Source organism: Streptomyces sp. NPDC054887, assembly GCF_053610585.1.
Genome location: NZ_JBSGYQ010000028.1, coordinates 33,102 through 90,694 on the forward strand (window position 1 = coordinate 33,102; position 57,593 = coordinate 90,694).

The 57,593-nt window shown below is 72.1% G+C and carries 40 protein-coding genes, 1 tRNA gene and 1 pseudogene; 18 read left to right on the top strand and 24 right to left on the bottom strand.

Annotated elements, in window-relative coordinates; all coding sequences use genetic code 11:
• Nucleotides 1–183: 183 nt before the first annotated feature.
• Nucleotides 184–1,704, bottom strand: a complete 1,521-nt coding sequence (locus tag ACWGH0_RS17725; RefSeq protein WP_453405068.1) for an MFS transporter — start codon at nucleotides 1,702–1,704, stop codon at nucleotides 184–186.
• A gap of 76 nt (nucleotides 1,705–1,780) precedes the next feature.
• Nucleotides 1,781–2,437: a TetR/AcrR family transcriptional regulator gene (locus ACWGH0_RS17730; RefSeq protein WP_453405069.1), complete on the bottom strand. Its 657-nt coding sequence runs from the start codon at nucleotides 2,435–2,437 to the stop codon at nucleotides 1,781–1,783.
• A 247-nt stretch (nucleotides 2,438–2,684) separates the two neighbouring features.
• Here ACWGH0_RS17730 and ACWGH0_RS17735 point away from each other — a divergent pair, with 247 nt between their 5' ends.
• Nucleotides 2,685–3,992 carry a M6 family metalloprotease domain-containing protein gene (locus tag ACWGH0_RS17735; protein ID WP_453405070.1) on the top strand — a complete coding sequence of 436 codons (1,308 nt, stop codon included), beginning with the start codon at nucleotides 2,685–2,687 and terminating at the stop codon, nucleotides 3,990–3,992.
• An 80-nt stretch (nucleotides 3,993–4,072) separates the two neighbouring features.
• Here ACWGH0_RS17735 and ACWGH0_RS17740 read toward each other — a convergent pair whose 3' ends face one another.
• On the bottom strand, nucleotides 4,073–5,764 hold the full coding sequence (locus ACWGH0_RS17740) for a class I adenylate-forming enzyme family protein (protein WP_453405071.1): 1,692 nt from the start codon (nucleotides 5,762–5,764) through the stop codon (nucleotides 4,073–4,075).
• Between the two features lie 269 nt (nucleotides 5,765–6,033).
• Between ACWGH0_RS17740 and ACWGH0_RS17745 the strand changes: the two genes are divergently transcribed.
• A tRNA-Arg gene (locus ACWGH0_RS17745) sits at nucleotides 6,034–6,109 on the top strand.
• Nucleotides 6,110–6,417: 308 nt separating this feature from the next.
• On the opposite strand, the gene ACWGH0_RS17750 is transcribed toward ACWGH0_RS17745, so the two are convergent.
• Nucleotides 6,418–6,822: a hypothetical protein gene (locus tag ACWGH0_RS17750; protein ID WP_453405072.1), complete on the bottom strand. Its 405-nt coding sequence runs from the start codon at nucleotides 6,820–6,822 to the stop codon at nucleotides 6,418–6,420.
• Nucleotides 6,823–7,045: 223 nt separating this feature from the next.
• On the opposite strand from ACWGH0_RS17750, the gene ACWGH0_RS17755 reads away from it, so the two are divergent.
• Nucleotides 7,046–7,822, top strand: coding sequence for a calcium-binding protein (locus tag ACWGH0_RS17755; protein WP_453405073.1), 777 nt, complete (start codon nucleotides 7,046–7,048; stop codon nucleotides 7,820–7,822).
• Between the two features lie 149 nt (nucleotides 7,823–7,971).
• Here ACWGH0_RS17755 and ACWGH0_RS17760 read toward each other — a convergent pair whose 3' ends face one another.
• Complete coding sequence (locus ACWGH0_RS17760) at nucleotides 7,972–8,955, bottom strand: adhesin (RefSeq protein ID WP_453405074.1); 984 nt, start codon at nucleotides 8,953–8,955, stop codon at nucleotides 7,972–7,974.
• A gap of 299 nt (nucleotides 8,956–9,254) precedes the next feature.
• On the bottom strand, nucleotides 9,255–9,575 hold the full coding sequence (locus ACWGH0_RS17765; RefSeq protein ID WP_453405075.1) for a trypco2 family protein: 321 nt from the start codon (nucleotides 9,573–9,575) through the stop codon (nucleotides 9,255–9,257).
• 66 nt (nucleotides 9,576–9,641) lie between these two features.
• On the opposite strand from ACWGH0_RS17765, the gene ACWGH0_RS17770 reads away from it, so the two are divergent.
• Genes ACWGH0_RS17770 through ACWGH0_RS17790 form a run of 5 tightly spaced genes read left to right on the top strand, consistent with a single transcriptional unit; the run spans nucleotide 9,642 to nucleotide 17,893 of the window.
• Complete coding sequence (locus ACWGH0_RS17770; RefSeq protein ID WP_453405076.1) at nucleotides 9,642–11,693, top strand: trypsin-like peptidase domain-containing protein; 2,052 nt, start codon at nucleotides 9,642–9,644, stop codon at nucleotides 11,691–11,693.
• Nucleotides 11,690–14,056, top strand: coding sequence for a tetratricopeptide repeat protein (locus ACWGH0_RS17775; RefSeq protein ID WP_453405077.1), 2,367 nt, complete (start codon nucleotides 11,690–11,692; stop codon nucleotides 14,054–14,056). Before ACWGH0_RS17770 ends, ACWGH0_RS17775 begins: the two co-directional genes overlap by 4 nt.
• Entirely contained in the window at nucleotides 13,963–15,576 is a 1,614-nt protein-coding gene (locus tag ACWGH0_RS17780) for a VWA domain-containing protein (RefSeq protein WP_453405078.1), read from the top strand. The genes ACWGH0_RS17775 and ACWGH0_RS17780 overlap by 94 nt, the downstream gene beginning before the upstream one ends.
• Nucleotides 15,573–16,613, top strand: a complete 1,041-nt coding sequence (locus ACWGH0_RS17785) for a hypothetical protein (protein WP_453405079.1) — start codon at nucleotides 15,573–15,575, stop codon at nucleotides 16,611–16,613. The genes ACWGH0_RS17780 and ACWGH0_RS17785 overlap by 4 nt, the downstream gene beginning before the upstream one ends.
• A complete protein-coding gene (locus ACWGH0_RS17790; protein WP_453405080.1) occupies nucleotides 16,610–17,893 on the top strand; it encodes an extracellular solute-binding protein in 1,284 nt (427 codons plus the stop codon). The genes ACWGH0_RS17785 and ACWGH0_RS17790 overlap by 4 nt, the downstream gene beginning before the upstream one ends.
• A gap of 66 nt (nucleotides 17,894–17,959) precedes the next feature.
• Here ACWGH0_RS17790 and ACWGH0_RS17795 read toward each other — a convergent pair whose 3' ends face one another.
• Together ACWGH0_RS17795 and ACWGH0_RS17800 are read right to left on the bottom strand one after the other, a co-directional pair.
• Nucleotides 17,960–20,038, bottom strand: a complete 2,079-nt coding sequence (locus ACWGH0_RS17795; RefSeq protein WP_453405081.1) for an MFS transporter — start codon at nucleotides 20,036–20,038, stop codon at nucleotides 17,960–17,962.
• Nucleotides 20,039–20,194: 156 nt separating this feature from the next.
• On the bottom strand, nucleotides 20,195–23,191 hold the full coding sequence (locus tag ACWGH0_RS17800) for a serine hydrolase (protein WP_453405082.1): 2,997 nt from the start codon (nucleotides 23,189–23,191) through the stop codon (nucleotides 20,195–20,197).
• Between the two features lie 214 nt (nucleotides 23,192–23,405).
• Between ACWGH0_RS17800 and ACWGH0_RS17805 the strand changes: the two genes are divergently transcribed.
• The 3 genes from ACWGH0_RS17805 (at nucleotide 23,406) to ACWGH0_RS17815 (ending at nucleotide 25,675) form a co-directional block, all read left to right on the top strand.
• Nucleotides 23,406–24,149 (top strand): GOLPH3/VPS74 family protein, encoded by a 744-nt coding sequence (locus ACWGH0_RS17805; RefSeq protein ID WP_138902902.1) that lies wholly within the window; start codon nucleotides 23,406–23,408, stop codon nucleotides 24,147–24,149.
• A 272-nt stretch (nucleotides 24,150–24,421) separates the two neighbouring features.
• The gene (locus tag ACWGH0_RS17810; RefSeq protein ID WP_453405083.1) at nucleotides 24,422–25,279 is read left to right on the top strand and encodes a helix-turn-helix domain-containing protein; all 858 of its coding nucleotides are present in this window, start codon (nucleotides 24,422–24,424) and stop codon (nucleotides 25,277–25,279) included.
• A 186-nt stretch (nucleotides 25,280–25,465) separates the two neighbouring features.
• Nucleotides 25,466–25,675 (top strand): DUF397 domain-containing protein, encoded by a 210-nt coding sequence (locus ACWGH0_RS17815; protein ID WP_453405084.1) that lies wholly within the window; start codon nucleotides 25,466–25,468, stop codon nucleotides 25,673–25,675.
• Nucleotides 25,676–25,793: 118 nt separating this feature from the next.
• On the opposite strand, the gene ACWGH0_RS17820 is transcribed toward ACWGH0_RS17815, so the two are convergent.
• Nucleotides 25,794–26,651 carry a hypothetical protein gene (locus ACWGH0_RS17820; RefSeq protein ID WP_453405085.1) on the bottom strand — a complete coding sequence of 286 codons (858 nt, stop codon included), beginning with the start codon at nucleotides 26,649–26,651 and terminating at the stop codon, nucleotides 25,794–25,796.
• Between the two features lie 90 nt (nucleotides 26,652–26,741).
• Between ACWGH0_RS17820 and ACWGH0_RS17825 the strand changes: the two genes are divergently transcribed.
• Together ACWGH0_RS17825 and ACWGH0_RS17830 are read left to right on the top strand one after the other, a co-directional pair.
• Entirely contained in the window at nucleotides 26,742–27,524 is a 783-nt protein-coding gene (locus tag ACWGH0_RS17825; protein ID WP_453405086.1) for an SDR family oxidoreductase, read from the top strand.
• 354 nt (nucleotides 27,525–27,878) lie between these two features.
• Nucleotides 27,879–29,438 carry a sodium:solute symporter family protein gene (locus ACWGH0_RS17830; protein WP_453405087.1) on the top strand — a complete coding sequence of 520 codons (1,560 nt, stop codon included), beginning with the start codon at nucleotides 27,879–27,881 and terminating at the stop codon, nucleotides 29,436–29,438.
• Between the two features lie 215 nt (nucleotides 29,439–29,653).
• Here the strand turns inward: ACWGH0_RS17830 and ACWGH0_RS17835 are convergent, their stop codons facing one another.
• The 6 genes and pseudogenes from ACWGH0_RS17835 to ACWGH0_RS17860 all read right to left on the bottom strand — a co-directional run bounded on the left by ACWGH0_RS17835 (nucleotide 29,654) and on the right by ACWGH0_RS17860 (nucleotide 38,930).
• Nucleotides 29,654–30,769, bottom strand: coding sequence for an ADP-ribosylglycohydrolase family protein (locus ACWGH0_RS17835; RefSeq protein ID WP_453405088.1), 1,116 nt, complete (start codon nucleotides 30,767–30,769; stop codon nucleotides 29,654–29,656).
• Between the two features lie 244 nt (nucleotides 30,770–31,013).
• The gene (locus tag ACWGH0_RS17840; RefSeq protein WP_453405089.1) at nucleotides 31,014–32,441 is read right to left on the bottom strand and encodes a flotillin family protein; all 1,428 of its coding nucleotides are present in this window, start codon (nucleotides 32,439–32,441) and stop codon (nucleotides 31,014–31,016) included.
• Between the two features lie 264 nt (nucleotides 32,442–32,705).
• Entirely contained in the window at nucleotides 32,706–33,215 is a 510-nt protein-coding gene (locus ACWGH0_RS17845; RefSeq protein ID WP_453405090.1) for a hypothetical protein, read from the bottom strand.
• Nucleotides 33,216–33,330: 115 nt separating this feature from the next.
• Nucleotides 33,331–35,919 (bottom strand): annotated as a pseudogene (locus tag ACWGH0_RS17850) (bifunctional FO biosynthesis protein CofGH); the annotation flags it as partial.
• A 1,837-nt stretch (nucleotides 35,920–37,756) separates the two neighbouring features.
• Nucleotides 37,757–37,975 (bottom strand): hypothetical protein, encoded by a 219-nt coding sequence (locus ACWGH0_RS17855; protein WP_453405091.1) that lies wholly within the window; start codon nucleotides 37,973–37,975, stop codon nucleotides 37,757–37,759.
• Between the two features lie 109 nt (nucleotides 37,976–38,084).
• Nucleotides 38,085–38,930, bottom strand: a complete 846-nt coding sequence (locus ACWGH0_RS17860) for an LLM class F420-dependent oxidoreductase (protein ID WP_453405092.1) — start codon at nucleotides 38,928–38,930, stop codon at nucleotides 38,085–38,087.
• A gap of 376 nt (nucleotides 38,931–39,306) precedes the next feature.
• Between ACWGH0_RS17860 and ACWGH0_RS17865 the strand changes: the two genes are divergently transcribed.
• Complete coding sequence (locus ACWGH0_RS17865) at nucleotides 39,307–40,767, top strand: CehA/McbA family metallohydrolase (RefSeq protein ID WP_453405111.1); 1,461 nt, start codon at nucleotides 39,307–39,309, stop codon at nucleotides 40,765–40,767.
• A 142-nt stretch (nucleotides 40,768–40,909) separates the two neighbouring features.
• Here ACWGH0_RS17865 and ACWGH0_RS17870 read toward each other — a convergent pair whose 3' ends face one another.
• The 7 genes from ACWGH0_RS17870 to ACWGH0_RS17900 form a co-directional block, all read right to left on the bottom strand.
• Nucleotides 40,910–42,469, bottom strand: coding sequence for an APC family permease (locus ACWGH0_RS17870; RefSeq protein WP_453405093.1), 1,560 nt, complete (start codon nucleotides 42,467–42,469; stop codon nucleotides 40,910–40,912).
• 226 nt (nucleotides 42,470–42,695) lie between these two features.
• Complete coding sequence (locus tag ACWGH0_RS17875; RefSeq protein WP_453405094.1) at nucleotides 42,696–44,165, bottom strand: aldehyde dehydrogenase family protein; 1,470 nt, start codon at nucleotides 44,163–44,165, stop codon at nucleotides 42,696–42,698.
• On the bottom strand, nucleotides 44,162–45,901 hold the full coding sequence (locus ACWGH0_RS17880; protein WP_453405095.1) for an N-acyl-D-amino-acid deacylase family protein: 1,740 nt from the start codon (nucleotides 45,899–45,901) through the stop codon (nucleotides 44,162–44,164). The genes ACWGH0_RS17875 and ACWGH0_RS17880 overlap by 4 nt, the downstream gene beginning before the upstream one ends.
• 56 nt (nucleotides 45,902–45,957) lie before the next feature.
• Nucleotides 45,958–47,088, bottom strand: coding sequence for an LLM class flavin-dependent oxidoreductase (locus ACWGH0_RS17885; protein WP_453405096.1), 1,131 nt, complete (start codon nucleotides 47,086–47,088; stop codon nucleotides 45,958–45,960).
• Between the two features lie 93 nt (nucleotides 47,089–47,181).
• Nucleotides 47,182–47,967: an SDR family NAD(P)-dependent oxidoreductase gene (locus ACWGH0_RS17890; protein WP_453405097.1), complete on the bottom strand. Its 786-nt coding sequence runs from the start codon at nucleotides 47,965–47,967 to the stop codon at nucleotides 47,182–47,184.
• 14 nt (nucleotides 47,968–47,981) lie between these two features.
• Nucleotides 47,982–48,929: an LLM class F420-dependent oxidoreductase gene (locus ACWGH0_RS17895; protein WP_453405098.1), complete on the bottom strand. Its 948-nt coding sequence runs from the start codon at nucleotides 48,927–48,929 to the stop codon at nucleotides 47,982–47,984.
• A gap of 69 nt (nucleotides 48,930–48,998) precedes the next feature.
• A complete protein-coding gene (locus ACWGH0_RS17900; protein WP_453405099.1) occupies nucleotides 48,999–49,478 on the bottom strand; it encodes an ATP-binding protein in 480 nt (159 codons plus the stop codon).
• 298 nt (nucleotides 49,479–49,776) lie between these two features.
• Here ACWGH0_RS17900 and ACWGH0_RS17905 point away from each other — a divergent pair, with 298 nt between their 5' ends.
• Together ACWGH0_RS17905 and ACWGH0_RS17910 are read left to right on the top strand one after the other, a co-directional pair.
• The gene (locus ACWGH0_RS17905) at nucleotides 49,777–50,529 is read left to right on the top strand and encodes a DUF6879 family protein (RefSeq protein WP_453405100.1); all 753 of its coding nucleotides are present in this window, start codon (nucleotides 49,777–49,779) and stop codon (nucleotides 50,527–50,529) included.
• 13 nt (nucleotides 50,530–50,542) lie between these two features.
• On the top strand, nucleotides 50,543–51,394 hold the full coding sequence (locus tag ACWGH0_RS17910; protein ID WP_453405101.1) for a helix-turn-helix domain-containing protein: 852 nt from the start codon (nucleotides 50,543–50,545) through the stop codon (nucleotides 51,392–51,394).
• 20 nt (nucleotides 51,395–51,414) lie between these two features.
• Here ACWGH0_RS17910 and ACWGH0_RS17915 read toward each other — a convergent pair whose 3' ends face one another.
• Together ACWGH0_RS17915 and ACWGH0_RS17920 are read right to left on the bottom strand one after the other, a co-directional pair.
• A complete protein-coding gene (locus tag ACWGH0_RS17915) occupies nucleotides 51,415–51,828 on the bottom strand; it encodes a PaaI family thioesterase (protein ID WP_453405102.1) in 414 nt (137 codons plus the stop codon).
• A 102-nt stretch (nucleotides 51,829–51,930) separates the two neighbouring features.
• Nucleotides 51,931–53,151 (bottom strand): amidohydrolase family protein, encoded by a 1,221-nt coding sequence (locus ACWGH0_RS17920; protein WP_453405103.1) that lies wholly within the window; start codon nucleotides 53,149–53,151, stop codon nucleotides 51,931–51,933.
• A gap of 179 nt (nucleotides 53,152–53,330) precedes the next feature.
• Between ACWGH0_RS17920 and ACWGH0_RS17925 the strand changes: the two genes are divergently transcribed.
• Both ACWGH0_RS17925 and ACWGH0_RS17930 read left to right on the top strand, forming a co-directional pair.
• Nucleotides 53,331–56,408, top strand: a complete 3,078-nt coding sequence (locus ACWGH0_RS17925; RefSeq protein ID WP_453405104.1) for an AfsR/SARP family transcriptional regulator — start codon at nucleotides 53,331–53,333, stop codon at nucleotides 56,406–56,408.
• 233 nt (nucleotides 56,409–56,641) lie between these two features.
• Complete coding sequence (locus tag ACWGH0_RS17930) at nucleotides 56,642–56,815, top strand: hypothetical protein (RefSeq protein WP_453405105.1); 174 nt, start codon at nucleotides 56,642–56,644, stop codon at nucleotides 56,813–56,815.
• Nucleotides 56,816–57,593 lie beyond the last annotated feature (778 nt).

The following is a 57,593-nucleotide window of genomic DNA, read 5'->3' on the forward strand; positions in this document are numbered from 1 at the left end:
CCCGGGTGCCCCGGGGGCGGCCGCGCCCGGGGCCGGGGGGGGGGCCCCAGGGGCTGGCCGGGGTGGGCGGCCCGTCGGGCGCGGGCGGCGCGCCCCCCCGCCGCGCGCCGGACGGGTCACGACGGTCGGCGCGCCACGACGACGGGGCACGACGGATCACGAGGGTGCAGCGCACCCGTCGGTTCAGTGCGCCACGACGGGAATCTTCAGCTCGTCCTCCGCGCCGGTGTCCGCGCCCCCGGCGGCGACCGTGGTCGCACTCGGCCGGCCGGTGTTGATCAGCGTCAGCGCGATCGTCGCGGAGACGGCCAGGATGCCGACCGCCCACCAGATGGCACTCGCGTAGCCGTGCACCATCGCCTGTGCCTGGAGCAGCCGCGCGTCGGTGGCGCCGGCGGCGTGGGAGGCGACGTACGCCGTGGTGGCGCTGGCCGCGATGGTGTTCAGCAGCGCCGTGCCGATCGCACCGCCGACCTGCTGCGAGGTGTTGACCATGGCGGAGGCCACGCCCGCGTCGCGCGGCTCGATGCCGTGCGTCGCCAGCGACATGGCCGGCATGAAGGCCGTGCCCATACCCAGACCCAGCAGCACCTGCGCGGGCAGGATGAGCCCGGCGTACGACGAACCGATCTCCAGCTGCGTCAGCAGCAGCATGCCGAGCGCCGCGACCAGGAAGCCGGGGCCCATCAGGTAGCGGGGCGCCACCCGCGTCATCAGGCGGGCGCCGATCTGGGTCGAGCCCGTGATCATGCCCGCGATCATCGGCAGGAAGGCGAAGCCGGTCATGACGGGCGAGTAGCCCTTCACGATCTGGAGGTAGTAGGTGAGGAAGAGGAAGAGGCCGAACATCGCGATGACGGCGAGGCCGAGCGAGGCGTAGACACCGCCGCGGTTGCGCTCCAGCAGGACGCGCAGCGGCAGCAGCGGCGACTTCACCTTGGACTCGACGGCCACGAACGCGGCGAGCAGCACGGCGGAGGCGATGAACAGGCCGATCGTGGCGCCCGCCGCCCAGCCGTCGGTCTCGGCGCGCGTGAAGCCGTACACCAGCGCGACCAGACCCAGCGTGGACAGCACGACGCCGGGGATGTCGAGCGGCGAGCGGTTGCGGCCGCCGGCCGGCTCGCGGATCACGAAGTAGGCGCCCGCCGCGGCCACGACGGCGAAGGGGATGTTGACGAAGAAGGTCCAGCGCCAGTCCAGGTACTCGGTGAGGACACCGCCCAGGATCAGGCCGACCGCGCCACCGCCGCCCGCGATCGCGCCGAAGATGCCGAACGCCTTGGCCCGCTCCTTCACGTCGGTGAACGTCACCGCGAGCAGCGACAGCGCGGCCGGCGCGAGGAGCGCGCCGAAGGCGCCCTGGAGGGCGCGCGAGCCGAGCATCATCGCCTCGTTGGTCGCGGCGCCGCCGAGCGCGGAGGCCGCGGCGAAGCCCAGCAGGCCGACGGTGAAGGTGCGCTTGCGGCCCCACAGGTCGGCGATCCGGCCGCCGAAGAGCAGCAGTCCGCCGAAGGCCAGGGCGTAAGCGGTGATGACCCACTGCCGGTTGGCGTCGGATATGCCCAGGTCGTGCTGGGCCGACGGCAGCGCGATGTTCACGATCGTCGCGTCGAGGACCACCATCAGCTGGGCGAGGGCGATGAAGACCAGCGCTTTCCAGCGGTTCGGGTCGGGAAGGAGGGTGTCGGCTGTTTTTGGCATGGAGGTGTCCACCTAGGGGTGCGAAAAGCTTGAAAGGTACGTAAGTAAGGGGTGCAGCGGCAGGGACGGGTGGGAGTCACGACTCCCGGCGCAGGCCCTCCAAGGTCGCGGGTGAGCCGGGGAGGACGGAACGCGCCGGTGCCTCCAGGCCGTCGAGGAAGAGTTGCAGGTGCCGGTGTACGAACTGGTCGAAGTGCATGCAGGCGCTGCCCGGCAGCGGCCGGGTGAGCTGGGAGAGGCCGACCAGGAGGTCGCCGACGGCCACGTCGTCGCGCAGTCGGCCGGCCCGCCGTGCGCGCGCCATGAGGCTGTCGACGGCCTCTTCGAGGCGGTCGCGCGCGGCGTGCAGTTCCGGGTGCTCCTTGTCGAAGCCGCCGGAGAGCATCGGGCACAGCGCCCCGATGCGTTCGTCGGCGGCCGCGTGGACGAAGCGGCGCAGCGCGTCGAACGGGTCGGCCTCCTCGGCGGTGGCCGCGTCGGCCTGGTCGGTGGTGCGGGACATGACGGAGACGACCACGTGGTGGATCAGGTCCTCGCGGTCGGGGAAGTGCCGGTACAGCGTCGCGTTGCCGACGCCGGCGCGGCGGGCGATCTCGTCGAGCGGCACGTCCGGGCCGAACTCGACGAACATCTCGCGCGCGGCCGTGACGATCCGCTCCCGGTTGCGCAGGGCGTCGGCCCGCGGTCGCGGGGCTCGGCGCTGAGCGGTCTCGGTGCGGGTGACGGTGGCCACGGCGCTTCCTCTCGTACGTAACCGGGTCCGAAGCGGGGATCGAATCCCCGCTTCGGCGGACACACGTGCAAACGGGGAGAGCGTCCCCGGTTATTTCCCGAAACGGCACATGTGAGCCGGATCACAGCCGAGCGCGGAAATTCGCACGATCGGGCCACCCGGCGCGCGCCCGGACGGCCCCCGGCGGAGGGTGATCGAACCAGAGCAGTCAGGGACGGCCGGCTGCCGCGGACCCGAAGGCGAATCTATGCAGCAGACCCGCCCCCGGATACGCAAGCCCCGCCACCTCGTCAGCGTCGCCGCCCTCACCGGCCTCGCCCTCACCTCCCTGACCTCCGCCGTCTCCCCGCTGGGCAGTGGTTCGAACGCGTCGGCGGGCCCGGTGTCCGCCGCCGACCAGGCCGTGTCGGTGGCCGACGAAGCCGCCCTGAAGCCGTGCCGGATCGGGGGCGCCATGGGCGTCCAGATGTCGGAGGGACTGCCGACACCGCCCGGATTCGCCCGCTCCACGGGGGACGTACGCGCCCTCACCCTGATGATCGACTTCGCGGACGCGCCGGGGAAGGGCCCGGCCCGCGACCGGTTCGAGGAGTTCTTCCCGCAGACGACGCGCTGGTTCGAGACGAGCTCGTACGGGCGACTGCGCTACCGGCCCGTCACGCCGTTCACCGACTGGGTGCGGATGCCGCTGCCCTTCGCCGCGTACGGGATAGACCGGGGCTCACCGTACGAACCCGGTTACCGCAACCTCGTCCAGGACATCATCGCGGAGACCGACGACCGGGTGGACTTCCGCGCGTACGACCTGGTCAACATCCTCGTCACGCCCAACGCCGGGCCCTCGGCCCTGGAGACCGTCCTGTCCGTCACCTTCTCCGGCCACGACGACGCGCCGCGCGCCGACGGCGTCCCGCTCTCCAACACCTCGTTCGTCTACAGCCGCCAGGACGACGGGTCCGGTTCGTACGGCGAGACGGGCTTCCGGGTGCTGCCGCACGAGAACGGCCATGTCTTCGGGCTCCCGGACCTCTACACCGTGGACGGCGGCGGGGCGGTCGGGCACTGGGACATCATGTCCGAGGACTGGGGGGCCAACAACGACCTGCTGGGCTGGCACAAGTGGAAGCTGGGCTGGCTCGACGGCGAGCAGGTCCGCTGCGCGTCCGCGCGCGGCACCACCGAGCACCTCCTCGCGCCGCTCGCCGCCCGCGACGCCGACGACCGGGCGAAGCTGGTGTTCGTACCGCTGACCGAACGGACGGGGTACGCCGTCGAGGTGCGCACCCGGGCGGGCAACGACGACGCCGTCTGCAAGCCGGGCGTCCTGATCTACCGGGTCGACGCCGACGTGGACACGGGCAACGGCCCGGTGACCGTCGCGGACAGCGAGCGCGACAGCGGGGGCTGCACGCGGCAGCCCAATGTGCACGCGGAGCTCTCGGACGCGCCGTTCGAGGAGGGCGAGACGTTCCGGGACCGGCAGCACGGAATCCGGATCTCGGTAACGGAACGCGACGAACGCGGCGACTTCCGGGTCCGGGTCACCCGGCGCTGACCACTGGCAGTCGCGGGCTGGGGCTCGGGCTCGGGGCGCTGACCCTCGACAGGGGCCCGGGTCACGCGGGCGCCGACGGCTCACCCGCCGCCGGTGGACAGGCCGGCGACGGCGGCGGCCCGCAGCTCGCGCTTGAGGACCTTCCCGGTGGCGTTGCGCGGCAGCGGTTCGTCCCGTACGAGCACATGGGCGGGCACCTTGAACGCGGCGAGGTGCCCTCCGACGTGGGCCCGCAACTCCTCCGCACCGGCCGAGGCCCCGGGCCGCAGCCGCACCACGGCGGCGACCTCCTCGCCGAGGACGGGGTGCGGGACGCCGAGCACGGCCGCGTCGAGCACGTCGGGGTGGTCGTACAGCACGCTCTCGACCTCGACGCAGTACACGTTCTCGCCGCCGCGCACGACCATGTCCTTGATCCGGTCGACGATTCCGACGCGCCCGTCCCGCACGGTCGCGAGGTCGCCGGTCCGGAACCACCCGCCGTCCGCGAAGGCCAGTGCGGTGGCTTCGGGGTCGTTCCAGTACCCGCGGAAGAGCGACTGCCCGCGCAGCCACAGCTCACCGACCTCGCCCTCCGACAGCGGCTCCCCGTGCGGCCCGGCGATGCGTACGTCGGTGCCCGGTGCGGGGCGGCCGACGCTGCCGGGATCCGCGCGGTAGGACGCGCCGAACTGGGCCGTCACGCCGCCGCAGGTCTCCGTGAGCCCGTAGCCGTTCCGCGGCTCGACGCGCTCGCCGTAACGGGCCGTGAGGCGTCCCACGAGACCGGCGGGCGCGGCGGCCCCGCCGGTGTTGAGCATGTCGAGGCTCTCCAGGCCGTCCCCGGCGGCCTCGGCGGCGTCCAGCAGCTGGAGGGCGGTGGTCGGCACGCCCGCGTAGTGCGTGACGCGGTGCTCGCGGATCAGCTCCAGCGCCCGTACGGCGTCCCACTTGCGCATGAGGACGAGGGACCCGCCGGCCGCCATGACGGAGTACAGGGCGGTGAAGGCGGCGACGTGGAAGAACGGGAACGTCATGAGGGACACCGGGGCGGGCCCCTGCCCCGGGATCCGCCCGCGCCCGAGCGCGGACAGGGCGGCGTGGAAGCGGGGGTGCGTGGCGGCCCCGGTCTGCGCGAGGTGGGTGGCGACGGCGCCCTTCGGCCGGCCGGTGGTGCCCGAGGTGTAGATGATCGTGGCGTCGTCCTCCGGGCGTACGTCGACATCGGGCGGCCCGAGGAGCGGATCGGCCCCCCGGATCCCCTCGTAGACCTCGCCCCACTCCCCCGCGTCGCCGTGGAACACCACGACACGGGGCCGCTCCTCGCGGCCCGCGAGCCACGGCCGCACGCGGGGCAGCCGCTCGCCGTCGACGAGCAGGACGGCGGGCGCGCAGTCGTCGAGCGCGTAGGCGAACTCCGGCGCGGTCCACCAGGCGTTGATCGGCACGGCGACGAGCCCGGCCAACTGGGCGGCCCAGAAAGCCACTTGCCACTCGGGGTGGTTGCGCATGGCGATGACGGCCCGGTCACCGGGCACGAGCCCGTACTCGCCGGCGAACCGCCGGGCCAGCGCGCAGGCCGCCGCGAAGAACTCGCCGTAGGTGTACGTACCGCTCTCCGCGACCAGGAACGGCTGATCCCCGTACGCCCAGGTCGCCTCGACGAACTCCCGGAGCGTCCGGGGCCCGCGGGCGTACAGCGGACCGCCGTCCTCGCCGCGTACGACTTCGAAGGGCGCCCCGGGGGCGGTCAGCGCGGCTTCGGCGGCGCGCAGCGGATCGTTGTTCGGCACGGACGGACCTCTCCAAGCGGTTGCGCAGCCCCCAGGACGCTATGCGCACCACCGCCCCCCGTCAAGGTCGATGCATAGGCCACCTTTCCTGCCGGAGACCCGTCCCGGCCCGGTCGCGACCGAGCACGGCCCACCGGCGGGCGGGTCCCACCGGCGGCGGACGGGCACCCGTCCCCGGCACCCGGCGATCTTCCCGGCCCCGAATGCTGCACCCGCACGAGCACCCATCCGGTACCCTGTGGACCGGCCCCCACGGGTGCCACAAGATCGCCTCCGTAGCTCAGGGGATAGAGCACCGCTCTCCTAAAGCGGGTGTCGCAGGTTCGAATCCTGCCGGGGGCACCAGCGCAAAGGCCCCGGACCGATCATGGTCCGGGGCCTTTGGTATCAGTTCTTTGACAGCAACGGTGGGCCGTCCGGGCCTCCCTCGCGTCATGCCGAGTGGTGGCCCTCTCGTGTGTTTTCTCCACTCGTGATGCGGCTGAGTCGTCAGCGAACGCCGGCGGCGCACAGTGCAGCTGCGGACCGTGTCGGGGAGCGACGAAGTAGTTGAGCAACAGCGACAAGGCCCGGACCGGTGGCGGTTCGGGCCTTGGGCGTCTGGCGGCGGCATCAACTCGGGCGTACAGGAACGGCATTGCCGCGTCCTGCCGTCAGGCTGCGACCCGTCGTCCGCTTCGTTGCACCGAAACGATGACGGCACTGGCGACCGTGGTCACGAGGAGGGTGCCCACCATGACCATGCCCACGCCGATCACGAAGAGGCCGCTGGCGTCGTCCGACCAGTCGTAGTAGACGGCGGCCGTCAGACCTGCCGTGGCACCGAGCACAGCGGCCGCGATGTAGTTCCGGGACGCCGCCCAGACGACCGGCACCGCCAGAGTCAGCACCAGCCCGATCACCTGCCACGCCTCGTACGGGCCGGTCGACGAGCCGTCGGGGTGCACGTCACGCTGCTGGTCCCAGCCCAGCCAGGCAGCCCACAGCGCCGACGACACGGCCGCCAGTACGAGGATCGACAACAGCTGGTGCACGGATTTCAGGGGTCCTTGGCTCATGCCCCAAGCCTTCCGGCCCGCCTCGTCCCCGACCAGCGCGCACGTACTCATCTTCGACCGAGTACGTCGCACACCGGCGCACCGGCAGGCCGGCCTCCGGTCGGTGCTTTCGTAGCCGCCACCCTGACGTTGTGACACATCGAACAAGTGTCTACAGTGGGCGGCTCCGTCGCTCGCCGTGTTGATCGTCCGGCGGGTGTGTCTTCATACTCTGGGGAGATTCATGCGCAAGCGCGCAGTCTTCGCTGTGCTCACCGCCGCCGCCGCACTCGGCGGCCTCACCGTCCCCGCGGCGTACGCCGACGAGACCGTCGGTGACATCCAGATCACCGGCGTCGCCGTCAACGGCGGCAAGAACATCGTGGTCGGCCTCGCCGACACCACCGTCACCGCCTCGCTGACCGCCACCGACCCCTCGGGCATCTGGGACGCCGACTTCCACCTGTGGCGCGGCACCGATCCCGACAACCCCGACGGTTACGTCACGCCCGACCAGGACACCACCACCGCCGACTGCGTCGCCGCGAGCGCCACCACCGCCACCTGCTCCAAGACCTTCACGTTCGAGCCGGACTGGTGGCTCACCAACGCCGACGCCGGCACGTGGAAGGTCGGCGTCGAGGCGTGGGCCGAGGACGACAGCCGGGCCGTCAGGGACGCCTACACGACCACCCGCCTCCAGCGACACTCCAAACTGACCGTCAACGCGAGCCCCGAGCCGGTCGCCAGCGGCAAGACGCTCACCGTGACCGGCAAGCTCACTCGGGCGAACTGGGACACCGGCGCGTACGCCGGTTACACCGCCCAGCCGGTCAAGCTCCAGTTCCGCAAGGCGGGCACCAGCACGTACACCACCGTCAAGACGGTCAACACCTCCAGCACCGGCTCTTTGACGACCACCGTCACCGCCTCGGCGGACGGCTACTGGCGCTGGAACTTCGCCGGTACGACGACCACCCCGGCCGTCTCTGCCGCCGGCGACTACGTCGACGTGCTGTAACGAGCACCGCCACCCAACGAGCAATCAACAAGCACCGCCAACTGGGCTACGGGCTCAGGCGGTCACCGCGCGGCAGGTCGGTCCCAACCGGACTGCCGCGCGGTGACCGGCCGGCGCCGCCGTCACGCCCGGCCCGTGGGACCCCGCCGTCACCCCCGGCACGTCAGTCGCATCTGCGCTGCCGCGTGGTGGGCACCCACAAGCTCCTCGTCGCCCCAGTCGCGTCCCCGGTCGAGGAGTTGGACGGCGAAGCGGTCGCCCTTGACCTCGTAGCTGCCGACGGACACCAGGCTGCCCCGGTGGGCGGTCTGGCGTACGGCGAAGGCGGCGTACGACGAGTCCTCGTCGTCGGGGTCGGCGAGCAGCCGGTAGAACGTGGGGTGGCCGGCCACGTCCGTGTCGCGGTGGCCCCGAGGTACGTAGACGGACAGCGCGCACTCCTCGAAGCCGGAGCCCACCTGCCACGACCAGGTCGCGGTGTTGCCGCGGTCGCGGTCCGGGGCGCCCGACATGGGGACGGCGGTGAAGCGCCCGTCGCAGGAGGCGCCGTCGTAACCGCCGGACCCGACCGTGTACCAGCCCGCGTCGCCGTTCTCGAACCGGCCGAACTCCTCGTAGTGGCCGGAGGAGCACCCCGGTCCGGCCCACGCCGAGTAGGCCGGGTGACGGGCCGGCGGCGGGCGGTCCGGGGCCTTCGGCTTCTTCGACGGCGGGCGCGGGGTGGTCCGGGCCGGCCCGGGGCTGCGGCTCGCGCTCGCGCTCGCGCTCGACGACGGTCTCGCCGTCGAAGCGGCCGTGGGGTCGAGCGGGCCGGTCGGGCCGATCCGGGTCGGTACGCCGCGGGCCAGGTCGTCGGCGTTGGCGGCGGGGCCGCCCGTACCGCCACCGCTGTCGCCGTCCGGGTCGGCCAGCAGGGTGGCCGACGTGACGAGCACCGCCACGGCGAGCACGACCGCCGTGGCCAGCAGCGCCTTCCTCGGCCGGGAGAGGGTGGACAGGCGGCCCGCCAGCGTCTCGCGGGCGACCCACGATCCGCCGGCCACCCGGCCGTCGCCCGCGACGGTCCCGCACACCGGACAGGCCATGCCCGGCAGCGCACCTCTGCGCCCGTCACCGCACCGTACGCACACCATGAAGACCTTCTCGCACCCGAGCTAGTGGACCGGCCCGAGCGGATCGGCCCGACCAGGGCTCGAACTGAGCCTGGGACGAGCCTGACCGGTCGGCCAGTGGCCCCCGCAGTTGAAGGGGACCACTATGCACGAGCCCGCCGCCGTGAGACAGGGGGTGCGCACGATCGAACGCTCATGGGCACGGAAGGAGTCCGACTCCCCGGAGCGGTTCGGTCCGTATCCGCGCCCGCCTCCTCGTCCGCACCCGCCTCCGCCCCCATCTCCGCGTCCGCGCCCGCCCTGGTCCTACGGGCGTCCGCCTAGTCCTCCGAGTCCTCCGGACCGCCCACGTCCACCGGGCCGTCGCCGTCCCGGCCCCGGGGTTGCAGCTCCACCTGGATGCGGTGGGTGGTGTCGCTCGACGTCGTCCTGCCCGCCTCCGCCGTGACCACCCCGATGCGCAGGCCGCCCTTGCCGCCTGTCTCCCGGCGGACCTGTACGGCGAACTCCAGGCTCACCTTCTCCACCCGGAAGCGCAGCCCGCTGGCCGCCCCCCGCCGCTGGGCCTCCTCAAGGTCGGCCCGCACCTGGCTGATCACATCCGCGAGTTCCGCACTCGGCATCTCGCCTTCGGCGCTCATTTCCCTCACATCCCCCCACTGCCGCGAAGGCCCCATTGTCACCCCCCGCGACTATGCTGGTACAGCATGGGGGCGTCACTGGAGGACAACAACTTCCGTACTGATCAAGAGACTTGGCGAGTACGGCTGCGCCTGCCCGGCCCGCGGGGGGCGGTGCTCGGCGCCGGTGTGCTGCTCGGGGACGGACTGGTCCTGACCTGCGCCCACGTCATCAAAATCGCCGGTACGAACGAGCACCAGCCGGCCGTGACCGTCGAGTTCCCCGGGTCCGGTGGCGGTGCTCCCGCCGGTCTGCGCGCCCACGTCGTACCGGACCACTGGGTTCCGCGCGCTGCCGACCACAGCGGCGACCTCGCCCTGCTCCAGCTCTCCGGGCCGCCGCCCGTGACCACGCACGCCACGCTCCGCCGCCTGCCGACCATCTGGAACCGTCGGGTCCATTTCGCCGGTTACCCCTCCCGCCTCAGCGGCGGGAAATGGGCCGAGGCGCTCATCAAGGGGCCGGGCGGGCCAGGCGACGAGTGGGTGCAGATCGATCCGGTGACGGAGGCCGACACCGTCATGCGGCGGTTCAGCGGCGCCGGAGTCGTCGACAACACGACCGGGCACGTCATCGGCATCGTCGTCAGCAAGCTCGACTCCGAGCGCGAGGGCGCGCGCCACCGGCACGGATACATGATCCCGACCGGCACGATCGTCAAGCATCTCGACCTCGTACGGGAGCGCTTCGTGAGCGGCCGCCGCCCGGTTCCGGCGACCCTTTCCGTCGACCCCGCCACGCTGGCCGCCGTTCCTGACCTCCTCGACGGCGACCCGGACGTCCTCACGGCCGCACCGGCGGCGCCGGCCACCGCCCCGGCCGGCGCACCCGCCGGCCACCCGGGCCCCACGGACGCCACCGGCCCCGCCTCCGCCGCGATCCGCCCTCCCGGCAGCGACGGCGCCGGCCCCTCTCTCGCCCGCCGGGGCTTCGCACGCTGGCTCACCCGCTGGCTGGCGGGCGAGGACGACATGGCCGACGTGGAGATCACCTTCGTACGGGAGGAGGACCGGGACGCCGCCCTCGCCCTGCGCACCACCCTCACCCTCGCCGACCGCGAGCAGTCCCCCCGCACCTCCGTCGCCGTCGCAGGACCCGGCCGCAGCGCCACCGCGCCCCGCGCAGGCAGCCTGGATCTCGCCGTCGACGCGCGCGGCAAGTCCCCGGCGCGGATCGCCGAGGAGATAGCCGAGGTCATGGCGCTCGACGGCCCCGGCCTCCTGCCGCTTCCCGAACGCATCGCGGCCGACGCCCTGCCGCTGACCACGGTGGCCCGCGGTGTGGACGACGCCCTCCAGCCGGTGGAGACCGTCGAACTGCTGCACAAACTGGTGCGGCGCGGCGGGCGGCTGCTGCTCGTCTTCGGGCGGTTCGAGTCCCCCGCCCTGCACCGTACGTACGAACTCCTCCTCGAACCGGACCGCGCCCGGCGCTGGCTGGACCGCATCGGGGGACGCGTCCGTACGCTCGCCGACACGGAGGAGTCCGCACGGGAGTTACGGCGGCGGGCCGCGACCTGTGTCACGCCCCTCCCCGTCGTGCGCCGGTACGCGCCCGACCTGGAGCTCAAGGCGGCCCGCCTCGAAGCCGACCCGCGGCAGGGCACGACAGGCTTCCTCGCCAAGCTGTCGTACGTCGAGCGGAACGCGGAGGGCGCCCTGCTGGAGGCGGAGACCGCGCACCGCAGGCTGGCCTGGCAGCTCGCCCGCCACCAAGACCTGCGCGGCCTCCTCGACGGCCACTTGGCGCGCCTGGCCGCCCACGGCCTGGCCGAGACGGCGGCCGCCGCCCATCAGGAGGCGCAGCGGCTGCTGACCGACGGTCCGTGCGAGCTTGAGGTGGCGGAGGCGGCGGTCGACCGGTTCGTACGAGAGGCCCGAGACGCCCTCGCCGCCCGCACGGCGAGCGCGCCGCACCAGGCGCCGGGACACGCGATGCCACACCCGGCGCCGGAGGCTGGGGAAGCGGCGGCGGCGACGACGGACGCGGCGGCCACAGCCGCCACGCCCCTCACAAGCGCCACAGACGTCACGAACGCTACATACGCCACAGACGCCGCGGCAGAAGGCGACCGATGAGGCCCTGTCCGCACCCCGGATGCACCGGCCACGTCACCGAGACCGGCTTCTGCGACCTCACCGGCCTGCCGGTCGACGGCGAGACGGAAGCCGCCGCACAACAGAGGGCGACGACGGCGGCGGCGGAGGCCCGGGCGGTGCGGCGCTCGGCCCGTTCCGCCGCCCGGTTCGTGCTCTCCGGCGGCGGCGAGCACCTGATGGATCTGCCGCTCGTCCAGGTCCCCGACCCCGCCCTCCTCGTGGAGTCCGCCGAGGACCGGCCCCCGTCCCACGTCATGCGGTGCGGCAACCCGAACTGCACGGAACTGATCGGCTTCGTGACGACGGAGGGGCGCTGCACCTGCGGTACGCCGTACTCGCTCAAGCCCCAGCTGACCGCCGACGACGTACTCGCCGACCAGTACCGGGTCGTCGGGCCCATCGCCCACGGCGGCCTCGGGTGGGTCTACCTCGCCGAGGACACCCAGCTCTACCGCCGGCCCGTCGCGCTCAAGGGCCTGCGCAACCCGCACAGTTCGATGGCCCGCGAAGTCGCGCTGCGCGAGCGGCGGCACCTCACCGACCTCAACCACAAGGACGTCATCCGCGTCATCAACTACGCGACGCACCGCCCCACCGGCACCGACTACATCGTGATGGAGTTCGCCGCCGGGATGCCGCTGCACCAGATCGCGGAGCGGATCGCACGTGACGAGACGCCGTTCGACGGCGACCGCGTGCACGAGTTCATCGTGAGTTACGGGATCCGCATCCTCGACGCACTCGACTACCTGCACACGCACAAGCGCAAGGTGTACGGCGACATGAAGCCGGACAACGTCATGCACTGCGACGACGGAATCAAGATCATCGACGTGGGCGGGGTACGGGACTTCGACGCGCCCGGCCCGTACACCGATCCCTACCGGGCCCCCGAGGTGGCGGAGGACGGCAGCGGGGCCCACCCGCAGTCCGACCTCTACAGCGTCGGCGTGACCCTGCGCGAGCTCACCGAGGCGGCGCACCACCCCGCCCCCGGCCTCGGCGCCGAGTCGCTGCGCCGCGCGCTGGCCCGCGCCACCGAGGAGAAGCCCCGCAAACGGTTCGCCACGGCCGCCGAGATGTCGCTCCAGCTGCGCGGAGTCATACGGGAGTTGCGCTCCCTGCGCCTCGGTACGGAAACCTTCGAGCCCTCCCGCCTGTTCGAACCGGCGTCCGCCGCGCTCGACGGCGGGCTCGGTGAGGCGCCCGCGCTCGACGCCTGGGCCTACGGCACCCACCGCCTCCCCCTCACCGCCGCGCGGCCGTCCCCCGACGAGGTCGCGGCGGGCCTGCCCGTGCCCAGGACCGACCCCGACGACCCGCAGGCGGCGTCCCTCGCCCGCATCTCGCACGACGCCCCGGGCCTGCTGGAACTGCTGGCGGACTGGACGCCGTCGCCGGAGCTGCACCTCCTGCGCTGCCGCCTCCACCTCGGCCTGGCCCGCCGCACGTCCACCGACCGGCCCCGCCACCGGGCCGAGGCGCGCCGCGAGCTCCGCCTGGCCGCCGCTCTCGTCGGCCGGATGGCCCCGCACGACTGGCGGCTGCACTGGCACGCCGGACTGCGGCACCTGTGCGACGACCGGATGGCCGAGGCCCGCAGGCGGTTCGACCTCGTCTACGACTCGCTGCCCGGCGAGTACGCCCCGAAGCTCGCCCTGGGGTACTGCCACGAACGGCTCGGCCGGCCGGACCGCGCCAGGGACTACTACGAGGCGGTCTGGCTCCGCAACCACTCCCTCGGCAGCGCCGCGTTCGGCCTCGCGCGCATCCATCTCGCCCGGCAGGAGAGGGAGAAGGCCCTGGACATCCTGGAGCGCGTGCCCAAGGACTCGCGGCACCGCACGGCCGCGCGTACGGCGATCGTGCGGATCCTGGCGGGCCGGCGGCCGCCGGACGGATCGCCGCCGCCCCTGGCGTCCCTCGCCGCCGCGCTCGCCCGGGTCACCCGGCTGCGCGAGGAGGGGCTGACGGACCGGCACGCGACGCTGCGGCTGGAGACGCACATCACGGAGGTCGTACTCGACTGGGTCCTGGGGGCGCCGGACGACCCGGGGGGCGTACAGCCTCGGCTGGCCGAACTGCGCGAGCGCGTCCAGGACGGCGGACTCACCGAGAACAGGCTGCGCAGACGCCTCGAGGAGGCGTACCGGGGCCTGGCCCAGCAGGCCGGCGACGTACGCGCGCACGCGCTGCTGGACCTGGCCAACGGCGTACGGCCACTGCGCTGGACACACAAGGAGCACCCATGGCTCAGCACGGCACAGAGGGCGGCGACGACGCGGGAGGCGGGGAAGGCGGCCCGGGCGCCCCTTCGGCGGGAGTCGTCACCCTCGAAGTGAGCCAGCAGCCCTACGTCTCCGCCGAACGCGGCGAGGAGGGCGGGACGCGCATGTGCGCCGTGGTGACCGTGACGGTGGCCCTGCCCACGGCCGGGGAGGGGGAGCCGGCCCCCGCGCCCCCCGCACGGGCCGAGGTCCTGCTCCTCGACTGCTCCGCCTCCATGGGCCATCCGCGCGAGAAGCTGTGGGCCGCCCAGGAGGCGGCGGCCGAGGCGATACGCGCGCTGCCCGACGGCACGTACTTCGCCGTCGTCGCCGGACGCCACACGGCGGAGCTGGTCTACCCGGCCGGCCCCCTCGCGTCCGCCGCCCCCGTACGGGCCGACGTCACCACCCGCAAGGAGGCCCAGGACGCCGTGGAACGCCTGGCTCCGAGCGGCGGCACGGCCATCGGCAGCTGGCTGGCCCTGGCCCGCGCCCTGTTCGGGCGCCGCCCGGGGCCCGCCGTCCGGCACGCGCTGCTACTCAGCGACGGCCGCAACGAGCACGAGCGGCCGGACGCCCTGGCCGCCGAACTGGCCGCCTGCTCCGGTCTTTTCACCTGCGACGCCATCGGCGTCGGGGAGGACTGGGACCCGGACGAGCTGCACCTGGTGGCCGGGCGTCTCGACGGCAGGGCCGACGCCGTACGCGACCTCGACGCGCTGCCCGGCCGGTTCCGCAGTGTCACGGCCGAGTCCACCGCCCGCTCGGTCACCGGCCTGCGGCTGCGCCTCACGCACCGCGCGGGCAGCGCCCCGCTCACCGTGCGGCAGGTCCACCCCACCCGCCGGGACCTGCTGCCGGAGGGCCTGGCGGTCGACGACCGGTGCGTGGAGTTCCGCACGCCTCCGTGGGGCAGCGAGACCCGGGAGTACCTGGTGTGCGTGGCCGCCTCCCGTGCGCCGCGGGACCCGGTCGACCGGGACCTGTGGCTGGCCGACGTGAAGATCGTGCGGGTGCCGGAAGAGGACGCGCCGGAAGAGGACGCACCGGAGGAGGACGCACCCGACGCACCCCACGAGGGAGGGCAGAACGGAGCCGCACCCGAAGAGGCCGTACCGACCGGGGCCGTGCGGGAGGGTTCCGCACAGGCCGTACCGCACGAGGAAGTGCAGGAGGGTTCCACACCCCGGCAGGGCGCGCCGCTGCTCCCCCCGGCGCGGCCCGTGCTGGTCCACTGGACGCGCCGTCGCGACCTCTACAGCGCCTACGACGCCAAGGTGGCGCACTACGCCCATCACGACGCTCTCGTCCGCGGCCTGGAAGCGGGCCGCGCCGCCCTGCGCGCGGGCGACGCGCAGGGGGCCCGCGCCGCCTGGGGCGAGGCCGTGCGCCGGGCCCACGCCATGGGCAACGAGCCCATGCTGCAACGGCTCGGCGACGTCGTGCGGATCATCGACGCGGCCGGCGGCGAGGTCGAGATACGCCCCGACATCCGGCCGCTCGACATCAACTCGGCGATGGTGCTGCGCGCCCACAGCACGATGCTGCCCCGGCGCCCCCAGGCGCCGCGCGAGCCCCGGGACGGTGACGCGTGAGGGCGTACCGGCCGCGCGCGTTCTGGCGCTCGGCCACCGGGGCCGACGGCGTCTCCACCGTCGGCTACGTGCGCCGCCAGCTCACCTGGCTCCTCGCGCTGACCGCCGTCGGCGGTGCGGCGCTCTTCGGCGCGTACGACGCGGTGCACCGCGACTCCGTGGCGATCCGCGAGCGCACCGGCCCCGCCGTCGTCGAGCTGGCCAGGGCGCACGCCTTTCTGCGCCAGGCCCACACGACGGCCCACGAGCACCTGGAGTACCGGGCGGACCACCACGGGTGGCCGGACATCCTACCGCGCGGCGAGGAGTACCGGACCCAGGTGGCCGAGGCGAAGAGCAGCCTCGCCCGGGCCGCCGCCACCGGCTCCCTGGGCCGCGAGGACCGCCAGACCCTGCGCATCGTGTCCGGGCTCGTCGACAGCTACGCCCTGCGCATCGACGGCGCGTGGACCCAGTCGCACGAGCCGAAGCTGAGCGGCGCGAACCTCGCGTACGCGCGGCGGATGATGCACGAGGGCGAGACCGGCATCCTGGCCCGGATCAGCGCGCTCCAGTCCCGGCAGACCGCCGCGCTCGGCCACCAGGAGGACTGGGGCGCCGCGCCGCTGCTGGCGTGGCCGGTGGCGCTCACGGCCTGCGCGCTGCTCGGTGTGCGCCTGGTGGGCGTGCAGGTGTTCCTGCGGCGGCGCTTCCGGCTGCGGCTGAGTGTGCCGCTGGCGGCGGTGACGCTCCTGCTGGCGGCCGTCCCCGTGCTCGCGTTCGGGACCTGGCAGGCGCACACGGGCCAGACGGGGATGCAGCGGGCGGTCGCCCCACTGACGGCGGACGGCACCCTCGGCGCCCGGGCGGGGGCCGTCGCGGACGCCGACGCGGGCATCGAGAAGGCCGTACGGGAGGCGAACACGGAAGGCTGGGCCGGGCTCACGGTGTTCGTCCCGCTCGGCACCGCACTGATGGCGGGGGTCGTCCTGTGGACGCTCCAGTCGCTGCTCGCCGAGTACGCCGTTCCCCGGAGCCCCGCAGGAGGCCGCACGTGAGACGTCCCCGCCCCCGCCGCCGTGCGTCGCGCCTCCTGCTCTCCCTGAGCCTCCTCGCCGGGCTCGCCCTGTCGTCCGCCGCGTGCGCGCAGGAACCGCCGCAGGTCGTGAGCGTCCTCGGACCCTGGACCGGTGACGAGCAGGCGAGCTTCGAGAAGGTACTCGACCGGTTCACGAAGAAGCACGGGATCGCGTACGACTACCAGGGCACGACGTCGCTGCGCGAGACGCTGCTCGCCCAGGTGGAGGCCGGATCGCCGCCGGACATCGCCGTACTGAACAGCCTGGGCGAGCTCACCGAGTACGCGCACCAGGGTGTGCTCGTGCCGCTTCCCGAGAACGTCCGCCAGCGTTCCCCGGAACCGTGGGCCCCCGAACTCACCGTGAACGGCCGCAAGAACGCCTACTGGACCCCCGTCAAGGTGGACCTGAAGAGCGTGGTCTGGCACTACCCGGGCCGCACGGCAGGCAAGGGCGACTGGTGCGTCGGCATGGGGTCCGGTGCGACGACGGGGTGGCCCGGCAGCGACTGGATCGAAGACATCCTGCTCCAGAAGCACGGCCCGGAGGTGTACGAGCTGTGGGCGACCGGCGAACTGGCCTGGACCAGCCGCAAGGTCCGCGACGCCTGGGAGACCTGGGGCCGGCTGATGGCCCCGGGCGGCGACAGACGCCAGGTGGACGCCGCCCTCGCCAACGACTTCAACGGCCCGGACGGCAGGGGGCTGCTGCGCCGCTCCGGCGACGGGTGCCGCCGCGAGCACCAGGGCAGCTTCGTCCGGCGGCTGTACGACGAGGACATCGCGTACGTCCCGACCTCACGGGCCGTCCCCGGGCTGCGCAACGCGCGGGGCGCGTACGAGGTCGCGGGCGACATGGCGGCGCTGTTCGACGACACGGCCGGGGCGCGGGCCCTGATCACCTACCTCACCGGTGACCAGGCGCGGGCCACCTGGGCGCGGGCGGTGCCCGAGGGCAGCCGGCCGTTCTTCCCCGTCTCCGTCGGCTCGTACGGCGAGGGCTGGTCGAACCGGGCGGTGAACGCGACCCTGACGGGCGCGAGACGGCTGTGCGCCGACGCGTCCGACGTCATGCCGCCAGGGGTGCGGGGCGCCTTCTACCGGGCGGTGCTGGAGTTCCTCGCGGCCCCGGCCGACGACAAACTGCTCACGGGCCTGCTGAAGCAGCTGGAGGACGAACGGAAGCGGCACCTCGAACTCGGCACGCCCCGCGTGCCGTCGGTCTGCGCGGCCCCGACGGCCGGGGCGGTGACTCCCTAGGCGGCGCCGGCCCGGGGAGTGACCGCGGCCCCGGCGGCCTGGGCGGTCACTCCCCGGGCGTGTCCCTCAGCGCAGCTCCTCGGGGCACGCCGTCCCCCGGGTGAGGCCGTAGGGCGCGGCCAGCCGGTACACCCCGGCCCGCGGCGCGAGCAGTTGCGTCCACTCGTCACCGGCCGCGTCCTCGTCCGCCTTCAACAGGCAGCCGTTCGGGTTGGTGAACTCGCGGGGGGTCTGCCCCCGCAGCTTCGATTCCGGCGTCTCCTCCGGCGGTTCGACGCGCTCGCCCTCGGCGTCGACAAGACCCAGCCACGGCGAGTACGGGATCCGGATCAGGACCCGGCCCGCGCTCTTCACCCGGATCGTCAGCTCGCCCGCGCCCGCCCGGTCCACCGTCGCGGGCGGGTCGGCCAGCGGCGTCGGGTCGTCGACCCGGAAGAGCTGCCAGTTGTCGTCGGCCCAGACCGGTTCGAGGTACGGCTGCCCGGCGCGTACGAGTTCGTACTCCTGCGTGGCGCCCGAGCGGTCCGGGTCGCCCTTGGGCAGCACGACGTAGTGCACGGCCCAGCGGTCCAGCCACTCGCGGTACGAGTCGGGGTCGAGCGTGTCGTCGTAGAAGAGCGGATTGCGCTCCATGTCGGCCTGCCGGTTCCAGCCGCGCGCGAGATTGACGTACGGAGCGAGCGCCGACGCCTCCCGGTGGCTGCTGGCCGGCACCACCTCGACCCGGCCCTTCTCCGCGCCGGCGTTCTGCAACTGGTTGACCAGGGGGGCCAGTTCACGTGCCCAGGACGCGGTCGGCGCGGTGCGGACGACGTCGTCGACGCTCTTGTAGCCGATCCAGACGTGGAAACCGGCGAGGGCGACCAGGACGGCGTACCACTTGACCGTGCGCGGCGCGGTGAACGGCAGCGCGGCCAGCAGCACGACACCGGCGAACACCATCGCGAGACGCGACACGTTGCTGCCGATCTGGGAGTCGATCAGCCAGGTCAGCAGCACCCCGACGGCGTAGACGGCGGCTCCCGTACGGACCGTCTTCCAGTCCTCCGGCACGAGCACGGCCACCAGGACGCCGAACAGGAACGGCAGCGACGCCGTCCCGACCGACATGGGCTGAGTGCCGGAGAACGGGAAGAGCCAGGACGACAGCGCGACGACGAGGACGGGCGCCAGGCCGAGCGCGTAGGCCCCCGGGCGGCGCTTGTTGAGGAACAGCGCGGCGGCCACGACACCGAGGAAGAGGCCCGCGACGGGGCTGCTCGCGGTGGCGAGCCCCGCGAGCGGCGCGGCGACGGCCGCCTTCGCCCACCGGTTGGCGGCCCAGCGGCGCGGCCAGCAGAACACCGCCGCGACCGCGCCCAGCGCGAACATCATGCCGAGACCGAAGGTGACGCGGCCCGACAACGCGTTGCAGAAGAAGGCGAAGACGCCGGCGAGCGCGCACCACAGGGGGGTGCGGACCGCCTTGACGCGGACCAGGATCAACGCGGTCAGGGCGGCGGACACGGTACCGACGATCATCATCGTCGTACGGACGCCTAGGACGGACATCAGGTACGGCGAGACCACGCTGTACGACACCGGGTGCATGCCGCCGTACCAGGCGAGGTTGTACGCGGAGTCGGGGTGGCGGCCGACGAACTCGGCCCAGGCGTCCTGCGCGGCGAGGTCGCCGCCGCTGTTCGCGAAGCAGAAGAACCACACGACGTGGACCACCGCGGCGAGGGCGGTGGCGACGGCGACGGGGTGCCGCAGGAAGCCGCCCGTCCGGCCGCCGTCCGGTCCGGCGGGACCGCCGCCGCCGGTCGCATCGCGGGGCGGTACGGGCGTGTCCCGGGCGGCGTGCGCGGCCCGCTCGGCGTGCCGCGGGCCCGGCTCGGCGCCCTGCCCGGCCCGACGCGCACCCGGCTCGGGACTCCGGTCCGAAGCCGACCCGGCAGCCGTCCCCGAACCCGACCCGGCGGCCGTCCCCGAACCCGATCCGGCAGCCGTGCCCGAAGCCGACCCGGGAGTCACCCCGGCGGCCCCCTCGGCAGTCGCCCCCGTGCGCGGCCGTATGCCGCCGTCCCGTATCCCGGTGCCGCCCTTGCGGCCGGCGTCGTCCCCGTCCCCGCCCTCGGCGCGCATCGGCTCAGCGGTGGTCATTGCGGCTCTCCCCGTCTCCCCCGGGTACCAGCACCCCCCGGCACGCAGGAGGACGCCGTCCCCGCGTCCCGTAGTTGCCCGGACGCCCACACGCGGTGTCCGCGCGCTGCCGCCGGTTCCCGTGCCCGGCGGCAGCATCCCCTCATCGGCGCGGGCTCAGCCCAGGCGGCTCATCTTGTCGCCCAGGCCCGGCTCGACCAGGTCCTTCTCCAGCGCCACCGGCGCCTTGACCTGGCCGGGGCCCGAACCGACCGTCACCTGACCGACCTCGTCGCCCGCCTTCGCGGCGTGCGGCAGCGGCTTGCCGGCGTCGGAGATGGCCAGTTCCACCTTCAGGCCGGGCCAGCCGACGGCCTTCAGGTCCTTCGTCGCCACGACCGGCGTCCGCCCGCCGAGGCCGTCGTCGACGTAACCGACGACATCGCCCTTCTTCACCACGGTCGCGGACGTGACGTCCCGCTGGGCGGCCTGGATCAGCTTGAGGCTCCGGCTGATGGCCTGCTGCAACTTGCCGTCCAGCGTGGTGGCGTCCTCCTGGCCCATCACCGCACCGACGATCCGGCGCTCCTTGCCGTCGATGACGGTGTTCGCCGACCACAGCAGGTTGCCGCCTGCGGGGGTCGAGGAGCCGGTCTTGATACCGCTGACCCCCGGCTCGAGCAGGATGTTGTTGTTGTTGTAGATCTTGCCCTCGATGCCGGGAACCTCGACCTCGGGCAGGTTCACGATCTCGCGGAACACGTCGTTCGTCATGACGGCCTTGGCCAGCTTGAGCTGGTCGGTCGCCGTGCTGACCGTGGTGGCCTCCAGGCCACTGGGGTCCGTGTACGTCGTGTTCGTCATGCCGAGGTCCTTGGCGGCGTCGTTCATCTTCTTCGTGAACTCCTCCTCGGACTCGGAGTCCCAGCGGGCCAGCAGCCGCGCCGCGTTGTTGCCCGAGGGCACCATCAGGAGCTGGAGCATCTGCCGCTCGGTGAACCGCTGCCCCTCGGTGATCCGCGCGGTCGACTCGTCCGTGAGCTTGGACTCCTTCTCCGCCTGCGCGTCGACCTCGATCTTCGGGCCGGTCTCGGCGCCCTTGAGCGGGTGCTCCTTGAGGATCACGTAGGCGGTCATGACCTTGGCGACGCTGGCGATCGGCGCGGGCTTCTGCTCCCCGTGCGTACCGATGGTCCCCACGCCCGGCACCTCGACGGCCGACTGACCGTCCTCGGGCCACGGCATGCTGAGCGCGTCGCCGTCGAAGGTGTACGTCGGCTTCGCCGTGAGCGCGAGCGTCGGCGGCGGAAGCGGCCGCAGATACTGCACGACCGCAAAGACGATCACCACAAGCAGGACCAGCGGAGCCCAGATCTTGACCCGCCGCACGGCGGTCCTGACCGGGGTCTCCGGCGGCGGCGGGGTGTTCGTCAGCTCGGCCAGCAGGTCGAGCGGCGGCTTGGGCGGCAGCGGCTGCTGCCGCGTGCGCTCCGCCTCCGGCACGGGCGCAGGGGCCTTCGCCTCGGCAGGCGCGGCGGCGGCCGGTGCGGCGGGAGTGCTGCGCGGGCGCCCCGCGGGGGACCTGATCTCGTCCCGCTTCAGCGGCACGAACTGGCTGGTGCGCTCGGCGGCGGACTCGGGCTTGGGCTTGGGCTTGGGCTCGCCGACCGCCTTGAGGGCGGTGGTCGGCTGGTCAACGGCCTGGCGCGGACGTACGGCCTTGAACACGGCGGTGGCCTGGTCGACCCCGCCGCGTGCGGCGCCGTCACGCGGTTCCGCACCACCGGACGGCCGATCCCCGCCGCCCTTCGCGTCACCGGCGCCGGGACCGGGGGCGCTTTCGCCCTCGGCGCCGCCCTCGCTCTCGTCCTTGCCGGAACGGTCCTCCACGTCCGCGCGCGGCTCGCCCACGTTCGCATCCGCACCGGACGCGGCACCGCGGGCTGCCGGAGCAGCGGCACCGCCGACGCCCTTGCCGGCACCGGAAGCGTCAGCCGCTTCGGCGGCCGTACGGTCGTCGCCCCGCCCCGCGTCCGACGCGTCGGCGGTCCCGTCGGCACCCTCGTCCGCACCGGACGCGGCGACCTTGTCGGCGGCCGCACGGCCCGCGCCCGGGCCCTTGGCCGACGCGTCGGCGTCGGTGCCGGTCTCCGGCTCGGCGGCCACGTCGTCGTTGCTCGTCGACGCACCGCCGGACTTCACGCCCGTACCGGACAGAGACCCTGCGGCCTTACGGCGGCCCTCCTCCGTGCCCGTGGCCGACGCGTCGGCGTCGGTCTCCGGCTCGGCGGCCGCGTCGTCGTCGTTCGCCGACGGACCACCGGACTTCACACCCGTACCGGACAGATCCACCGCATGCTCACTCCAGCCCGGCGCGCGGACCTCGTCCACCGACGGCTCGTCGCCGTCGGACGCGGCAGCGTTGTCGGCGGCGCCATCAGCCGTGGAAGGCCGCACACCCGCACCCGCAGCGGCGGCCTCAGCCGTCGGCTCCGGCGCGGTGTCCGTCGTGACCGTCGGCGCGTCACCGGGAGTCGCCCGCGAGACGGGCGCGTCGGCCCGGTCCTCCCGCACGGCCGCCCGCGCGCCGCCAGGGCGGTCCCCAGAACGCTCGCCAGCAGCCTCAGACGCCCCCTCGGGGCCCTCGGCGTCACCGGCGGTCTCCGGAGCCTCCGGCGCGTCCGCAGTGGCCACCCACGCCGCCACCGCCTTGCGCAGGCGCGCGTCCCCCTCGGGCGCCTCGGTGGATTCGTCGTCGGGGGTCTCCGGGGCCTCCGGGGCGTCCGGGGCCTCCGGGGCCTCCGGGGCGTCCGGGGCGTCCGGGGCGTCCGAAGGCTCGCCCCCCGCGGTCTCCCGCGCCTCCGGGACCGACGGGAGCTCCTCGCGCGGCAGCCTGAAGACAGCCGTCGCCCGGTCGCGCGGCGCCGCCGTCGCCCGGTCGGCCTCAGCGGCCGGGGAAGGCTCCGCGCCCTGCGCGCCACCGGATTCCGGCTCGGACTCCTCGCGCGGCAGTTTGAAGACCGCCGTCGGCTGATCGACGCGGCCGCCGCCGGGTTCCGGTTCGGCCCGGCCGGCCGCCTCGCGGAAAACGGCCAGCCGCGGATCGCGTTCGCCCGGGGCCGTCTCCCCCGACGACTTCCGCTGCTCCGACTTGTCGGGGGACTCGCCCGCCACCGATGCCTCCTTCATACGCGCCCGCGCATACGCCCGCTGTCAGCGGTCCGATGTCCGATGTCCGAACCGTGTACCAGTGTCCTGTCTGAGACCCTGGCCTCCTCGCTAGACGAGAACGACATACCTGCCGGTTCCCGCACGAAGCACCCAGGCGCTCTCGACAGATGAATGTGAGAGGGGTCACCCTGTCATTCATCCACGCGGGGAGGCATGGATGGGCAGGAGCCGCAGAACACTTCCGGAGGAGCTTCTGCTGCTCGCTCTGGACCCGACAACGGGTACCACAGCGCAGCCGCAGTCGCTCGACCTCGGCCTGGCCGGGGCACAGCTAGTAGAGCTGGCTCTGGCAGGACGGATAGCCCCAGACGGGGATCGTATCGCCGTGGTGATGGCACGGCCGACAGGAGATCCGACTTTGGACTCCGCACTGGAACTGCTGCGCAGGCGCGGCAGCCCGGTACGGGCGGTCCACTGGATCGGCGGGCCCCGGCTGGGGCTCCGCCAGACGTATCTCTCGCATCTGGAGCGGTGCGGCATGGTGCATGCCGTGGCGGGCCAGATGTGCGGGGTGCTGCCGACGACTCGCTACCAGGCGACGGAATCGGTGATCTGCCGGGAGATCAGGTCCCGGCTCGACAGTGCGATCCGCACCGGCGTACCGCCGGACCCGCGGACCGCGGCGCTCGCCGCGCTCGCTCACGCAGTGGGGCTCGGCAAGCACCTGTACCCCGGCAACGAGGGGCGCTCATCACGCTCCCGCCTAAGGGACCTCATCAGGCACGACCCGATGGGCGGCCTCGTGGCGCACGCCGTGATGGACGTCCAGAACGGTGTGGCCGCACAGCCGCGCCGCGCGCCCGCAGGAGGCGGCCGACCGCAGTCGGCCGTGCCGATGCAGTCGCAACCGCAGCAAACGCAGTCCCGCCGGGACGGCATGGCGCGCCTCGCGGCGCACTGAGCCGGGCCGCAGCACCGAGAGCAGCACCCGTACGACCGCCGCCGCACCGATGTCCCCACGACCCGGTTCGGGAGCCGCACCGCGACGCGCGGGGTGGTGGACGGCCGGCCAGGCCAGCCTGGACCGGACCGGACCGCCACCCCGCGCGCTCGTGTCGGCACCCTGTGTGGGCATTTCCCAGCGCGGACATGACCATTGGTGGCAGTCTGCTGAGAAGTAGAGCGTGCTAGCAGCACATACGCACAACGCACTCAGCCGGAGGTGCAGTTCCCGTGGCGTCGAACGTCAACCCCACCGTCAGGCGACGCCGATTGGGCCAGGAGCTCCGCCGGCTGCGCGAGCTCAAGGGCATGACGGCCGAGGAGGTGGCGGAGCGCCTCCTGGTCTCCCAGTCGAAGATCAGCCGCCTGGAGAACGGCCGCCGCTCCATCAGCCAGCGCGACGTACGCGACCTGTGCGGCGTGTACGACGTCGACGACCACCGCATCGTCGACTCGCTGATGCAGATGGCGAAGGACTCCCGCCAGCAGGGCTGGTGGCACGCCTTCGGCGACATCCCGTACAGCGTCTACATCGGCCTGGAGACGGACGCCGCCTCCCTGCGCGTGTACGACCCGCAGATCGTTCCGGGGCTCCTCCAGACCCCCCGGTACGCCGAGGCGCTCATCACCGGGGCGCTGCCGGAGACGGCCGCGGGCGACGTGGAGAAACGGGTCAACGTCAGACTGCGCCGGCAGGAACGCATCCTCACGGCCGACCAGCCGCTGCGCCTGTGGGCCGTCATCGACGAGGCGGCGCTGCGCCGCGTGGTCGGCGACCGGCAGCTCATGCGGGAGCAGCTGGAGCACCTGGTGGAGCAGTCGCAGCTGCCCCATGTGACGGTCCAGATACTTCCGTTCGACATGGGTGCGCACCCCGGCATCAGCGGCCACTACGCGATCCTGGAGTTCCCGGACGCGGCCGACTCCAGCGTGGTCTACATCGAGGGCGTCACGAGCGACCTCTATCTGGAGAAGGCGAACGACGTGCAGAAGTACAGCGTGATGTACGAGCACCTGCGCGCCCAAGCGCTGAACGTCGAGGCATCGCGTCATTTCATCGCCAATATCGCGAAGGAATACGCCCGCTGAAACCAGTACCTCCGCCGCAAGAACCGGAACGGTACACCTTGGTTATGCCCCAGCGGAAGCCGTTCATGGGATATGCCATCCGGTCGGGTGAACGGCCGCTTCACGCGGATCAGTTCGCGAGTAGCGTCGCCCACGCCAGCGAGAACGTTGGCGTCTACTCTCCCGACCAGCAATTTCGGAGTGAACATGGCAATCCATCAGGGCGCTACGGACACCTGGACGAAGTCCTCGTACTCCGGGGGTAACGGCGCATGTGTAGAGGTCAAGTCCCCGGTCACGCACGCTGTCGCGGTGCGGGACTCGAAGGCGCCCGAGGGCCCTTCGATCACGTTCGCCCCCGGCTCCTGGAGCGCGTTCGTGGGCGGGGTCGGCCGGGGGACGTTCGACCTCGGCTGACTGTCACGCCGGGCACGAGCGCACGTTCGACGCGGTGCGCCACCGCAGGGAGCCCTCTCGACCGGTCCGCCGTCCTGGCCGAGGGGGCTCTGGCGTTCGCGCCCCGCCGATGCGGTCCTCAGCGCAGTTCGTCGACGTACCGGTCCGTCCCCGGGACCGTCGGGACGAACGGCGCCACCAGTTCCACTCGTCCCAGCCCGGACGCCGCCACCTCGTCGCCGAGTCCGCCGAAGCGCTCCTCCCACGCCTCGCGCGGGTCGGCCTCCAGGAACCAGAGCAGTGTCAGTCGGGTGTCGACGCCCTCGACCTGCTTCACGTAGCTCATGCGGTCGCCCGGCAGCGGCGTCGGACGGAAGACCGTGACCATGGCGGCCGGTGAGGCCGGGCCCGCCGCCCCGCCGGCGAGCCGCTGCGGCAGGTGGGTCGCCCGCAGCCACTCCAGCAGTTCCGCCCGTTGCCCGGGCCCCTCGGCGTCGACGACCTCCAGCACCAGGCCCCGGTACGGGTGGTCGAGCGCGTGGAAGTCGCGCGGGCCGGCGTCCCCGTCGCGATAGACCGTCGCCTCGTGGTCCTGGAAGGCCGTGAAGACGTGCGTACGGGCCTGATGGACGCGCCCGTCGCGGTTGAGGCGCTTGTTGATCCCGACGGTCCACTTCATGTGCTCGTCGTAGCGGCCCTGCGTGATCCAGTACGTCGAGAGGTAGCACCCGGCGGTGACCGGCCGGGCGACGGCGGACTTCTCCGGGTGGCGCAGGAGCTGGAGGTCGCGGGTGGCGACCCAGCGGCGCCCGGCGTACATCCAGGGCATCGCCATCGCGCCGGCGATGTAGTGGTCGTCCTCGTACCAGCGGTTGTACGCGTACTCGTGCCCCGGATGCGGCTCGACCATGGTGATCAGGGCATGGCCCGGACGCACCCCGTAAGGCCCCACGGCCGCCAGTTCCGCGTACGCCTCGCTGCGCGTGTCCTCGCCCATGGCCGCCGATCCCTTCCCTCCGCCGTCGGTCCGACTTACTCTGACGCTCCGTCAGGCAAATGACCAGACCTGGGACCGGAAGGCGACCGGATGCTGCTTCAGGGGAAGACCGTCGTCGTGTCGGGCGTGGGCGCCGGGCTCGGACACCGGGTCGCCGCTGCCGTCGTACGGGACGGCGGCAACGCCGTGCTCGGCGCCCGTACGGAGGCGAACCTCGTTAGGAGCGCGTCCGAGATCGACCCGGCGGGCCGGTGCACTGCCCTGCTGGCCACGGACATCACGCACGAGGACCAGTGCGAGGACCTGGCCCGTCTCGCCGTCGAGCGGTTCGGGCGGATCGACGCCGTCGTCCATGTCGCCGCCTGGGACAGCTGCTTCGGCGGCGTGGAGGACGCCGACTTCACCACCTGGCAGAGCGTGCTCGACGTGAACCTGCTCGGCACCCTGCGGATGACGCGGGCCTGCCTGCCGGCGCTGAGGAAGCGGGGCGGCTCGGTGGTGATCATCGGCACACAGTCGGCGATCGCCGCGCCCTCCCAGGTGGCGCAGGCGGCGTACGCGGCCTCCAAGGGCGCGCTCACCTCGGCGATGTACTCGATGGCGCGCGAGTTCGGGCCGCACCGGATCAGGGTCAACACCGTGCTGCCCGGGTGGATGTGGGGTCCGCCGGTCCAGTCCTACGTACGGCTCACCGCGCACTCCGAGGGCGTACCGGAGCCCGAGGTGCTGGGGCGGCTGACCGAACGCATGGCGCTGCCCGAGCTGGCGACCGACGGCGATGTGGCGGAGGCCGTGGCGTTCCTCGCCTCCGACCGGGCCCGCGCGATCACCGGCCAGTCGCTGCTGGTCAACGCGGGCGAGCTGATGCGGTAGTCACCTGCGTACGCGATCCACCCCTCCTTCTCACGACCGCACGGGACCCGCATCCCGAGCGGTCGTCTCTGTGTGTACGGCATGTACGGCGCCTGACGAAGCGCCCGCTCATGGTGTGGCTGTCGTCACGTTCACGACAACGACTCGGTGGGTCAAGAAAAGGCAAAGACGTTCCGCGTCATGACTTACGTTCATATCCATGACCGATATGGCCCTTGACCGGCCCACCGCACAGACGGTTCAATCCCCGAAGTCCCCGCTCCCGCACGGGGGCGCCGCCAACCGGACGTACTGACGAAGCGCGATCGGGTTCATTCAGATGAACGCAGCACAAGGCGGACCCCTGGAGGGGGCATGAACAGTCTGGACTGGGCCGTGCTCATCGGCTACTTCGGAATCATGGTCGCGATCGGCGTCTGGTCCCACAAGCGCGTGGACAACGTCAGCGACTTCTTCACGGCCGGCGGAAAGATGCCGTGGTGGCTCTCCGGCATCTCCCACCACATGTCCGGCTACAGCGCCGTCATGTTCACCGGGTACGCGGGCATCGCGTACAAGTACGGCGTCACGTCCTTCGTGACGTGGTCCTTCCCCATCGCGATCGGCATCGCCATCGGATCGAGCCTGTTCGCCCCGCGGCTGAACCGGCTCCGGTCCCGGCTGCATGTCGCCTCGCCGCTGGAGTACCTCAAGAACCGCTACAACCTGCCCACGCAGCAGGCCCTCGCGTGGTCCGGCGTCCTGCTGAAGATCGTGGACGTGGCGGCGAAGTGGGCGGCCATCGCCACGCTGCTCACCGTGTTCACCGGCATCTCGCTGAACCAGGGCATCCTCATCACCGGCGTCATCACCGGCATCTACTGCACGGTCGGCGGTCTGTGGGCGGACGCGCTGACCGAACTCGGGCAGTTCGTCATCCAGCTCTTCGCCGGACTGGCGATGCTGTTCGCGGTGATGGCGGAACTCGGCGGGTTCAGCTCGCTGTGGACGGTCTGGGACAAGCTCCCCGAGACCCACAACGACCCGCTGACCGGCGACTTCACCATGATGTTCCTGCTGGCCTACCTCTTCATCAAGACCTTCGAGTACTCCGGCGGCATGTGGAACCAGGCCCAGCGCTACATGGCCACGGCGAGCGCCCGGGAGGCCACGCGTTCGGCGCGGCTGTCGGCGGCCCTGTGGCTGGTGTGGCCGCTGGTCCTCTTCTTCCCGATGTGGTGCGCGCCGCTGCTGGTCGACGCGCAGAAGCCGGACGCGTCGGACTCGTACGCCCTCATGACCGAACAGCTGCTGCCCCACGGGCTGCTGGGGTTGGTCATCGTGGGCTTCTTCTCGCACACCATGGCCATGTGCTCCTCGGACGCCAACGCCATCGCCGCCGTCTTCACCCGTGACATCGCGCCCGCGCTCTCGGCGAAGGCGCGCGGCTGGTCGCAGCGGGCGGGGCTGGTGGCGGCGCGGCTGTCGACCGTGGCGTTCCTGGCGCTGTCGATGGCGATCGCGACGCAGGTCAACTCGCCGGCGTTCAAGGACATCATCACGATCGTCATCAAGTGGGTGGCCGGTCTGATGGGCCCGATCGCGATCCCGTTCATGCTCGGGCTGCTGCCCCGGTTCCGTAAGTCCGGACCGACGGCCGCGCTGGTCTCGTGGGCGTGCGGGCTGTTCGCGTTCTGGGTGGTGAACTACGGAATGGACGGCGTGGCGACGCAGTACCAGGTGTCGGTGCCGCTGGCCGTCTCGCTGGTGCTGTTCGTCGTGATCGGTCACATCAAGCCGGAGGACACTCCGGAGCGCGACGCGGTCCTGGCGCGCATCAACACGGACGGCGACGACGACTCGTCGTCCGGCGCGGCCATCGGAGCCCCGGCCGCCGCGGGCGACACGACTGTGCGGGAACGGGCGGGGGACTGAGGGGGCGCGGCGGCGCGGGGAGTCGGGTAAAGGGTGCCGGCCGGGCGGGGCGCGAGGGAGGGGGTTGACCGCTGGGGGCGTGCGGCTTCACGAACCGCCGGGGTCTCGGCCGGTCGTCGCCGTCGGGCTCACGACCGGTCGTCCCGCCCGGCACTCGGCCGGTCGTCCCACCTACGGGCCGACCCGCCGTAACGTCGTCTCGACCGGTCGTACCGTCAGGCTCTCGGGTAGCGGGCGAGCCAGCCGGGGGCGTTGATCGCGGGGCCGTGGAGGGCGGGGCCCTGCGTCATCTCCATCGCGAAGTCGTCGGCGAGCTCGAGGAGTGTCGCGCGTCCTTCGAGCTCCGCGACCCAGCCCGGCGGCAGCGCGGTCTCGCCGTGCAGGGCGCCGAGCAGACTGCCGCAGAGCGCCCCGGTGGCCTCGGACGCCCCGCCGTGGTTGACCGCGAGGCGCAGGCCGTGACGGATGTCCTCGCCGACGAGGGCGCAGTACACGGCGACGGCCAGCACGTCCTCGGCGGTACGCCCGTCACCGAGCGACTCGACGCGGGCCGGCGACGGCATCCCCTGGCGTACGGCGCCCAGCGCGAGCTTGAGGGCGTCGGTCACGGGCTGGTGACCGGGACGGGCGGCGAGCTGGGCGAGCGCGCGTTGGACGGACGCGTCGACCGTCTCGCCGCGCGCCAGGCCGTGCACGATCACGGCGAACGCCCCGGCCGAAAGGTACGCGGTGGGGTGCCCGTGGGTCTGGGCGGCGCATTCGACGGCGAGCTGGAAGACGAGCTGCGGCTCCCAGCCGACCAGGAGCCCGAAGGGCGCGGAGCGGGTGACGGCGCCGGAGTCGCGGGCGGTGGGGTTCCTGGGCCGGTCGAGTGTGCCCATGTTCTCGTCGGCGAACCCGGTCAGGCATTCACGGGAGGGCGCGCGGCGCGCGTACAGCCACTCCTCGCGGGCGAGCCAGCCGTCGTCCTTGCGGCGCTCGTCGGGTCCCCAGTCGCGTTGGGTGACGGCCCAGCGCAGGTGGGCTCGGTGCACGTCGGTGGGCGGGTGCCAGGCGCCGGTGTCACGACGTACCTGGGCCCGTATGAGGCCGTCGACGGTGAACAGGGTCAGCTGTGTACCGGCGGTGACGGCGCCGCGTCTGCCGTACGCCGGGACGAGATCGGTGACGGCGTCCACGCCGTGGGCGGCGAGTATCTCGTCCAGGCTCAGGGCGGCCACTCCGGCGCCCAGCGCGTCACCGACCGCGCCGCCGAGCAGGCAGCCGCGCACCCGGCTGCGGAAGTCCTGCTGCTCGGCACGGCCCCATACGGATGTGACTGGTGCGCTCACCGCTTCTGCCCTTCGCGTGTGCGGGATACGACGTCTGGCGCAGCACTGTAATCGAAGGGGAACGGGGTGTTCAGGGGACGGGTGTGCGAAAGGAAGTGCAGGCCGCGCGCCGTCGCGTTCCCCGGATCGGACCCGACTTCGCACACCGGCGGGCCCGCCCGACCACCGCCGTCACACACCGGCGGGCCCGCCCCGTCGTCGCTGTCGCGACGGGGCGGACCCGCCGGTGCCGGGCCGGTGCGGCTCAGTCCGTGATCTTGATCTTGCCGTTGGCGTCGGCCGCCGGCTCCTGGGCCGGCTTGCCGCCGCGCTGGGTGATGCCCTTGAGCAGCTCGGCGAGGTCGACCCCGGTGGTGGAGCTGAGCATCGCCATGCCCTGGGCGACGTTGTCCGTGACCGTACGGGAGAGCTGGCTCGCGCCGTCCGTGGAGATCACGGTGAGCTTGTCGATGGCGCTCATCGGCTCGGCCGCCTTGGCCACGACCTGCGGCAGCACCTCGACGAGCATCTGGAGGACGGCCGCGTCGCCGTACTGGGCGAACGCGTCGGCCTTCTTTCGCATGGCCTCGGCCTCGGCCGAGCCCTTCGCGGCGATGGCGGCCGCCTCCGACTCGCCCTCGATCCGTACGGCCTCGGCGAGCGCCGCGCGGTGCAGCTTCTCGCCCTCACCGGTGAGACGGGCACGCTCGGCGTCCGCCTCGGCCTCCTTGACCTGCGCCACGCGACGGGCCTCGGCCTCCTGCTCGGCCTGGTAGCGGGCGGCGTCGGCGGGCTTGCGGACCTTCGTGTCGAGCTCGCGGTCGGTCAGCGCGGCCTGGCGCTCGGCCACCTTCTCCTGCTCGGCGAGCACTTCCTGCTGGCGCGCGGCGTCGGCGAGCGGGCCGGCGGCATTGGCCTTGGCCGCCGCGGCTTCCGTTTCGACGCGGATCTCGGCCTGCTTGAGGTAGAAGGTCCGCTCGGCGATGGCGATCTCCTCGGCCGCCTTCAGCCGTGCCTGCTCGGAGGCGCGCTTGGCGATCGCCTCCGCGATGTCCGCCTCCTGGCGGGCGCGGGCGGCCTCGGGACGGCCGAGGTCCTCCAGGTACGAGCCCTCGGTGGTGATGTCCTGGATCTGGAAGGCGTCGAGGATCAGGCCCTGGCCCGACAGGCTCGCCTCGGCCTCCTCGGCGACCTGACCGGCGAACGCGGCGCGGTCGCGGATGATGTCCTCGACCGACATGCGGCCGACGATGGCGCGCAGCGCACCGGACAGCACCTCCTGCGTGAAGCCGACGATGCCGTCCTGCTGCTGGAGGAAACGCTGGGCGGCCGCCCTGATCGCGTCCTCGCTGCCGCCGACCTTGACGATCGCCACGCCTTCGAGGTTGGCCTTCACGCCACGCAGGGTGACCGCGCCCCGGACGGAGATCGGGATGTGCCGGCTGGAGAGGTCGAGAGTGAACTTCTGCTGTACGAACGGCACGACGAAGACGCCACCGCCGACGACGACCTTCTGGCCGCTGTTGTCGGTGGAGGTCTGGCCGGTCACCGGGTCGACGGAGGTCTTCCCTCGGCGGCCGGTGATGATGAACGCCTCGCTGGGGCCGGCGACCTTGTAACGCGTGATGACGACGAGCGCCAACAGGACGAGGAGTACGACGACTCCCACGACGGCGATGATGACTGGACTCATGATGCGTTCCCCCCTGCCTTCCCAGGGGACGGCAGCAGTTGTAGTAATACGACTTTGACGAGCTAAAAACCACGTGACCGGCACTGGACCGGTACCGCACCGGCGTACGACTGGCTACGAACGGCGCAGGACCGGCCGCTTGGCCGGCACGGACCTCCGACGGGCCGGAGCCGGCGGCAGGACATCACCGTTCCGTTCCGACGTGACGGAACGGAACGGAACGGACGAGCGGAATCGTCAGGTCGACGAAGTGTCTACCGCGCCTCAGCGTTCGACGGGACGCACCGCGACCGAGGTGCTCGACAGGGACGCTTCCACCCAGATCTCCGCCCCCCGCGCCACGGGCACCGCGCTCTTGGCGGCGAGCTTGACCGGCTGGCCGCCGAGCCGCAGCAGCACCTCGCCGTAACCGTCGGCGGGTATGGCCGTGACGACGGATCCGGCGGTGCCGACGAGGTCCGTGCCGCGCGGGGTCGCGTCCGTCTGGTCACGCATCAGCGCACGGCTGAACCGCCACGCGAACCAGCCCGCCGCGACCCCCGCCGCCACCCCGACTCCCGTCGCGGCACCGGCTCCGAGTCCCGAGGTGCCGAGCATGATGGCACCACCGAACCCGAACATCGACATGAACCCGGCAATGACGGGCAGTGAAAGCAGCCCGTCGAAAAGGCCGTCGAGGACTCCCCCGAAAAGCCCTTCCAGAATCCCGTCGAAGATCAACGAGAGGGCCAGCAACACGATCCCCGCAATGCCGAGACCGAGAAACACAGTCATCCCGCTCGCCCTCCCCCGTATGCGCCGATCTCTCGAACTGATGCGATCGTCTCATGCAGGACTGACAGAAGACATTGCCGGACCCTGGCAATCCTTACGCTCTCTTAATGCCGCCTCACTCCAGTACCGGGAGCAGTTCCGGGAGGTGGCCGTCCGAGGCGGTGGCGGCCTGTTGGCGCTCCAGGGGGACCTCGCCGTAGAGCGTCGTGCGCGGCTTCGACGGCCGGCCGGCCGCTTCCGCGATCGCCACCAGGTCCTGGACGGAGCGGTACGAGCCGTAACTCGATCCCGCCATACGGGAGATCGTCTCCTCCATCAGCGTTCCGCCGAGGTCGTTCGCGCCGGAGCGCAGCATCTCCGCCGCACCTTCCGCGCCCAACTTCACCCAGCTCGTCTGGATGTTGGTGATGTGCGGGTGGAGGAGCAGGCGCGCCATGGCGGTCACGGCGCGGTTGTCGCGGTCCGTCGGGCCGGGGCGGGCGATGCCGGCGAGGTAGACGGGGGCGTTGGTGTGGATGAAGGGAAGGGTGACGAACTCCGTGAAGCCCTCCCGCCCGGCTTCCCGAGCGTCCTGCTGCATACGGGCCAGGGTGCGCAGGTGGCCGAGCCAGTGGCGGGGCTGGTCGACGTGCCCGTACATCATCGTCGACGAGGACCGGATGCCCAGCTCGTGCGCGGTCCGCACCACCTCGATCCAGGTGGCGGTCGGCAGTTTGCCCTTGGTGAGGATCCAGCGCACCTCGTCGTCGAGGATCTCCGCGGCGGTGCCGGGGATCGAGTCGAGCCCGGCTTCCTTGGCCGCCTCCAGCCACTCGCGCACCGACAGACCCGTGCGCGTGGCCCCGTTGACGATCTCCATGGGCGAGAACGCGTGGACGTGCATGCCGGGGACGCGTTCCTTCACCGCCCGTGCGATGTCGAAGTACGCCGTGCCGGGCAGGTCGGGATGGATGCCGCCCTGCATGCACACCTCGACCGCCCCGACGCCCCACGCCTGCTCGGCCCGGTCGGCGACCTGCGAGAGGGAGAGGGTGTAGGCGTCGGCGTCGGTACGGCGCTGGGCGAAGGCGCAGAAGCGGCAGCCGGTGTAACAGACGTTGGTGAAGTTGATGTTGCGCGTGACGATGTACGTCACGTCGTCGCCGACCACATCGCGGCGCAGCTCGTCCGCGATACGGGTGAGCGCGTCCAGGGCCGGACCGTCCGCGTGGAGGAGGGCGAGTGCCTCGCCGTCGGTGAGCCGCGTCGGATCGTCGGCCGCCCGGCTCAGGGCCTGCCGTACGTCCGTGTCGATGCGCTGGGGCACCATGCCCGGGGCGGCGGCCTCGCGCAGGGCGTCCCAGTCGCCGTACACCTCGTCGAAGTCGTCACGGCGGTCGGTGGTGCGACCGGTGGTGTCGATGGTGCGGTGGAGGTCGGTGCGACCGGAGCCGTTCCCTGTCGCCCCCGCGTTGAACCCCGCATCGGGTTCCTGCCAGGGGATGCCAACCGGCCGTACTCCTTCGCGCGCCAGCCCGGTCTCCGGGTCGGCGAGCGCCTGTACGTGCGGTACGAGCCGGGGGTCGAGCCAGGGCTCGCCGCGCCGGATGAACTCCGGATAGATGGTCAGGCGTTCCCGCAGCTCGAAGCCGGCGGCGGCGGTCCTGGCGGCGAGTTCGTCGATGTGCGGCCAGGGGCGCTCGGGGTTGACGTGGTCGGGCGTGAGGGGCGAGACACCACCCCAGTCGTCGATGCCCGCGCCGACGATCAGTGCGTACTCCTCGTCGACGAGGTTGGGCGGTGCCTGGATGCGGGCGCTCGGTCCCAGGATGTGGCGGGCCACGGCGATGGCGGCGGCCAGTTCCTCCAGCTCGGCGTCGGGCATGGCGCGCATGGCGGTGTCCGGCTTCGCGCGGAAGTTCTGGATGATCACTTCCTGGATGCCGTGGTAGGCGCGGGCCGTCTTGCGGAGCTCGAAGAGGGCGTGGGCGCGCTCCTCGTACGTCTCGCCGATGCCGATGAGAAGGCCGGTGGTGAAGGGGACGTTGGAGCGGCCGGCGTCCTCCAGGACCCGCAGGCGTACGGCGGGCTCCTTGTCGGGCGAACCGTGGTGCGGGCCGCCGGGCTCCGACCACAGGCGGGTGGCCGTCGTCTCCAGCATCATGCCCATGGAAGGGGCGACGGGCTTCAGGCGCTGGAGGTCCGTCCACGACATGACGCCGGGGTTGAGGTGGGGCAGCAGCCCTGTCTCCTCCAGTACCCGCACGGCCATGGCCCGCACGTACGCGAGGGTGTCGTCGTACCCCTCGGCCTCCAGCCACTCCCGGGCCTCGGGCCAGCGGTCCTCGGGTCGGTCGCCGAGTGTGAACAGGGCTTCCTTGCAGCCCATCTCGGCGCCCCGCCGCGCGATGTCCAGCACCTCGTCGGGGGACAGGAACATGCCGTGGCCGGCCCGCCGGAGCTTCCCGGGAACGGTGACGAAGGTGCAGTAGTGGCACTTGTCGCGGCACAGGCGCGTCAGCGGGATGAACACCTTGCGCGAGTACGTGATGACGCCGGCTCGCCCCACGGCCTCCAGCCCCGCGTCACGCACCCGCGCGGCGGACGCGGCGAGATCCCGCAGATCGTCCCCCCGCACCTGAAGCAGCACGGCCGCCTCCCCCACATCCAGCGCGACCCCGTCCCGCGCCCGCCTCAGGGCACGGCGGATGCCGGTGGGGGTGGGGGGAGGGGTGCGGCTGGGGGGTGGGGCGGGGGTTGAGACTGGGGTGGGGGTGGCGTCGAGGGGGTGGGGGGTCGGCGTCGTGGGGGGTGCAGCGGGGGCGGTCCCGCGTAGGTTCGCGTCTCCTTGCGGTGCGCTCGCGCTCGTCGTCATGCGTCCGAGCATACGAGCGCACTCGGCACGGCCCGGTTTGCGCGGAACCTGACAGGCAGCGCAGAGACCCGCAGGTGCGAACTTCGCCGTCGCCGTCGTGGCCCTGGTCGGAGATTCGTGGGAGTGCGGAGTGCGTGAGGCGTGGGGCGTGGTGCGGAGTGCGGGTGTTGTGCTGCGTGCGCCGGGGGGCAGGCCGCCGATGTACGGGGTCGACTGGGACGTACGCGGGCGTGCGGCGGGGGTGAGGTGCTGCTCTCCGGGAGGGACTCGGCCACGGCGATAACGCTTTCGGCGCCGGGGGAGGCGGCGGGCTCTGTTGGGCCTGGGGCGGTGATTGCTTCTGGTGTGGGGGCCGCCTTTCTGGAGGGTGGCGTCGGAGGCCCGACGGTAAAGGGCGCTCCTGCGTCGCGTCGCCTACGGCGATTCCGCTGCGCTCCACCCTTGACCGCCGAACCTCCGACGCAATGCTTAAGGGGGGCGGCCCCCGGGGGGAGCCCACGGGTCAGGCTCGGTGAGTGGTTGTTCGTGCGTCGCCGGGTGGCAGGTGTGTGGGTGGGGCGCGACAGCTTCTGGGGTGGTGCGGCCCCTGGCTCGGCGGGTGCGGCGACGGTTGTTGGTTCGACACCACCATGGCGACCGGCACGGCACACCGGCCAGTGGGGCGAGGCGCTTGCGGGTCGGCCTGCGGGTGGACGTGGGGATGGGACGGGGACATCGGATGTCGCGAATCAGAACGGCCAGCTGACGGCCACCCCAACCGGTCACCGGTCACCGGGCCCAGCGACCGGTGACCCGTGACCGCTGACTGGTGACCGGTGACTGGTGACCGGATGAGACCTGACCCCGTTGCCGACGCGGTCGGTGGGTGGTTACGGGAGCAGCCTGCGGCACGGAGCGTGCGCTCGTAGTCATGGACGCTTCCTTGAGGCGACCCGCGTGGGTCGATACGCACACATGGCCACCGGGACCGATACGGATGTGACGACTGAGCCAGATGAGGCGGTCCGGCTCACCAAGTGTTGAGTTCGTCCCATCGCACCAGCAACCAGCCTGTGCATCGACCGCCTGGCCAGGCCAACTCGGACGCTGATGCCCGCAGGCCGATCGCAAGGGCGGCCGCCCATCGGCCGGGCGGACTCCGAGACCCGCAGGTCGACCGACCAGGCCGGCCGCCGACCGAGCGGGGCGCTCCCGTGCATCCCTATGTCGGTGTCGCACCAGCGGCCGTCGTCGCACCCGCCGAGACAGGGGCCGAGCCGCCCCAGAACCGCCCGCGCACCCCACCACACACCCGCAAGCCACCAAGCAAACGCCCGCCCCCATCCCGCTCCCGTGCAGGGCGTTTTTCCTAGCGTCGTCCCCCCATAAGCGTTCGCGGTGGGTCGGGGTGGTGGGTCAAGGGTGGAGCGCAGCGAAATCGCCGCAGGCGACGCGACGCAGGAGCGCCCTTGACGCACCACCCCGGCCCACCGACACTCAAGCGCCCGGGGACGGCCCCACACCCCCCAGAAACAGGAAGTGGTTCACCCTCGCCTGCCCGAACCCCCCAGAAGCGACAGTTGGTTCACGCCCCCCTACACCGACCGACCCCCTCGCGAGCACGGTTCGACCAGCCACCACCCCCGACCCGGCGGCTGCCCCACCCGGCCGGGATACCCGGGGCCGGCCGTCGCTCTCGCTGCGGTGGCTACGGTGTCGACATCGAGCTGAAGACCACGAATCCCAGCAGCATGCCGACGGCCAGGCCGACTGCCGCGACGATCAGGGACGTGACGGCGAGCGGCTCGTCCTTCGATTTGGCGATCCCGCCGAAGACCAGGCCGAGGACGCCGAACAAGGGCGGGCAGAAGAACAGGGCTACCACGCCGAAAACGATCGCGACGATACTGAACGGGCTTTTCTGCACGTGCGTTCCTCTCCCCCGAGGTGCCGGCCGAACGGCCGGACGCCCACCATGCCGAATGACCACGGTATCGGGGCCCGGCCGCCCGGCACAGAGTGTCGGACAGTACTGGTCAGATAAACATCGCGTACTCGTCCAGTACGCGAAGCACCTCCGCCTCCCCCGCCGGCGGCAGTTGCAGCACCAGCTCCTTGATTCCCAGCTCCGCGTAGTGCGCCACCTTCCCCGCGCTCGGCCTCACCGCGTACGGAACCACCTGTAGCGCTTCCGGATCGCGGCCCGCCTCCTCCCAGGCCGTACGCAGCACCGGCACCGACTCCGTCAGACCTCGGCCGCCGATCGGCAGCCAACCGTCCGCGTACTCCGCGATGTGCGCGAACAGCTTCGGGCCTGCCGCCCCGCCCACCAGCGTGCGCGGCCCGCTCACCGGTCCGCGCGGTTTCTGTACGGGCTTCGGATGGGCGTACGACGCCCGCACCGCGCCGAACTCCCCCTCGTACGCCGTCGGTTCCTCCGCCCACAGCGCCCGCATCAGCGCCATGCGGTCCCGCGTACGCTCACGGCGCGTGGTCCACTCCACGCCGTGGTCGGCGGCCTCCTCCTTGTTCCAGCCGTAGCCCACTCCGAGCGTGAACCGGCCGCCGGACAGGTGGTCCAGTGTCGCGATCTGCTTCGCCAGATCGATCGGGTCGTGCTGGGCTACGAGCGTGATGCCCGTGCCGAGCCCCAGGCGTTCGGTGACCGCTGCGGCCTGGCCGAGGGCCACGAACGGGTCGAGCGTACGACCGTACTCTTGCGGGAGGTCACCGCCCGCCGGATACGGCGACTCGCGCGACACCGGGATGTGGGTGTGCTCCGGCAGATACAGACCGGCGAAGCCGCGCTGCTCCAGCTCCCGCGCGAGCCGCACCGGCGTGATCGTCTCGTCGGTGAGAAAGATGGTGGTGGCGATCCGCATGTACAGGACTCCTGACTCTTCATCATCGTCGTGCACTGTGTCGTGCCGTGCCGTGTCGTGTTGCGTCATGCCGTGTTACGTCGTGTCGTGCTGCGTCATGCCGTGCTGTCTGCGTCGTGCCGTGCCGTAGAAGTCGGCTGTCGAACCGCTGGCCCTTCCCTTCCGTTACTCAGGAGTTCACGGCTCAATAACAGGGTCTCAGTACAGGTCCCCGCACACCCCAGTACGCCCCAACCGACGGGGGGATGCCTACATGACCGGACCAGCCAACAGACCAGCCAACAGACCGACCGCCGACCCGCCCAACACCCCCCGCAGCCCGGCCATCGGCCGGCGTGGGGTGGTCGTGGGGGGTGGGGTCGCCGCTGCCCTGGGGCTGGGTGGCGTGAGCTTCGCACGTGCCGCGTCGTCGCCTCCCGGCGAGGGGGAGAGCAGGACGGTACGGGGGGTCCTTCCTCCCGGGGCGCCCGACTACGTCTACCTGCCGATCGAAGTGCCTCGTGGCGTGCGCGAGTTGGCCGTGTCGTACGCGTACGAGAAGACGCCCGTGCCGCCCGGCACCCAGGGCAACGCCCTCGACATCGGCATCTTCGACGAGCGCGGCACCGCTCTCGGCGGGCGCGGGTTCCGGGGGTGGTCGGGCGGGGCGCGGTCGGAGTTCTTCGTCCGTGCCGACACGGCGACGCCCGGGTACATCCCGGGTCCCGTCCGGGCCGGTACGTGGCACATCGCGCTCGGTCCGTACACCACCGCCCCCGGAGGGCTGCCGTACTCCGTGACCGTCACGCTCCGGTACGGCGCTCCCGGCGCCGCGCCCGTCCCGGTCTACCCGCCCGAGCGCGCGAAGGGGCGGGGCCGGGCCTGGTACCGGGGTGACTGCCACCTCCATTCCGTGTACTCCGACGGAAGGCGCACCCCGGCCGAGATCGCGGCTGCCGCACGTGCCGCGGGGCTGGACTTCATCAACACCAGCGAGCACAACACGCACGCCGCGCACAGCGCCTGGGAAGGGCTGTGGGGTCCTCATCCCGACGGCGAGCTGCTGATCCTGACCGGTGAGGAGGTCACCACGCGCAACGGTCATGTCCTCGCCGTGGGCACCGAGCCCGGCACGTTCGTCGACTGGCGCTACCGCGCCCGCGACAACCGTTTCGGGCACTTCGCCCGCGTGATCCGCCGTGCGGGCGGGCTCGTCGTCCCCGCGCATCCGCACGCCACCTGCGTCGGGTGCGGCTGGAAGTCAGGGTTCGGGGACGCCGACGCGGTGGAGGTCTGGAACGGGCCGTACACCCCCGACGACGAGATCGCGCTCGCCTCCTGGGACAGCGGCCTCGCCTCCGGTGCGACACGCGGCTGGGTCCCGGCCGTCGGGAGCAGCGACGCCCACCGGGAGCCGCAGGTCGTCGGCATGCCGCAGACGGTGGTGCTGGCCGACGACCTGAGCCGTGAGGCGATCCTGGACGGCATCCGCGCGGGCCGTGCGTACGTCGCCGAGTCCTCCGCCGTGTCGCTGTCGTTCGGCGCCTCGGGCGGGCGTGCCCGCCACGCGGGCATCGGCGGCCGGCTGGACGTCGGGGCCGACACGCCCGTGACGGTGCGCCTGGAGGTCTCGGGCGCGCCGGGCTGCACCGCGCACTTCGTCACTGACCAGGGGACGCTGCACACTGCGCCGCTGCCGTCGCCGGGGGCGGGCGTGGTGGAGTGGCGTACGACGCCTGCGTACGCCACGTACGTACGCGCGGAAGTCCGCCACGCGCCCGCGGTGCCCGGCCTGCCGGGAGCCTTCGCGGCGCTCACCAACCCCGTCTTCCTGGGAGGAACGGCCGAGAGGCCGTGACGCCGGGGACGGCATGACGAGAGAGCCGGGAGGCCGTGACACCCGGGGGACGGCATGACGAGAGGGCCGGGAAGCCGTGTCGTGGCTTCCCGGCCCTCCTGAGACTCAGATGGAACCGGTGGTCCGTCCTGCGGACCGGCGGTCAGTCCTCGACGACCAGCGCCGGGGTCTCCTTCGTCAGCACCTCGCCGCGGAAGAACGCCGGGCTGACGCGCTGCATGACGAACATGAGCACCGCGCCGAGGAGCAGCAGGCCGACACCGATCACGAAGACCGAACCGACACCGAAGAGGGAGCTTCCGCTGCCGTACGCCGGGTCCCACATGTCGTACAGGGTCTGGCCGAAGACGGCGGTGAGCATGAGGGCGCCGACGCCCGGGAAGATGCCCTTGACCAGCAGGTTGCGCGCCGAGTCGCGCAGTTCGCCGCGGAAGTACCAGACGCAGGCGAAGGCGGTGATCGCGTAGTAGAAGCAGATCATCAGGCCCAGGGCGTAGATCGTGTCGATGAGGACGTTCTCACTGACCAGGGTCATCACCGAGTAGAAGACGCCGGTGGCGATGCCCGCCACGACGGTCGCGCGGCCAGGGGTCTTGAAGCGCGGGTGCACCTTCGCGAAGGAGGCCGGCATGGCCTGGTAGGTGCTCATCGCCAGGGCGGTGCGGGCGACCGGGATGAAGGTGGTCTGGAGGCTCGCGGCGGCGGAGGCGACGACGGCGACGAAGAGCAGGATGCCCAGGCCGGAGCCCATGATCGGTTCGGCGAGGACCGCGAAGACGTTGTCGGCGGTGTCCGGGTTGCCGAGGCCGGTGCCCTTCTCGCCCACGCCGGCGTACATCTGCGCGGCGATGGCGACCATCAGGTACGAGACGACGATCACGACCATGGCGAGCATCGCGGCGCGGCCGGGCGTCTTGGCGCTGCCGACGCTCTCCTCGTTGACCGACAGGCAGGCGTCCCAGCCCCAGTAGATGAAGATCGAGAGGGACAGGCCGGCGGTGAAGGCGGCGAAGGACTCGACCGCGAAGGGGTTCATCCAGGACCAGGAGAAGTCGATGGAGTTGGCGACTTCGTCGGACTTGGTGAGCGCCATGAAGACGAACATGGCGAGTACCGCGAGCTGGAGGCCGACCAGGGCGTACTGGACCCACTTGGTGGCGGTGATGCCCCGGTAGCTGATCGCGGTCGCGACGGCGATGAACGCGAGTGTGGTGAGGATGTGGACGAACTTGTTGTCGTCCAGCGCGGCGAGGCCCGCGCCGCCCGGCAGCTCACCGAGGAGCAGGTAGAAGAAGGAGGTCGCGACGCCGGCGAGGTTCGAGAGCACGACGATGGTGGCGACCAGCAGGCCCCAGCCGCACATCCAGCCGATACGGGGGCCGAACGCCTTCACCGACCAGGTGAAGGAGGTGCCGCAGTCGGGTATGGCCTTGTTCAGCTCGCGGTAGGCGAAGGCCACGAGCAGCATGGGCAGGAAGCCCGCGAGGAAGACGGCGGGCATCTGGAGCCCGACCTCGCCGACCGTGGGGCCCAGTGTGGCCGTGAGGCAGTAGACAGGCGCAACGGTGGAGATGCCGATGACGGCGTTGCCCATCAGCCCGACGGAGTTCCCGCCCAGCCCCTTCTCGCGTACGCCGCCCTCCACCGAGGGGGCGCCGCTTACCGTGTCTCCGGCCTGGGGCCGTGTTTCCACATGAGTCATAAGCGGGACGTTAACCGCTGCGTTTTCCACATCCGGAGTACGTCACTCCACTCCGGAGATCCTGGTATTCACCGGCAGTCAACCGGTCTTTGGTTGAGGATTGAAGGTGACAGGCGGCGACGAGGCAGTCATTGCCAGGCGGTGGCGAAAACTTCCGTGCTGCGGAAACCGCAACACTGTCCATTTTGCCCTATTCAAAAGTTTCCCGTACGTCTTTCCGGAGGGCTCATCCGGTCCAGACGATCGCCTGCGTCTCGCTGTAGGCGTGCAGCGCGAACGAGCCGACGTCCCTGCCCACGCCGCTCTGCTTGAAGCCGCCGAAAGGCGCCTCCATGTTGCGTCCGACGGTGTTCACCCCCACCCCGCCCGCGCGCAGCCGCCGCGCGACGCGGAAGGCCCGGGAGACGTCCCCCGACCACACGTAGTCGATCAGCCCGTAGTCGCTGTCGTTGGCGAGCGCGATGCCCTCCTCCTCGTCGCCTTCGAAGGGGACGACGGCCACGACGGGGCCGAAGATCTCCTCGCGGACGGCGCGCATGTCGTTCGTGCAGTCGGCTAGGAGGGTCGGGGCCACGTAGAACCCCTTGTCGTACGGGGGCCTGTCGCCGCCCGCGACCAGGCGGGCGCCCTCCTTCCTGCCCAGCTCGACGTACGACTCGACACGGTCGCGGTGGGCGGCGGAGATCACCGGCCCGACCACCGTGCCGGGGGCGGTGGGGTCGCCCACCTTCAGGCACCCGGCGTAGGCCGCCAGCTTCTCGACGAGCCGGTCGTAGATGCCGCGCTGGGCGATCACGCGCGTCGGCGCCGTGCAGATCTGGCCGCTGTAGAAGGAGAACGTCGTTCCGATGCCCCGGACCGCCGAGTCCAGGTCGGCGTCGTCGAAGACGAGCGCCGCGCCCTTGCCGCCCAGCTCCATGAGCTGGCGTTTCATGCCGCGCCCGCAGACCTCGGCGATGCGCCGGCCCACGGCCGTGGAACCGGTGAAGCTGACCATGTCGACGTCCGGCGCGTCGACGGCGGCCTGACCGGCGGCCGGCGACGAGCCGGTCACGACGTTCACGACCCCGGGCGGCACTCCGGCCTCGGCCAGCGCCGCCGCCATGCGGTAGACGGACAGCGGGTCCTGCGGCGCGGGCTTCACCACGACGGTGTTGCCCATGGCGAGCGCGGGCGCGACCTTGCCCGCCGCGTTGGCCCACGGGTTGTTGTACGACGTGACGCAGGTGACGACGCCGACCGGCTGCCGCACCGCCAGCGCGCCGACGACGGCCGCCTTCCCCATCGGCCCCGCCGGGTTCACCTGCGGCGGCAGCCCGGTCTCCACGGGCTCCAGCGCCCCGCGCGCGTACCGCCGGAAGCGGGCGGCGGCGACGGCGACCTGCATGCCGAGCGCGGTCGCGGCCGTGGCGCCGGTCTCGGCGCGGGCGACGGCCGCGTGGGCGGCGGCGTCGCGCTGGATCAGGTCCGCGGCCCGGTCGAGGATCGCGGCGCGCTCCTCCGGTGCGGTGCGCGACCAGGCCGGGAAGGCGGCCCCGGCGGCGGAGGCGGCGGCGTACACCTGCGCGCGGCTCGCCTCGGGGGCGAGGCCGGTCACTTCCTCGGTGGCCGGGTCGACGACCTCGTAGTGGCCGTCGTCGGGCTCGGTCCACTCGCCGCCGATGAACAGCCGCCCCGTGGGCTCCCGGCGGCTCACTTGGTCGCCACCGTCCTCGTGTCCCGGCCCGAGCGCAGCACCGTGCCCGGCACCGCTCCGGTGACCTGGTCGTCCCGTATCGTCTCGACGCCGTTCACGCGCACGGACACGACGCCGATCGCCTTCGCGTCGAGGCGGGGGCTGTCCCCCGGCAGGTCGTGCACGAGCGTGGCCGGGCCCGCCGCGATCCGCTCGGGGTCGAAGAGGACCAGATCGGCGTGGAAGCCCTCCTCTATACGTCCGCGCTCCCGCAGCCCGAAGAGCTGGGCGGGGTCGTCGGTCAGCATCTTGACCGCCCGCTCCAGCGGCACCAGCCTGCGGCCGCGCAGGCAGTCGCCCAGGAAGCGCGTGGTGTAGGGCGCCCCGCACATCCGGTCCAGGTGGGCCCCGGCGTCGGAGCCGCCGAGCAGGACGTCCTCGTGCTCCCAGGTGCGCCGGCGCAGTTCCCAGCTCGCGGGGTCGTTGTCCGAGGGCATCGGCCACAGGACGGTGCGCAGGCCGTCGTTGGCGCAGATCTCGACGAGGCAGTGGAACGGGTCCTGGCCGCGCTCGGCGGCGATGTCGCGCACCACGCGCCCGCTGAGGCCCTCGTTGGCCGGGGAGTACGTGTCGCCGACGACGTACCGCTCGAAGTCGGCGAGGCGGCGGAAGACGCCGGCCTCCTTGCTGTCGGCGCGGGCCAGCATCCCGGCCCGTACGTCCGCGTCGCGCAGCCTCTCGATGCGCTCGGGGACGGGCAGGGCCAGGACGTCGCCCCAGCCCGGGATGAGGTTGAGGGCGCAGAACGTGCCCAGCGACATGTTCATGGGCGTCAGGATCGGCATGGTGAGCGCGACGATCCGGCCGCCGGCCCGGCGGGCGCGTTCGCTCGCCTCCAGCTGGCGCGGGACGCGCTCGGGCACGGCCGCGTCGATGGTGAGAACGTTCCAGTTCAGGGGGCGTCCGGCGGCGGTGGTCATCTCGACGAACAGGTCGATCTCCTCGTCCGTGAACCGGTCGAGGCAGCCGGCGACGATCGCCTCCAGCTGGGTGCCCTCGTGCTCGCCGACGGCACGGGAGAGGGCGACGAGCTCGGCGGGCGCGGCGTGGCGGGAGGCGACGGGCTGTCCGTCGCCGTCGCTGTGGGTGGACGACTGGGTGGTGGACAGCCCCCAGGCGCCGGCGTCCATCGCGTCGCGCAGGAGCCGGACCATGCGCGCCGTCTGCTCCTCGGTCGCCGGGCCGCCGACCGCGTCCGCGCCCATGACGTGGCGGCGCAGCGCGCAGTGGCCGACCATGAAGCCGGCGTTGACGGCGATGCGGCCTTCGAGGGCGTCGAGGTACTCGCCGAAGGTGTGCCAGGTCCAGGGGGCGCCCTCTTCGAGTGCGACGAGGGACATGCCCTCGACCCTGGCCATCATGCGGCGTGTGTAGTCGGCGTCCTCGGGGCGGTCGGGGTGCAGCGGCGCGAGGGTGAAGCCGCAGTTGCCGCCGGCCACGGTGGTGACGCCGTGGTTGAGGGACGGGGTGGCGTACGGGTCCCAGAAGAGCTGGGCGTCGTAGTGGGTGTGGGGGTCGACGAAGCCGGGGGCGAGCACGAACCCCTCGGCGTTCTCGGTCGTACGGGCGGGCTCGCCGACGGCGCCGGGCGGCGCGATCACGGCGATGCGCCCGTCCCGTATGCCGACGTCGGCGGCGTACGCGGGGGCCCCGGTGCCGTCCACGACGGTGGCTCCGCGGATCAGGTGGTCGAGCATGGCGGTCCCTTCGGCTGAGGAGAGGGGGGAGGAGGCCCCGCGCGGCCGGTGGTGCCTCAGTGCGCCTGCGCCCCCTGGCGGAAGCGGGTCGTCCGGTGCACCGGATCGGTGTCGATCTTCGGGATGACGTGCTCGCCGATGAGCTTGATCGTCGTCATCGTGTCCTCGGGCGACACCCCGATGGGCAGCCCGAACGAGAGCTGATCCGCCCCCGCCCGCTCCCACCGCTCGCACTGGCGCAGCACCTCGTCCGGGTCCCCGCAGATCATCAGCTCCTCCGCGATGAGCAGCTCGACGATCTCCGTCGTGTATTCGGGCAGCAGCTCCGGCCATTCGGGGACGCCCTCGGGCCGGGGGAAGGTGTCGTGGTAGCGGAAGAGCAGCGACTGGAGGTAGTTCAGCCCGCCGCCGACCGCGATCTCGACCGCCTTGTCGTGCGTCTCGGCGCAGATCGCCGTCGAGGTGACCATGACGTTGTCGTTGACGAAGCCCCCGATCGGCTCCGCCTCCTTCACCGCGTTCTTGTACGACTCGACGACCCACTCCATGTCGGAGACCTTCTGGACGCTGAAGCCCAGCACTCCGAGCCCCTTCTTCCCGGCCATGGCGTAGGACGAGGGCGACCCGGCGGCGTACCACATCGCCGGGTGCGACGCCCCGTACGGCTTGGGGAGGATCTTGCGCGGGGGCAGCGACCAGTGCTTGCCCCGGAAGCCCGGGTACTCGTCCTGGAGCCACATCTTGGGGAACTCGGAGATCGTCTCCTCCCAGATCTCCTTGGTGTGGTTCATGTCGGTGATGCCCGGCATGAAGCCGAGGATCTCGTGGCTGCCGGCCCCGCGCCCGGAGCCGAACTCGAAGCGCCCCTCCGAGAGGTGGTCGAGCATGGCGACCTTCTCCGCGACCTTGACCGGGTGGTTCACCGGCGCCAGCGGGTTGAAGATGCCCGAGCCGAGGTGGATACGGTCCGTCGCGTGCGCGAGGTATCCGAGGAAGACGTCGTTGGCCGACAGGTGCGAGTACTCCTCCAGGAAGTGGTGCTCGGAGGCCCAGGCGTACTTGAAGCCGGACTTGTCCGCCTGGATGACGTACTCGGTCTCCTCGATCAGCGCCTTGTGCTCCGCGTCGGGGTCGGTCCTGGCGCGCGCGGCCGGCACGTACCCCTGTACAAACAGCCCGAATTCCAAGGTACTTCTCCTTAGCAGAACTGACGCACCGTCAGATGGAGGTGCCCACGACTGTTCCACCGGCCCCGGGGGCCGTCAATAGCTGACGCGTCGTCAGAGAACGCTGACGCCCGCGAGCCACCCGCCGTCGACGACGAACGGCTGCCCGGTGATGTACGACGAGTCGTCGCTCGTCAGGAACAGCGCCAGCGCCGCCACCTCCTGCGGCTGCCCGATGCGTCCCATCGGCACGAGCTTCTTGTACAGCTCGTCGACGGCGGCCCCGGACGCCACCGGATCGGCCCCCGGATCGAGCGCCGCCGGGTTCGTCATCGGCGTGTCCACCGCCCCCGGGCACACGGCGTTGACCCGGATCCTCTTCGCCGCCAGCTCCACCGCAGCCACGCGGGTCAGCCCGAGGACGGCGTGCTTGGTCGCGGCGTACGCGCCGACGAAGGCCATCCCCGTCAGGGCCGTGTACGACGCCGTGTTGACGATGGTCCCGCCGCCCGCCGCCTCGATCTCCGGCGCCACGGTCTTGATCCCCAGGAACGCGCCGACCTGGTTGACCTGCACGACCTGCTGGAACTCCTCCAGCGGCGTGTTCACCAGCTCGTTGAAGCGCAGGATCCCCGCGTTGTTGACCAGCCCGTCGATCTTCCCGAACGTCTCCTTCGCGACGGCGACCGCCGCGATCCAGTCGGCCTCCCGGCCCACGTCGAGGTGGACGTACGCCGCGACGCCCTCCCCCAGGTCCTTCGCGAGCGCCTCGCCCCGGTCGTCCAGCACATCGGTGAGCACCACCTTCGCGCCTTCCGCCACGAACAGCCGCGCCTCCTGCTCGCCCTGCCCGCGTGCCGCGCCGGTGATGACGACGACCCGTCCGTCCAGTTTTCCCATGGGTTGCCACTCCTTCAGTCGTCGAGGTGCGGGGCGACCTCGCCGCCGAAGGCCGCCATCTGGTCGGTCAGTTCGCCCAGGCTCCTGCTGCGGAAGCGCACCTGGATCTGGTCGACGCCCATCGCCCGGTAGGCGCGCAGCGACTCCGCGAGGCGGGCCGGCTTCCCGGCCAGCGTGCGCCGCCCCACGTCCCACGACGGGTCGCCGACGTACAGCGGCTCGGTGATCGCGCCGATCTCGACGGGCTCGGTGATCCCCGCCTGCGCCCGGATCCGCCGGAGCTTCGCGATCTGCGCGGGGAGGCAGTCGCGCGGATCGCCCTGCGGCAGCCAGCCGTCCCCCCGCACCGCCGCCCGGCGCACGGCCGCCGGCGACGACCCGCCGACCCACACCGGCACCTGCCGCTGCACGGGCCGGGGCCGCTGCCCGAGCCCCCGGAACGAGAAGCGCTCGCCGGCGAACTCGGGGTACTCCTCCTCCCCCAGCGCCGCCCGCAGCGCGTCGATCGTCTCGTCCAGTACGCCGCCCCGCTGCGCGAAGTCCGCCCCGACGGCGTCGAACTCCTCCCGCACGTGCCCGGCCCCCACCCCCAGCACCAGCCGGCCGCCGCTCAGGTGGTCGAGCGTCGCGTACTGCTTGGCCGTGACCAGCGGATGCCGGAGCCCGACGACGGCCACGTGGCTCAGCAGCCGTACGCGCTCGGTGACGGCGGCGAGGAAGGCGAGCGTGGCGACCGGGTCGTACCAGACGGTGCTCATGGCCCCCGCCAGCCGCTGCGGGATCGCCACGTGGTCGCAGCCCGCGATGTAGGCGAAACCCGACCGGTCCGCGACCCGGGCCACCTCGGCGAGCTCCTGCGGACCGGCCTCCGACTCCCACGTCTCCGCGTACATGGTGCTCTGCGACTGGACCGGGAGCTGCATCCCGTACGACAGCCGCCCTTCGGGAAGAACCCGCGCCATGAGGACCCCTTCGGAGCTGACGATCCGTCACCCACGGACGGCCACGCCATCGTCGTACCTGACGCTCCATCAGACAAGAGGCCGGGGCGCCGCCCCGTCCCCCGCCGGCGGCCCCGGCCGGCCGGCCGGCAGCCGCACCCGGACCGTCTTTCCGCAGTGCGGACGCAGGAACCAGCCGATCTCCCCACCGAGGTCCCGCACCACCCGAAGGCCCCGCCCGCGCTCCTCGCCGTCCCCCGGCTCCCCGGACGCCCCGAACCCGGGGAACGCGGCGACGGGGTCGGACACGTCGACCAGCAGGGCCCCGTCCGCCAGCACCGCGAGCCGCAACCACAGCTCGTGGCCGGCCCTGTGGCCGTGGTGGACCGCGTTGGTGACCAGCTCGGACACGACCAGCACGGCGTCCTCCACATCGCCCGGCCACCCCCACACCGTGAGCCGGCGGCGGACGTGCAGGCGGGCGAGGCGCACGGTGCCGGCCGCCATGGGCCAGCCGGCAGACCACTCCCGCACGAAGGGCCCGTACAGGCCCTGCCCCGGATCCGTCATCACGGCCTCACTCGGTCGTTCCACTGTTCAACCCCGATACGACTCATACGCACGCCGGGCCCTGTCCGTCTCAGCGGGCGGGAGGGCGGGTGCGGTGGTGGGTGCACGCGGGTGCACTGGGCGAGAGGGGACGTTACGGACAACCACTCGCCTGCGGCGCGAAAGTTTCTCGATGTTTCTCGAAAGGTGCGCAGGCTTTCTCGATCTTTCCCGCAAGGTCGGCGACAAGCTGTACCGCGACGCCCAGAAGCCCGTGAAGCTGAGCGATGGGCCGACTCCCGAGCGAAAGGACACCCCTATGAGGCGGTTGCGCTTCAACGGAACGGGCAGCGGCGTGAACGGATGTCCGTCGGTCCACGAGGACCTCGACACCGGCGACATCATCGTCCACGGCCCACCGCTCACGGACCCCGACGACACCGCCCAGTTGCGGCATTTATCCGAAGGCGAGACCGCGATCGTCGTGCCGCGAGAGCTTCTGATCGATTTCGGCCCCAAGGAGGCGGACCGAGTGCCCGACATCATCGGCCTTGACGAGTTCGACCAGCTCTTCACCGCGTTCAAGCACACCGCCTGGCGGCTGGAGACACGGCGCAGGTACGCATCGGACGAGGTCTCGGACACCTACGCACAGTTCCTGCGGGGCGAGCCCGTGGTGTGGGACGGCGCCAATGCCGAATGGTGCGCCGAGCGCCGGGAGCAGACGGCTCTGGGGAAGCGGTTCGAGCGGGTGCGCGTGGTCGACGACCCGCCGACGCCCGGACAGCTGTACCTGCTCGACAACGCGAAGCGGAACTCCTCCGTGGGGGAGGACATCCGCAACCTGCGGCGCGCCGACGCGGAGCGGCTGAACCTGCCCGACGAGGACTTCTGGCTCATCGACTCACGGCTCGTCGCCCTGCTGCGCTTCGACGACGCCGACAACCTGCTCGACGTCGAACTGATCACTGAACCGGCGGTGGTCAATCGATACGCTCAAGTTCGCGATGCGGCCTGGCACTACGCCGTACCGTACGAAAGGTTCGCGGCCGGAGTGACCGCCGCAGAGTAGCGAGAGAGACCTGGTGAGCACCGACTTCCAACAAGCTCGCGCCGCGCTCGGGGTACGTCTCCGCGCACTGCGCGAATCTTCCCCTGGAGGTCGGCTCACCGGCGCTCGGCTCGCGCAGGTCCTCGGGTGGCCGCATTCGAAGGTCAGCAAGCTGGAGAACGGACGGCAGACCGCCACCGTCCAGGACCTGCGTGCGTGGGCCGAGGGCACGGGCCACCCGGAGGCGGCCGAGGAGCTGCTTGCGCGGCTGGCCGGCCTCGAATCCCACATCCGGTCGTGGCGGCGGCAACTGGCCTCCGGACACCGCGCTGTGCAGGACGCCATCAGCACCGAGTTCGCCCGGTCCACGACATTCCGCGCCTGGGAGAACTCGATGATCGTCGGCGCCCTCCAGACCGCCGACTACGCACGGAACATCTTCAGCCGGTACTCCGATCTCCAGCAGTCGCCCCGCGACACCGAGGACGCCGTACGAGCACGCCTGCGGTGGCAGGAGAGCCTGTACCGCCCCGGCACGAAGTACCACATCGTCATGTGGGAGGCGGCGTTGCACGCGCAGGTCTGCCCGCCCTCCGTACTGGCCGCGCAGCTCGACAGGCTGGCAGGGGTCATCGGCCTGGACACCGTCGAACTGGGCATCGTCCCCTTCACCGCGGCATTGCGCATTCCGCCCGCCAACGGCTTCTGGATCTTCGACGATCGCCTGGCCATCGTCGAGGACTGGCACGCCGAGCTCTGGATCGACGACGCCGCGAGCATCGCCGTCTACTCCAAGGTGTGGTCCACGCTGAGCGCATCGGCCGTGTACGGCGCCGACGCGCACGCGGTGATCAGCCGTGCTCGGCGGGCCCTGGACCCCCACTGACGGCGGGCCCGGGGACGCGGTCAGCCCAGCAGCGCGTACACCGCCGAGGCGCGGGCGGCCGGGTCCTGCGACCCGGTGGCGGTCATGGTGATGTCGGCGAACGCCATGCGCCTGCCCAGCTTGGTGACGCGCGCGTCCAGCAGTACGTCCGCGCCGACGACCCCGCGCTGGAAGGACGTCGACTGCTGGACGGTGGTCATCGGGACGAACGCGCCCCGCGCCGAGGACACCGCGATGACGGTCGCGGTGTCCGCCGCCGCCATCAGCGCCTGCCCGGACAGCCCCCCGCCCTCCCGGGCCAGCCGGTCCGACCAGGGCAGCCGCAGTACGGCATGGTGCTCGCCGGTCTCCACGACGGCGAGCCCGAGGTCGAGCACCCAGGGGGCGAAGTTGTCGGCAAGGATCTTCTCGGCTTCGGCGAGGCTCAGCGTCATACGCAGATGATCCCGCTCGGCCACGCCCGCCGCCAGAGGCCGCCCGGGGGCGGCGGGAAACGCTTCACCCGCACGGCGACCGCCACCACCGCTCCACCGCCGTCACGGCCCGGGCCACAGCCCCTCGCCGGTGAGGCCGAGCAGTTCGATCGCGTTCCCGCGCACGATCCGCTCGACCACGTCCGGGTCCAGGTGCCCCATCTGCTGCTCACCGACCTCGCGCGACTTGGGCCAGGTGGAGTCGGAGTGCGGGTAGTCGGTCTCGTACAGGACGTTGCCGACCCCGATCGCGTCGAGGTTCCTCAGGCCGAAGGCGTCGTCGAAGAAGCAGCCGTAGACGTGCTCGGCGAAGAGCTCGGACGGCCGGCGCAGCACCTTGTCCGCCACGCCTCCCCAGCCCCGGTTCTCCTCCCACACCACGTCGGCGCGCTCCAAGATGTACGGGATCCAGCCGATCTGTCCTTCCGCGTACATGACCTTGAGGCCGGGGAAGCGCTCGAACTTGCCGCTCATCAGCCAGTCGACCATCGAGAAGCAGCAGTTCGCGAAGGTGATCGTCGAGCCGACCGCCGGCGGGGCGTCGGCGGAGGTGGACGGCATCCTGCTGGAGGAGCCGATGTGCATCGCGACGACCGTTCCGGTCTCGTCGCACGCGCGCAGGAAGGGGTCCCACGCGTCGGTGTGCACGGACGGCAGCCCGAGGTGCGGCGGTATCTCGGAGAACGCGACCGCGCGCACGCCGCGCGCCGCGTTCCTGCGCACCTCGGCGGCGGCGAGGTCGGCGTCCCACAGCGGGATGAGCGTCAGGGGGATCAGGCGGCCCCCGGCATCGGGTCCGCACCACTCCTCCACCATCCAGTCGTTGTACGCCCGGATGCCGAGCAGTCCCAGTTCGCGGTCCCCGGCCTCGGTGAACGTCTGGCCGCAGAAGCGCGGGAAGGTCGGGAAGCAGAGCGCCGACTGGACGTGGTTGACGTCCATGTCGGCGAGGCGGTCGGGGACGGAGTACGAACCCGGCCGCATCTGCTCGTACGTGATGACCTCCAGCCTGATCTCGTCCCTGTCGTACCCGACGGCGGTGTCGAGCCTGGTCAGGGGGCGGCGCAGGTCCTCGTACACCCACCAGTCACCGATCGGCCCTTCGTCGCCCTTGGCGCCCATCACCGGCGCGAACTTCCCGCCGAGGAAGGTCATTTCCTTCAGCGGGGCACGGACGACGCGGGGCCCGGAGTCCCGGTACTTGGACGGGAGCCGGTCCCGCCAGACGTGCGGGGGCTCCACCGTGTGGTCGTCCACCGAGATGATCTTCGGGAAGGTCTCCATGCGTTCCACGGTAGCGCTGATCTGACGATCCGTCAGCTAGTAGGCCGCGTGTGGGTAAGGGGCAGGCTCCTTCCGGTGCTGCCGCATTCGCCATGGACAAGGCAAACTGGCTGTTGCGACTGGGCGGTAGGGCGGTAGGGCAGACCGCAGGCGGCAGCAGAGGCAGTAGGGGGAGTGCGATGGACGGCGTACCTCGGGTACCGGAGCAGCGAACTCCGGCTTCCCGTCCGGGTCCGCGGCCCGACGGAGGCACCAGGCACGACGGAGGCACCCAACCCGACGGAGGCACCCGGCACAGCGGCATCGGGAACGACGCCGCAACCCGGCAGGACGGCGACACCCACCACGACGACCAGCGACGAGAACACTCCCCCGAGGCGGTGCGCTTCAGCGTCCTCGGCCCCGTCCGCGCCTGGCGCGGCGCCGACTCCGTCAACACCGGTTCACCGCAGCAGCGCGCCCTGCTCGCCGCGCTCCTGCTCCGTGACGGCCGCACCGCCACCGCCTCCGAGCTGATCGACGCCATCTGGGGCACGGAGCCGCCGTCCCAGGCCCTGGCGGCGGTACGGACGTACGCCTCCCGGCTGCGCAAGGCGCTGAACCCGGGAACGCTCGTCAGCGAATCCGGCGGGTACGCGATCCGGGCCGGCGCCGACACCCTCGACCTCGCGGTCGCGCAGGAACTGGCCGCCGACGCGGAGAAGTCCCGCGCGTCCGGCGACCGCTGCCAGGCCCGCTCGCTGATCAACAAGGCGCTCGGCCTGTGGGACGGCGAACCGCTGGCGTCGGTACCCGGCCCGTACGCCGAGAACCAGCGGGCCCGCCTGGAGGAATGGCGGCTCCAGCTCACCGAGACCCGCCTCGACCTGGACCTGGAGGTCGGCTGCCACGCCGAGGCGGTGTCGGAGCTCACCGCGCTCACCGCGGCGCACCCGCTGCGCGAGCGCCTGCGCGAACTGCTGATGCTCGCCCTCTACCGCAGCGGACGGCAGGCGGAGGCGCTCGCCGTGTACGCCGACACGCGCCGCCTCCTCGCCGACGAACTCGGGGTCGACCCGCGCCCCGAGCTCGCCCACCTCCAGCAGCGCATCCTGGAGGCCGACGCCGACCTGGCCCGCCCGGTGGAACCCGCGCCCTCGGCGGCCCCGGCGTTCGTACGGCCCGCACAGCTCCCGGCCACCGTGCCGGACTTCACCGGCCGGGCGTCGTTCGTATGGGACCTCGGGGACCGGCTGGCGACGGCCGAGTCCGGCGTCATGGCCGTGTCGGCCCTGGCCGGCATCGGTGGCGTCGGCAAGACGACGCTCGCGGTGCACGTGGCGCACGCGGCGCGCTCCCACTTCCCCGACGGCCAGCTGTACGTCGACCTCCAGGGCGCCGGCCAGCGCGCCGCCGAGCCGGAGACCGTACTGGGCTCGTTCCTGCGGGCCCTCGGCACCCCGGACGCCTCCATCCCCGACACCCTGGACGACCGCGCGGCCCTCTACCGCTCGACCCTCGACGGCCGCCGCGTCCTGGTCCTGCTCGACAACGCCCGCGACGCCTCCCAGATCCGCCCCCTGCTCCCCGGCACGACGGGCTGTGCGGCCCTCGTGACGAGCCGGGCGCGGATGCTGGGCCTGGCGGGGGCGCACCTCGTCGACCTCGACGTCATGTCCCCCGACGAGGCGCTGCGCCTCTTCACGAAGATCGTGGGCGCCGAGCGGGTCGCCTCGGAACGCGAGGCGGCGCTCGACGTCGTCGGCGCGTGCGGCTTCCTCCCCCTGGCCATCCGCATCGCCGCCTCGCGCCTCGCGTCCCGCCGCACCTGGACGGTCTCCGTCCTGGCGGCGAAGCTGGCGGACGAACGCCGCCGCCTCGACGAGCTCCAGGCCGGCGACCTGGCGGTGAAGGCCACGTTCGAACTCGGCTACGGCCAACTGGAGCCGCAGCAGGCCCGCGCCTTCCGCCTCCTGGGCCTGGCGGACGGCCCCGACATCTCCCTGGCGGCGGCAGCGGCCGTACTGGACCAGCCCCTCCACGAGGCCGAGGACCTGCTGGAGTCCCTGGTCGACACGTCCCTCCTGGAATCGGCCGCCCCCGGCCGCTACCGCTACCACGACCTGGTCCGCCTCTACGCGCGTGCGTGCGCGGAGCGCGACGAACAACCGCCGGCGGAACGCGAGCGCGCCCTGTCCCGGCTCCTCGACTTCTACCTGGCCACAGCGGCAGCGGTGTACGCCCTGGAACGCCCGGGCGACCGCCTGGTGGACCACCTGGAGCCGACCGGCCGGGCGGGCCTGCGGTTCGAGGAGCGCGGCAAGGCGCTCGACTGGCTCCACACCGAGGCCGAATGCATCCTGGCCTGCGCACAGCAGTCCACGGACGCCGCGTCCGTCCAGCGCGCCGTGGACCTCCTGCTCGCCGCCAAGGACCTCTCCGAATCCGGCGCCAACTTCCGGCGGTACGAGAACACGACGCACACGCTGCTCGACGCGGCCCGGCGCACGGGGAACCTCCGGGCCGAGGGCCGGGCCCGTACCGCGCTCACCCACGTGTTCCACATCGCGGGCCGCTTCGACCAGGCGGAGGCCGAGGCCGAGGCGGCGATGGCCCTGGCACAGGGAGACCCCATCCCGGGCGGCTACGCGCCCAACATCAGGGGCTTCATCGCCATCTACCAGAAGCGTTACAGCGAGGCGGAGAAGTACCTCGCGCTCGCCATAGACAACTTCCGCGCCGACGGGAACCGGCCGAGCGAGGCCAGCGCCCTGTGCAACCTGTCCCGCGCGCACCTGGCCATGGGCCGCACCGCCAGCGCGGTGGAACTGGCCAAGCAGGGCGTCGACATCTACGACCGGCAGGGCTTCACCCTGCGCCTGGCGAACGGCCGCTACGCCCTCGGGATGGCCCTCACCCAGGCCGGCCAGTTCGGCGAGGCGCTGGACCAACTGACGCACGCCCTCGGCATCTTCCACGAGAACCGCCAGCCCCTGTGGGAAGGGGTGACCCACTTCCGACTCGCCGAGGTGCACCTCGCCGCGCACCGCCCCACGCTGGCGGCGGCCCACGCCGAGCAGGCCATCGCCCTGCGCGGCATCGGCGGCGAATGGCGCCGCGGCACGGTCCTGACCGTACTCGGCAAGGCGCTCGACCACCTGGGCCAGGTCGACCGCAGCAGAGCCTGCTGGGGCGAGGCCCTCACCATCTTCGAAGACCTGGGCTCCCCGGAAGCCGCGGAGGTCCGCGACCTACTGGCTTCGGTCAGGGCGGCTTAGGGGGCGGGGGGCGGGAGGGCCGTCAACGCCCCCACCAAGGCGTTCATCGTTCGTTTATCCGTGTCCGTCACTGTCTTCCTATCGATCCGTCGCGTCGGGGGGCAGACGGATCGGCGCAGGACCGGCCAACTAAGTTGTACGGTCCCAGCCCGTCCGGCAACCCTCGGGGGAGTTGCCGGGCGGGCTTACGCGACCGTTCTGGCCGAACAACGCCGACACACCTTGGAGCGACGATGAGCGACATCAAGCAGCCGACGGGCAGCCCCAAGCCGCTGGACGACCACATGTCCGGCGCGGAGGACGACACCGTGAAGCCGCTGAAGCCGCTGGACGACCACATGTCCGGCGCTGGTGACGACGTCCTGAAGCCGCTGGACGACCACATGTCGAGCGAGCCGGTGACCTGAGACCACATTCCACGGGGAACGAACGGCCGCGGTGGCCCGGAGGGGGAGCCACCGCGGCCGTCGCCGTGCGTGGGGGGCGGGGACGGTGGTGGGTGCATACGCATCGACCAGCCGCGACGACCCGTGGGCCGTTACGCACACATGGCGAGCCAGACCGATACGGATGTGACGACTGGGGCCGGTGAGGTGTTCCTGCCCACCAAGTGTTGAGTTCGTCCCATCCCGGGCCCCAAAGCCGCCTACTTGGCATGCCGCGCGGCCTACTTGTACGCGCGGACATGGGGAGACGGCTCCCCAACGGCCGATGGCCGATGGGTCGACGGCCGGGGCGCAACCGTGGGGGCCTCTATGGCCTGCATCGCATGGCATGGCATGGCATGGCATGCAGCATCACTTCACGGTCCGCCGACAGGCGACGCCTGTCGGCCGGCCCGCCGCTCGCCGCTCGCCGCTCATTGCGTACCGACTCCCCACGCCGACCGGCCGCCCCGGACACCGAGTCCCGCAGGTCGACCGGTCAGGTCGGCCACCACCGCCGTGGGACCTCGCCTCGGAACAGAGATGCGGTGTCGCACCAGCGGCCGTCGCCGCACCCGCCGAGACAGGGGCCGCACCACCCCAGAACCGACCGCGCACCCCACCACACACCCGCAAGCCACCAAACCCACACCCGCCCCCATCCCGCTCCCGTGCCGGGCGTTTTTCTTGGGCCGTCCCCTGTTGAGCGTCAGCGGTGGGCCGGGGTGGTGGGTCAAGGGTGGAGCGCAGCGAAATCGCC

Coding starts and splice junctions, on each gene's coding strand:
- ACWGH0_RS17815 (WP_453405084.1), top strand. CDS start 25,466: ATGGCAATCCATCAGGGCGCTACGGACACCTGGACGAAGTCCTCGTAC.
- ACWGH0_RS17755 (WP_453405073.1), top strand. CDS start 7,046: ATGCGCAAGCGCGCAGTCTTCGCTGTGCTCACCGCCGCCGCCGCACTC.
- ACWGH0_RS17895 (WP_453405098.1), bottom strand. CDS start 48,929: ATGGCGCGGGTTCTTCCCGAAGGGCGGCTGTCGTACGGGATGCAGCTC.
- ACWGH0_RS17890 (WP_453405097.1), bottom strand. CDS start 47,967: ATGGGAAAACTGGACGGACGGGTCGTCGTCATCACCGGCGCGGCACGC.
- ACWGH0_RS17770 (WP_453405076.1), top strand. CDS start 9,642: ATGGGGGCGTCACTGGAGGACAACAACTTCCGTACTGATCAAGAGACT.
- ACWGH0_RS17820 (WP_453405085.1), bottom strand. CDS start 26,651: ATGGGCGAGGACACGCGCAGCGAGGCGTACGCGGAACTGGCGGCCGTG.
- ACWGH0_RS17880 (WP_453405095.1), bottom strand. CDS start 45,901: ATGCTCGACCACCTGATCCGCGGAGCCACCGTCGTGGACGGCACCGGG.
- ACWGH0_RS17905 (WP_453405100.1), top strand. CDS start 49,777: ATGAGGCGGTTGCGCTTCAACGGAACGGGCAGCGGCGTGAACGGATGT.
- ACWGH0_RS17795 (WP_453405081.1), bottom strand. CDS start 20,038: ATGACCACCGCTGAGCCGATGCGCGCCGAGGGCGGGGACGGGGACGAC.
- ACWGH0_RS17900 (WP_453405099.1), bottom strand. CDS start 49,478: ATGACGGATCCGGGGCAGGGCCTGTACGGGCCCTTCGTGCGGGAGTGG.
- ACWGH0_RS17920 (WP_453405103.1), bottom strand. CDS start 53,151: ATGGAGACCTTCCCGAAGATCATCTCGGTGGACGACCACACGGTGGAG.
- ACWGH0_RS17830 (WP_453405087.1), top strand. CDS start 27,879: ATGAACAGTCTGGACTGGGCCGTGCTCATCGGCTACTTCGGAATCATG.
- ACWGH0_RS17915 (WP_453405102.1), bottom strand. CDS start 51,828: ATGACGCTGAGCCTCGCCGAAGCCGAGAAGATCCTTGCCGACAACTTC.
- ACWGH0_RS17735 (WP_453405070.1), top strand. CDS start 2,685: ATGCAGCAGACCCGCCCCCGGATACGCAAGCCCCGCCACCTCGTCAGC.
- ACWGH0_RS17780 (WP_453405078.1), top strand. CDS start 13,963: ATGGCTCAGCACGGCACAGAGGGCGGCGACGACGCGGGAGGCGGGGAA.
- ACWGH0_RS17825 (WP_453405086.1), top strand. CDS start 26,742: ATGCTGCTTCAGGGGAAGACCGTCGTCGTGTCGGGCGTGGGCGCCGGG.
- ACWGH0_RS17765 (WP_453405075.1), bottom strand. CDS start 9,575: ATGAGCGCCGAAGGCGAGATGCCGAGTGCGGAACTCGCGGATGTGATC.
- ACWGH0_RS17930 (WP_453405105.1), top strand. CDS start 56,642: ATGAGCGACATCAAGCAGCCGACGGGCAGCCCCAAGCCGCTGGACGAC.
- ACWGH0_RS17760 (WP_453405074.1), bottom strand. CDS start 8,955: ATGGTGTGCGTACGGTGCGGTGACGGGCGCAGAGGTGCGCTGCCGGGC.
- ACWGH0_RS17750 (WP_453405072.1), bottom strand. CDS start 6,822: ATGAGCCAAGGACCCCTGAAATCCGTGCACCAGCTGTTGTCGATCCTC.
- ACWGH0_RS17805 (WP_138902902.1), top strand. CDS start 23,406: ATGGGCAGGAGCCGCAGAACACTTCCGGAGGAGCTTCTGCTGCTCGCT.
- ACWGH0_RS17925 (WP_453405104.1), top strand. CDS start 53,331: ATGGACGGCGTACCTCGGGTACCGGAGCAGCGAACTCCGGCTTCCCGT.
- ACWGH0_RS17870 (WP_453405093.1), bottom strand. CDS start 42,469: ATGACTCATGTGGAAACACGGCCCCAGGCCGGAGACACGGTAAGCGGC.
- ACWGH0_RS17845 (WP_453405090.1), bottom strand. CDS start 33,215: ATGACTGTGTTTCTCGGTCTCGGCATTGCGGGGATCGTGTTGCTGGCC.
- ACWGH0_RS17725 (WP_453405068.1), bottom strand. CDS start 1,704: ATGCCAAAAACAGCCGACACCCTCCTTCCCGACCCGAACCGCTGGAAA.
- ACWGH0_RS17860 (WP_453405092.1), bottom strand. CDS start 38,930: ATGCGGATCGCCACCACCATCTTTCTCACCGACGAGACGATCACGCCG.
- ACWGH0_RS17775 (WP_453405077.1), top strand. CDS start 11,690: ATGAGGCCCTGTCCGCACCCCGGATGCACCGGCCACGTCACCGAGACC.
- ACWGH0_RS17840 (WP_453405089.1), bottom strand. CDS start 32,441: ATGAGTCCAGTCATCATCGCCGTCGTGGGAGTCGTCGTACTCCTCGTC.